Source organism: Tepidiforma sp. (genome assembly GCF_034432735.1).
Taxonomy (GTDB): Bacteria; Chloroflexota; Dehalococcoidia; order Tepidiformales; family Tepidiformaceae; genus Tepidiforma.
In genome coordinates, this window is the sequence record NZ_DAOUBJ010000126.1 from 1 (window position 1) to 42,231 (window position 42,231).

Genomic DNA, 42,231 nt, shown 5'->3' on the forward strand with positions numbered 1-42,231 from the left:
CCCGCCCCACATCTCCCACCCCCACGTCCACTGCATCCTCGACTCCAACAGCTACCCCGACCTCGACTCCGACCGCCACTCCCACACCCTCGCCCACCCCCACGCCCACCCCGACCCCCGCCCCGACACCACCGACCGAAGGCAACCCCGGCGGGTCCAATCACCCGCCCACCACCGAGGGCTGAGCCAATGGCCGCCACCGCCAACCACACCCGCTGCACCGCCTGCCGGCGCCCCCTCCCCTTCGCCGACTGGACCACCGGCAGGCCCCTCTGCCAATCCTGCTCACGCCCCCTCGGCGCCCTCGTCCGTGAGATCCAAGCCCCGCCCCGGACCCCCGCCGAAGAAGCCGCCGCCTACGAACGCATCCTCGACACCATGCCCGACGCCCTCATGGACGAACTCATCGCCGCCCTCGAAGCCGAAGCCCAAAAACTCGACCAGGCCAACCCCGTCGCCGGCGTCCTCGCCGAACTCGATATCGGCCGCACCCCCCGCGAACGCCGCTGGGCCGCCTGGGGCTTCGCCGCCGGATTCGCCCTCAACATCGCCATCGCCAAGTGGGCCCAAGTCGCCTCGGCCGCCCCCATCTCCGAATTCCTCGCGCCCATGATCGTCGGCGGCCTCGTCGCCGGCACCACCTGCGCGGCCATCGGGTGGGGCCTCGCCCGCCTCCGCTCCCCAGCCTGAACGGTTGCTCGTTGTCCCGCGCCACCCACACTGAACCCCCATGCGAATCCTCGTCACCGGCGGAGCCGGCTTCATCGGCTCCCATCTCGTCGACGCCTACATCGAAGCCGGCCACGACGTCATCGTCGTCGATAACCTCTCCACCGGCCGCCGCTCCAACGTCAACCGCGCCGCCAAGCTCTACGAAGTCGACATCCACGCCCGCGAATTCGAACGCATCGTCGCCGACTTCCGGCCCGAAATCATCAACCACCACGCCGCCCAGTCCAGCGTCAAAATCGGCCAAACCGACCCCGTCCACGACCTCGAAATCAACGGCGGTGGCACTGCCCGCATCTGCGCCCTCGCCATCCAATACGGCGCCCGCAAAATCATCTACGCCTCCTCCGGAGGCACCGTCTACGGCGAACCCGAACGCCTCCCCGTCACCGAAGACCACCCCATCGCACCACGCTCCAACTACGGCGTCTCCAAATACGTCGGCGAACTCTACGTCCAGCTCGCCGCCCGCACCGCCGGGCTCGAATACACCATCTTCCGCTACGGCAACGCCTTCGGCCCCCGCCAGGACCCCTACGGCGAAGCCGGCGTCGTCGCCATCTTCACCGCACTCATGCTCGCCGGCCAGCCCTGCACCATCGACGGCGACGGCGACCAGCGCAAAGACTACCTCTACGTCAGCGACATCGCCCGCGCCAACCTCCTCGCCCTTGGGGCCGGCCCCAGCCTCGTCGCCAACATCGGCACCGGCATCGGCACCAGCGTCAACGAAATCTTCCACACCCTCTCCCAAGCCACCGGCAACACCATCCCCCCCCGCCACGGACCGCCCCGCCCAGGAGACGTCCGCAACTTCTGGCTCGACTGCTCCCGCGCACGCGAGGTGCTCTCCTGGGAGCCCCAAGTCTCCTTCGCCGAAGGCATCCGTCGCACCGTCGATGCCTTTCGCACCGACACCTGAACCAACCTAGCGCACCACACCAGCCGCGCGGAGCCGCTCCACCTCCTCCGGCGTCAACCCAGCCTCGGCCAGCACCTCGTCCGTATGCTCACCCAACATCGGGCTCGGCCCCTGAGCAGCTAGCGGCGCCTCCGACATCTGAAAAGGCGGCCCGACCATCTTGTACGGCCCCAGAAGCGGGTGCTCCAGCTCCACCTGTAACCCGTTCGCCAGCGTCTGCGGATGGTCGAACAGCTCCTCGATGAAATAGAGCGGGCCAGCCGGCACACCATGCCGCTCCAGCACCTCAGCCCACTCCTCCGTCGTCCTCGTCCGAAACAGCGCCTCCGCCTCCCGCACCAGCTTCGGCCCCTCGACCTCCCAACCCGGCGGATTCACCTCGAAACTCCCGTCCTCCCGGAACCGCGGGTCGCGCAGACCCGTCGCCGCCAGCACCTTCAGCCGCAGCGATTGGCTCAGCGCCCCCACCGCAATGAACCCGTCCTTCGTCTGGTACACCCGATAGTAAATATTCCCCACCGCCGCCGGCCGGTACTTATTGTGCACCGCCACCTGCTCGGTGAAGCTCCTCATCTCCGCCCGGGCACGCCCTAGCTCCTCCAACATCGGCGGGATCACCTGCTCGTCGAACGCCCGAATCCACGTGAATTGGCTCGTCTGCATCGCGATCGCCGTCCCCATCAGCGTGCAATCGATCCGCTGCCCCTTGCCCGTCCGCTCCCGGTAGAACAGCGCCGCGCAAATCGCATTCGCCATCTGGATCCCCGTCGCGTAATCCGCCACCGCCGGGTAGATGTACGTCGGCACATCCCCCTGCATCTTCGCCTCGCCCGCCATCAGACCCGTCATCGCCTGCACCACCAAGTCGTACCCCCCACGGTGAGCCAAAGGCCCATACCGACCGAACGCCGTGTTCTCGCAGTAGATCAGCCGAGGATTGATCCCACTCAGCGTCCCGTAGTCGATCCGCAGCTGCTCCGCCACCCCCGGGCGGTAATTGATCACCACCACATCCGCATCCCGCACCAACCGGTGGATCACCGCCTGCGCCTCCGGACGCGTCATGTCCATCGCCACCCCGCGCTTCCCCCGGTTCAAGCTCGCGAACGTCCGCGACTCTTTCGGGACAAGCTCCACGAACACCCGCCACGGCTCCCCCTCCAGCGGCTCGAACTTCGTCACCTGGGCGCCCATGTCCGCCAGGTGCATCCCGCAGAACGGCCCCGCGATAATCTGCGAAAACTCGAGAACCTTCACGCCCGTCAGTGGCCCAGAAGTCATCCCTGTCCCTCCGGGCGCCTATTCTAACCTTCGCGTCAACGTACGCCAGCCCCCAGCCCACCGCCCACAGCTCGTCCCCACTCGGCCGCTCCCTCACCCCTGGCCGAACCTTCCGCTCCAGCCCACCCGCCGCGCCATCCCGTCGCTCCACCAGAACGTCCGCGCCATGCACCAAAGCGCCGCCTCTTCCCCTCACCCGATCCAGCGACCCACGCCCCAATCAGCGCCACATAACCATCCGCCCGCCGCTCCAGTCGCGGAGGGCGAGGAGCGCGCAGCCCCCGGCGCAGCCCCGCCGTCGCTCCCATCCATCGGTCGCCACCCCTAGTCGTGATGCGTCGGCACCACCAGCACCGCCCGCTTCGTCCCATGCACCACCCGGTCCGTCGTGCTCCCCAACGCCAATCGCTTCGCGAGGCCCTTCCCCGTCGACGTCATCACGATCAAGCTCGCGTTCTCCTGCTCCGCCGCTTCCATGATCGCGCTCGCCGCATCACCCTGCACCAGAATCGTCCGCTCACCCGGCCGCGCAGTCGTCTCCAGATACTCCTTCGCCGCCGCCTCCAGCGTCGCCGAAAGATCCGCAGGGTAATACGAAAACTCGATCCCAGCCGGCGGCGGCACGCTGTAGGCCCGCAGCAACACCACCGGCAGCCCACCCTTGTTCGCCAGCTCCCGCGCCAGCGCCAAGCCACGCTCCGCCTCCTCCGACCCATCCAACGCCACCAGCACCGGCCGCCCATCCCCCGGCGGGGTCGGCGGTTCCACCCCCGGCTCCACCAGCACCGGCACCTTCGCCCCACGAATCACCTTGTCCGCCACACTCCCCAGAATCATCGCCCGGAACCCACCGCGCCCGTGCGTCGCCACCACCACATACGAGGCCGTCTCCGCCGCCTGCAGAATCTCCTTCGCCGGCGAGCCAACCACCACGTCGCAAACCACCTCGCCGAGCCCATACTTCTGCGCCTGCGCCGTCGCATACTCACGGAACTTCTCCGCCAAACGCTGCCGCTCTTCCGCCGTTCCCTCGTGCTCCATCACATGGAGAAGCCGCACAGGGAGCCCCGTCACACCTCGCAGCCAAGCCCCATCCACGAGCGCATGCTCCGCCAGGCTCGAACCATCGAGCGGAATCAGGATCGGACCGTTCTCAGCCATCGTGTGCACCACCCTTTCGCTGGTTCCCCAAGCATGAACCATCCACGCCCACGGCGCGAGGCCCAACCGGCCCCTCCACCACCACCAACCGACCCCTTGCGAACGATTTCACGAACGATCCACCGGCCCGCCATTTCGGGCCGCCCGACCATCGCCCCCCCGCACCCCAGCCACCGACCATACCCCTGCGAAACGTCGCGAGGAGGCCACAGTCCCATGACGGATCCCACCCTGCACATCGAAGCCCTGGCACGAACCGCCGAACGGCTCGATAGGCGCCGCTTCCTGCGCAAAGCCGGTATCGTCGGCGCCACCCTCCCCGTCGCCGCCGGCGCCATCGCCAGCGCCTGCTACGAAGACCCCACCGGCCAAAAAGCCCAACCCCAAACCGGCGGCGTCGCCCCCGGCAACGTCCAGCCAGGCCCCACCCCAGCCACCGGTGGCACCAGCGCCAGCCAGGAACGTTGGCGCAAAATCGACGCCGACCACAAACAAGGCGTCGTCGACTTCCTCCGCAACCAAAAAGCACCAATCACCAAAGGCCGCGGCAACATCCCACTCGAACCCCGCATCGAAAACGGCGTCAAAGTCTGGGATATCACCGTCGACGAAATCGATTGGGAAGTCGCCCCCGGCCAAATCGAAAAAGCCCGCGGCTACAACGGCATGATCCCCGGGCCAATCCTCCGCGGCAAAGTCGGCGACCGCGTCCGCATCAACGTCAAGAACAACCTCACCGAAAGCACCGCCGTCCACTGGCACGGCATCCACGTCCCCTACACCATGGACGGCGTCCCCTTCGTCACCCAAGACCCGATCGAGCCCGGCCAAACCTTCACCTACGAATTCACCCTCAAAAACGCCGGCTCCCACATGTACCACTCCCACCACGACTCCGCCGACCAGGTCAACCGCGGCCTCCTCGGCGCCTTCATCGTCGACCCCGCCGACCCCAAAGAGTTCGTCCCCTACGACCGCGAATACATCCTCATCCTCAACGACTCCCTCCTCGGCTACACCCTCAACGGCAAAGGATTCCCCGCGACCGATGCCCTCATCGCCAAAAAAGGCGAGCGCATCCTTGTCCGCTGGATGAACGAGGGCATGATGTACCACCCCATGCACCTCCACGGCCTCGCCATGGAAGTCGTCGCCATCGACGGCTACAAACTCGCCAACCCGTGGAAGTGCGACACCATCGACGTCCCGCCCGGAAACCGCTTCGATACCATCATCGAAGCCTTCGAACCCGGCCTCTGGGCCTTCCACTGCCACGTCCTCAGCCACGCCGAAAGCGCCGCCGGATTCTTCGGCCTCGTCACCGTCCTCGTCGTCGAAGACGAAAACTTCAAAGTCGCCGACATCCTCAAAACCGTCGCCGTCCCCGTCACCGAGCCCTCCCCCGACCTGCGCGTCAGCCTCACCACCAACCGCCTGGCCATCCCCGATACCGAAAAGGGCGTCTTCACCCTCTGGTGCGAACAGAACGCCTGACCCTCCACCACATCGTCCTCCCTCGCTGCCGGAAGGGGCGCACCCGGGCGCCCCTTCCGCGCCTCTCCACGGCCACCTCCGTACAATGAACACCACACCTCACCACACGGAGACGCCGTGGCCATCGCCATCCGCCTCACCAAGGCCCACATCGACCAAATGGTCGCCCACGCCCTCGAAGAAGCCCCCATCGAAGCCTGCGGCCTCATCGCCGCCCGCAACGGCACCGTCACCGAAATCCGCCGCGCCCGGAACGCCGAACAGAGCCCCTACCGCTTCTCCATCGACCCCCTCGAAACCCGCCGCCACGAAGAAGCCATCGATGCCGCCGGCGCCCAACTCGCCGGCTTCTACCACTCCCACACCGGCTCGGCTCCCATCCCCAGCCCCACCGACATCCGCATGATGGGCCCCTTCTTCGGCCCGCCCTACGTACACTTCGTCATCGGCGTCGCCGACCGCGCCCACCCCGAAGTACGGGCCTGGTACATCGAAAACGGCCAGCCCATCGAACAGCAATACGAAATCATCCCCGGATGAGCGCCCCCCACACCCCCTGGCCCCTCGCCCGGCACTACCGCACACCCGTCACCACCATCCGCGGCCGAACCTTCGCCTGGGGCACCCGCACCTACATCATGGGCATCATCAACGTCACCCCCGACTCCTTCAGCGGCGACGGCATCGGCGAAAATCCCCAAGCCGCCGCCGCCCTCGCCACCCGCTTCCAGGCCGAAGGCGCCGACATCATCGACCTCGGCGCCGAATCCTCCCGCCCCGGCGCAGAAGAACTCCACCCCGCCGAAGAGCTCCGCCGCCTCCTCCCCTGCCTCCGCGCCGTCCGCGCCGCAACCGACCTCCCACTCTCCGTCGATACTTACCACCCCACCGTCGCCGAAGCGGCCCTCGCCAACGGCGCCGACTGCATCAACGACATCTGGGGCCTCCGGCGCGACCCCGACATGGCAGCCATCGTCGCCCGCGCCGGCGCCCACCTCGTCGCCATGCACAACCAGCGCGGTCGCCCCGTCCACGACGTCGCCACCGACATCTCTGCCGGCTTCGAAGCCACCCTCACCATCGCCGCCCAAGCCCACATCCCTCCCGAACGCATCATCCTCGACCCCGGATTCGGCTTCGGCTGGACCCCCGAACAAAACCTCGAAATCCTCCGCCGCCTTCCCGAACTCTGGAAATACCAGCTTCCCCTCCTCATCGGCACCTCCCGCAAATCCACCATCGGCTACATCCTCGACGCCCCCGTCAACGAACGCCTCGAAGGCACCGCCGCGACCGTCGCCTTCGGCATCGCCGCCGGCGCAGACATCGTCCGCGTCCACGACGTCCGCGCCATGGTCCGCGTCGCCCGCGTCACCGACGCCATCGCCCGGGCCAACTGGCGCCACCAACCCCCCCAGTGACAGCCGTCCACCTCGCCCTCGGGTCCAACCTCGGCGACCGCCAAGCCAACCTCCGCGCCGCCCTCGCCGCCCTCGAAAACGCCCACATCCACATCCTCCGCCGCTCCTCCACCTGGGAAACCCCACCCATTCCCGCCGACCAGCCCCATTACCTCAACGCCGCCATCCTCGCCGAAACCACCCTCCCCCCGCACCAACTCCTCGCCGTCCTCAAACAGATCGAACACCACCTCGGCCGCCGTCCCGGCCGCCGATGGGGCCCCCGCCCCATCGATATCGACATCCTCTTCTACGGCGACCTCCAGCTCGAAACCCCCGACCTCGTCATTCCCCACCCGCGCATCGCCGAACGCGCCTTCGTCCTCGCGCCTCTCGCCGAAGTCGCCCAGGGCCCCTTGCCCGTCCTCGGAGCGACCGCCCACCAGCTCCTCACCCGTACCGGGCTCCAAGGGGCCCGGCGCATCGGCGAACTCTGAACACCACCCCGTCCAACCCACCCGCGTCGCCCGCGCCCCCTTCACGCCGCGCGGGCGGCCCCGGGCCCATCCCCACAGGGCCGCCCGCGCAGCGGCGGCAGGAGCCACCGGACGCCGAGGCCCGCGCCGACGGCCCCGCCGCCACCCCTGGAGCGACGTTCCCTCCAAATCCAAGTACGCCGCCCCCCGAATCAGGGATTTCCGGATGCCCTCCCCGGGGCATCCCGCCCTACCGTGACCAACGGTGGAACCGCGAACTCCCTACCCGCCCACCCCCCGGACGAACGCAAGCGTCGCCCGCTTGCTTCGCCCCACCTACCTCCTTCCCGCCGCCGTCGTCCTCGGCGCGCTCCTCCTCGCGGTCGTCGTCCAGCCCGCCCCACGGCAATCCGATGCCACCGATAAGCGCAGCGTCGAATCCGTAGCAGCGCCAACCACCCCGACCTCCACCCCCGCCCCTCCCTCCCCCACCTCCACCCGCGCCGCCGCCACGCCCACCCCCGAATCCGACGTCGCCGGCGCCCGCTCCACACCGATACCCCCCACCCCAACCATCGATGCCGCACTCCTCCAACGACCTACCCAGTGCGGCACCCTCGAAGAAACCACTGCCCCACTCGCCGTCGAACAGGCCATCGGCAGCATCTCCGTCCGCGCCACCCGCGTCGCCATCTACCCCCTCGATTACCTCACCTGCATCCTCGTCGCCGCCGGCAGCAACGAATCCCTCCAGCTCGCCACCGCCCTCCGCAAACACGAAACCGCCGGCAGCACCCACGTCGTCCTCGTCGACCTCTGGGTCGCCAACGGCTCCAAACTCTTCGGCCAGCTCAACCTCCGCAACGCCACCCTCGCCGCCGCCGGCCAAACCTTCCCCATCATCGCCACCCTCGAGAGCCGCGCCGAGGTCGTCCTCGCATCCGGCCAGGGGCGCAGCCTCACCCTCGTCGCTCCCGTTCGCAACACCGTCGGCCAGTCCGTCGGACCGATCACGCTCGTCATCGACGGCCCCCTCGCAGGCGGCACACCCGTCCCCGGCAAATACCAGCTCTTCCTTCCCACCCCCTGACCCCTTCCCCACAACCCAGTTCCGTCCCATCCTTCGTCCCATGGCTACCTACGACCAAATCTCCCTCGGCGATTCCGCCTCCTTCAGCAAAACCATCTCCGAAACCGACGTCTACCTCTTCGCCGGCATCACCGGAGACCTCAACCCCGCCCACGTCGACGCCGTCGCCGCCTCCAAGGGCATGTTCCAACAGCGCATCGCCCACGGCATGCTCAGCGGCTCCTTCATCTCCACCGTCCTCGCCATGCAACTCCCCGGCCCCGGCTCCATCTACGTCAGCCAGACCCTCAACTTCCGCGCACCAGTCTTCTTCGGCGATACCCTCACCGCCCGCGTCGAAGCCATCGAAAAGCTCGAACAACGCCGCTGGATCAAATTCCGAACCACCGTCACCAATCAGCACGGAAAAGTCGTCGTCGAAGGCGAGGCAGTCGTCATCCCGCCTCAGGCCTGAGCTCGCTCTCCCACGCCCGTTCGCCCGAGCATTCATCGGCAACTGCTGCTCCCCAGCCAGCAGCCGCCCCACGCCCACGGAACCGATCCGCGAACCACCGGAGCGCAGCCCCCTCCTCCATGAACAGCGCCGCCCGCCTCCGCGCCCCGCTGTACCTCAAAATCCGCCGCACCACCGGCTCCTGCCGCGGCCCCGTCACGACCGCCAGCCGCATCGGCCCTTCCAGCCGGCTCGAAACCACCGCCGCCAGCATCAGCCACTGCCCCGGACCCCGCTCAACCCCCCGCACATCCACCAGCAGGTCCGTAATCGCACCCGCCTCGGCCAGAGCGAACCCCTGCGAAACCAGCCTGAGCGCCTCCGACGTCGTAACCCGGCCACTCACCGTAGCTCGAAGCCTGCCCTCCGGCGTCACCTGGATCGTGTACATGCGCCCAGAATGCCACAAACCAGCGCCCCCCGCGCTCGGGTCTCCCCCTAATCCCGCCCCCGCTTACGCCAACGCCCCGGCCGCCTCCAACGCAGCCACGATCCGCTCACCAGCCGCCGGCGGCGGGTCCATCTCGAACGTCATGATCGCCACCCCCTGCACCGCCGGCGAATCCACCAACCGCTTCAGCACGTCGCCAAAGAACGCCCAGGCTGCCTCCTCGTCACCCGATGCCAGCACATCCCGAAGCCGCGGCGGCAACTCCAACCCCAGCCGCGCCGCGATCCGCTCCCCCGCCTCCGCCGAAATCAGCGGCATCGCCATCGCGATCGCCGTCACCTCCGCAACCTCTCGCCGCACCCCAGCCAGCGCCACCTCCAGCGCCCCCACATCGAAGGTCGGCTGCGTCTGGACATAGCTCGCCCCCGCACGGAGCTTCGGCAAAAGATTGCGCCGCGCCGCCGCCGGGTCGCGCGCATACTGATTCAACGTTGCCCCCACGGTCGCCCCCGGCAACCCCGCACGCACCAGCGCCACCACCTCGCGCACCGTCATCGACGGCTCTCCCTCGCCCGCCGGGTGGTCCCCCGCGATGCACAGCACCTGCTCGATACCGCCCGCCCGCGCACGCTCGACCGCTCCCACCGCCTGCTCCCGAAACAGCCCCCGCGCCGCCAAATGCCACACCGGGTCCAAACCCGCCGCTCGCAGCTCTAGCGACGCATCCAAGCTCGATTGCCGGTCCGGCCGCTGAATCACATTCACCGCGTGCGCCGCATCGCCCAACAACCGCGCCCGCCGCAGCAACACCCTCGGCAGGTGCCGCTGCGGCGGCGTAATCTCGAGCGCCACCGCGAATTCCCCCGCTGCCAGCCGATCCAAGAAGCGCATATCGAGAGCGTCCGATCCCCGCGCCCCAGCGTCCAGCCCCGCCTCAGCCGTAGCTCCCGCGCGCACCCCGCAGCCGCGGATCCAAGAGGTCGCGCAGCGCATCCCCCAGCATATTGAAGCTGAACACCGCCAACGCGATGAACACCCCCGGCCAGACCAGCTGGTCCGGACGGATACTCGCGATCTGTTGCGACGACTGCAGCAGCTGCCCCCACGTCGGCTGGTCCGGGTTCACCACCCCGAAACCCAGGAAGCTCAGCGCCGCCTCCGCCAGAATGATCGTCCCGATCCCGATCGTCGCCTGCACCATCAGCGGCCCGAAAATGTTCGGGATCACGTGCCGCACCATAATCCTCGCATCCGTCGCCCCCAGCACCCGTGCCGCCTCCAGAAACTGCGCCGACCGTACCGAAATCACCGCCGAGCGAATCACCCGCGAACCCGAAAAGCCCCCCAGCAGGCCCAACAACACGATCAGCTTGCCGAAGCTCGCACCCCCGAGCATCGTCGTCGCCGCCAGCAACACCACCAGCACCGGCAACGCCATCACCGCATCCACCAGCCGCTGAACGATCGCGTCGTACCTTCCCCCGAAATAGCCCGAAGTCACCCCGATGAACAGCGCCAGCGCCGACGAAATAATCACCGCCCCGAGCCCCACGTAGAACGCGTTCCGTGCCCCGTACACGATGCGGCTAAAATTGTCCCGCCCCAGCTGGTCCGTCCCGAACGGATTCGAAAGCTTGCCCGGCACCTCGCGGTCGCCGAACGTCGCCGACTTCTCCACCACCGTCGGACAGAGCAACGTATCCCGCGGGCCAAGGCAATACTTCTGCAGCCGCACCCCGGCCCGCGTATCGGCCGGGTCGTGCGTCGCGAACGCCCCCGGCGCCAGCGCCAACACCCCCAGCACCACGATGATCACCAGCGAAACGAAGCCCAATGGCTTCGTCCGCATCAACGTCCGAAAGAACCCCGCCGTCCGCTGGAACCAGTTCGGCGCTGGCCGGCTCAGCGGTTCCGCAATCGCAACCTGGACAGCAGCATCGGCCATGCCTCACCCCCTCGCCCGCGGGTCGAGCAGCGAATACGAAATATCCACCACCAAATTGATCACCACCACCGCAATCGCGAACAGCAGCGTAATCCCCTGGACCAGCGGATAGTCACGCTCGTAAACCCCTCGGATCAGCAGCCGGCCCACCCCGTTCAACGTGAACAGCGACTCGAAAATCACCGTCCCGCCCACCAGCGTCGCCATCGTCAGGCCGATCACCGTCACCACCGGCAACAGCACATTCTTCAGCGCATGCCGCGTAATGATCACCCGCTCCCGCAGCCCCTTCGCCCACGCCGTCCGGATATAGTCCTGCCGGAGCACATCCAGCATCATCGTTCGCGCATACCGCATCACCGAAGCCGCCGTCGAAAGCGACAGAATGAAGCCGGCCAGCGCGAACTGCTGGAAATTCCTCACCGGATCCTCCCACGGCGCCGCATACTGCGTCGGCGGAATCCACTGGAACTGGATAGCCAAAAACGCCAGCACGAACGTCGCAATCACGAACCCCGGAACCGACAACCCCAGAATCGAAAATCCCCGCAGCAAGTAGTCCAGCCACGTGTCCTGGCGAATCGCCGAGATCACCCCGATCGGAATCCCAACGATCACCGCGAACACCACCGCCACCAGCGCCAGCTCCAGCGTCACCCCCACCTTCGGCAGCACCTCGTCCAGCACCGGCCGATACGTGTACAGCGACGTCCCCCAATCGCCCCGCAGCAGATTCCCCAGCCACTTCACATACTCCGTCGCGATCGGATTGTTCAGCCCCAGCTCCTCCTTCAATTGCTCCGCCGCCTCCGGCGTGTACCCCTCACCGAGCCGCGCCGCCACCGCCGCATCCGGGTCCAGGCGCAAAATCCCGAAGATCAAAAACGACACGATGAGCAGCGTCGGAATCGAAAGCAGAAGCCGACGCAGAATCAGTTGTTGCATCGCCCAACCCTCGAAACGGCCCCGGGGCAAAGAATCCCCGGGGCCGCGAATCGTATCAGAACAGCACCCCGGCTATCAGGCCTTGATCCACACATCCTCGGCGTCGTCGTACCCCGCAAGGAACGGCGTCGCCACCACATTCCGCACCTTCTTGTTGATCACCGTGAACAGCACCCGCGAGCCGATCCACACCGGTCCCGGCTTCTGCGCCAGCTTCCGCTGGATGTCGAACACGATAGCCTTTCGCTTCTCGTAGTCGAACTCCGCCGACTGCTGGTCCAGCAGCGCATCGATCTCCGGGTCCGCGAACTTCCCGTAATTCCGCGAACCCTTCGCCGGATTGCTGTGGTGGTAGATCAACAGCTGCGCGTCCGGGTACGGCCCCGAGAGGAACAGCGTCCCCGCCAGGTTGTACTCGCCCGCCACCTGCCGGCGCAGCATCGTCGCAAAATCCGTCCCCACATTGTCGATCGTCAGGCGGATGCCAACCTCCCGCAGGTTCGAAACGATCACGTCCGTCACCCGGTTCGCCTCGAACGCCGTCGCCGTCATGATCGTCTCCTCGAACCCATCCGGGAAACCCGCGGCCGCCAGCAGCGCCTTCGCCTCCTTGATCTCGTCCTCCCGCTTCCCGAAACCCGGAAGCTTCGCCAGCTCGGCATCCGGCAACACCCAGCCGGCAGCCGCCGGCGTCATCGCACCACCCGCCACCCCGCCGCCGGCATACACATTCTCGTACACCTGCTTCCGGTCCACCGCCCGCCAGAGCGCCTGCCGCACCCGCAGATCCTTGTAGCGCTCCTTCGTGTGATTGATCAGCAGGCATTCGCGCGTCGGGTTCGGCGCCCGCGTGATGTAGAAGTTCTGGTCATTCTCGAACTGCCGCGCCAAATCCGCCGGCAAACCCACCGCATCCGCCTGGTTCGCCCGAACCGCATTCACCAGCGCCTGATTGTCCGTCTGGTTCACTACCTCCGCCCCGTCCAACCAGGCCGTATTTGGCTTCCAGTACCCATCCGGCCGCTTCTTCACCGCGATCCGTTGGCCCGCTTCGAACGCCGCGATCTCGTACGGACCCGAACCGATGACATCTTCCGGCTTCGTGATCGCATCGTCGCCCCGGGCAGCGATCTCCTTCGGAATCACCAAGTCGTACTGGTCGGCCATCGCATTCAGCAGGTCCGCCTTCGGCGCATTCAGCTTGAACCGCACCGTCGTCGCATCCACCGCCTCGATCGAATCCACAACGGCATAATTCCCCGACCGCGGCGACTTCGCCCCCAGCGCCTTGATCCGCTCGAACGAAGCCTTCACGTCCTCCGCCGTCACCTGCCGTCCGTTCACCGGCGGCTTGTTCTGCCACTTCGCCTCCGGCCGCAGCTTGAAGATCAGCGTCGTCCCACCATCCGTGATCTCCGGCTGCGCCGCCGCCAGATCCGGCTCCGGCAAGAACGGCGCCACCTTCTGGAACCGCATCAAAAAGTTGCCGCACCAGTGCCAGAGGAACGAAGACTCCCACGGCGTATTCGTCCGGTGGATATCGATCACCGAGCCGATAGGCCCGCCCATCAGCCGGTACGTCCCACCAGCAACCGGCTTCTCCGCCGTATCCGGCGTCGGCGCGGCCGGCGTCAACTGCGTGCCGCCATTGCCGCCGCCAGTATCGTCGTCATCGTCGTCGCCGCAGCCAGCGATCGCCATCGACGCCACACCGAGCGTCGCCGTCGAACCAGCCGCCAGAATGCCGCGCCGCGTCATCCGCCGCCGGCGCCAATAGTTGTCCCAGTAGGAGCTCATGGGTTCCTTCCCCTCCGAAAAAATTCGGGGCCCGCGTTTCGAGACAGGGGCTCGCCTATCCTGCCGATAGACGGTGCCCCGGTCAATGGTAACGAGCCGTTCACCTGTTCCATACGCCGCCCGCTCAATTTTGGATGACGCTCTCCCCCAGCACCGCCTCCCGCGCCTCCGCCACCACATACAGCGAGCCCGTCACACACACCAGATCGTCATCGCTCGCGTGCGCCAGCGCCGTATCGAGGCCCGCCGCCACCGACTCCTCCGCCACCGCCGCCGGCCCCAGAAACCCGATCTGCTGGATCATCTCGAACGGGTCCATCGCCCGCGGATTCCGGAAACCGACACACACGATCAACTCCGCCAGCCGCGCCAACGCAAAACCCATCGCCCGCAAGTCCTTGTCCCGCGTCACCCCGATCACCAAGAAACAGCGCTTCCAGCGGAAATACTCCCGCAGTGCCTCCGCCAACGCCGCCGCGCTCTCCCCATTGTGCGCACCGTCAGCCACCAGCAACGGCCGCTGCCCCATCACCTCCAACCGCCCCGGCACCCGCACCCGCGCGATCCCCTCTGCCATCGCCCGATCCTCCAGCGCGAACCCACGCGCCCGGATCGCGTCCCCGACCGCCACCGCCGTCATCGCATTCTCCGCCAAATGCCGACCCAGCATCCGCGTGCGGAGCTCCAGTACCTCCCCGTTCGGACGCCGGACAGCCAGCCGTTGGCCCCAGAGGTGCCGCTCCACCACCTCCACCCCGTACGTCGCCCCCACATCCACCAGCGTCGCCCCGACCGCCTCGCACCGCTCACGGATCACCGCCATCACCGCCGGGTCGCGCTGCTTCGCCACCACCGCCGTCGTCCCTCGCTTGATGATGCCCGCCTTGTCACGGGCAATCTCCACCGTCGTCTTCCCGAGAATCTCCGTGTGTTCCAACGAAATCGGGGTAATCACCGCTACCTCCGTCGCCTCGAACACATTCGTCGCGTCGAACGTCCCCCCCAAACCAACCTCCACCACCTGCCACTCCACCCGCCGGACCTGAGCCCTAACCAGCCAAAAGAACAACGCCGTCAACACACCGAACGTCGAAACATCCCCGTGCACGCTCTCTCGCTCCGCCTCCACTGCCGGCAGAATCGCCGAGAGCCCAGCAGCGAACTCCTCCGGGCTCACCGCCTCCCCCCCGATGGCGATCCGCTCCGTGAACGAATGCAAATGCGGGCTCGTGTACAGCGCCGTCGCATACCCCGCCTCCCGGAGCATCCCCTCGATCAACGCCGCCGTCGTCCCCTTCCCTTTCGAACCCGTCACGTGGACCGTCGGCCTCCCCAGCTGCGGATCGTTCAGCCGCCCCAACAGCGACCGCACCGAAGCCAGGCTCATCGTCGGATTCCGCGAGGCCTGGTAACCCCGCTCCATATCGCTCAGCGAGAGCAGAAAATCGACCGCCTCCCGGTAATCCATGCTCCGATTCTAGCCGGCCCCCATCAGCCCGCACCCTCTTCGCCGAAATCGACAATGTGCCGCGTCGCCTCGAACCCCCGCATCAAGATCAGTCGCCGCGGCCGAATGCGAAACAAAATCCCCCGGTCCGTGAACACCGCCGCCATCCGGTTCTTCCCCTCCAACTCCTGCAACAGCGGCCCGTACTCCGCCGAGTCCTTCGCCACCTCCTCCGCCCGCCCCTCGATCACCACCCGATTGAACGCCGTCCAGTCCGACCGGATCACCTCCCGATTGTCCACCAGAAACGAAACCTCCGGCGTCGCCCGGATATTCCGCGTATGCTGCGGCCGCACCCCACTCCCGAACAGCACCTCCCCGTTCTCGCGCAGGTGGAACAACACGAACGTCACATACGGCGTCCCGTCCTCTGCATGCGTCGTCGCTAGCGTCCCGCCCAGCTGCGAAAGCCCCAGCGCGTACGCCTGCGACAACACCTCCTCGCGACCCAGCGTCTCCGTCACCGCGCCGCATTCTACGGCCCGCCCGCCCATGCCGCATCGCCATTGAACAGCCCCAGAGGCCGCCGTACGGTTGTCACCAGTGGATCGCTCACAACCCGGCCGCCGCCTCGTCCTCCAAACCCCCTCTCCCGACCGCCAAGGCCGTACCGGCTGCATCGCCGCCGGCGCCATCATTGGCGTCCTCGTCGGGCTCATGGTCGGCCTCTACGCCCTCCCACCCATCCTCAGATCCATCTACGGCGAAACAAAAGTCGCCGCCGGCCAAACCTTCGAAGGCGACGGACGCATCATCGCCGTCGAAGCCGTCGGCATCGCCTCCGAACCCCTCGGCCAACCATCCCCCGGCATGCAACGCCACGACGTCTCCCTCCGCCTTCGCATCACCAACAACAAAACCTGGGATGCAACCCTCGCCTCCTGGACCCTCGAAGTCGACGGCATCGAAAACTGGATCCCCGCCGCCGAAGCCACCACCAACGGCTCCCCCGGCTTCGACCCCCCATTGGGCCAGACCTCCACCGTCGAACTCCACTTCATCGTCCAGCGTCCTGCCAGCGAGACCTCCCCCCTGCGCCTCGAAGCCCTCCACCTCGCCACCCCACGCGTCCGCTTCGCCCTCGAATGAGCACCACCCCCATCCCCTGCCAGTACCCCGGCTCCCTCCCCCACCTCCTCCAACCCGGCCTCCGCCTCGTCTTCATCGGCTACAACCCGGCCATCTACTCCGCCCAGGCCGGCCACTACTACGCCCGCCCCGGAAACCGCTTCTGGGTCCACCTCTCCCAATCCGGCATCGTCGAACGTCCCGTCGGCCCCCAAGACGACCGCCTCCTCCCCGCCGAGGCCGGCATCGGCTTCACCGACCTCTGCTGCCGCCCCACCATCCGCGCCGAACACCTCACCCCCGCCGAAATCCGCGCCGGCGCACTCCGCCTCCACCGCGAACTCCTCCAATACCAGCCCCTCGTCGCCTGCTTCAGCGGCCGCGGCATCTACCAACACTACGCCCGCCATGCCCTCGGTCTCGCCCCCTCCCAACTCGCCCGGCGGCCCTACGGCGAACAACCCGAACGAATCGGCCAAACCCGGGCCTGGGTCATCCCCAGCTCCAGCGGCCTCGCCGCCAAATGGCACCCCCTCCGGCTCGAGTGGCTCCACCGCCTCCGCCACGCCCTCGAAGCCCTCCCACCCCCTTCCCCCTTGCCAGATCGCACCCCACCCTAAACCCATGCAGCTCGGCATCATCGGACTCGCCCGCTCCGGCAAAACCACCATCTTCAACGCCGTCACCCGTGGCGCTGCCCAGGTCGGCGCCTACTCCACCTCCAGCCAGCCCAACGTCGGCGTCGTCACCGTCCCCGACGAACGCGTCGATGCCCTCGCCCGCCTCTACCACCCCAAGAAAATCACCTACGCCACCATCCAATACGTCGACTTCCCCGCAGCCGGCCAATCCTTCGGAAAAGGCGAAGGCCCCGCCGGCAAATTCATCAACGACCTCGCCCGCATGGACGCCCTCATCCACGTCGTCCGCGCCTTCCGCGACGAAGCCGTCCCTCACCCCGAAACATCCGTCGATCCCGACCGCGACATCCAAACCATGGACCTCGAGCTCGCTTTCGCCGACCTCGCCATCATCGAGCGCCGCCTCCAGCGCCTCGAAACCGAAATCCGCTCCCTCAAGGCCGGCGAACGCGAACGCCCGCTCCGCCTCCAGGCCCTCCTCGAACGCCTCAAAGCCGGCCTCGAAGCCGAAACCCCCATCCGCGCCCAGCAACTCTCCGACGACGACCGCCACCTCCTCGAAGGCACCCAATTCCTCACCGCCAAACCCCTCCTCCTCCTCCTCAACATCGGCGAAGAAGACCTCCCCCGCCGCCACGAGCTCGAGGCCGAATACCGCGAAAAATATCGCGGCCCCGGCCGCGACGTCGCCGTCATGTGCGGAAAATTCGAAATGGACCTCAACGAACTCCCCGACGACGAAGCCGCCGAATTCCGGGCCGCAGCCGGCGTCACCGAAAGCGGCATGGCCAGCGCCATCCGCGCCAGCTACCACCTCCTCGGGCTCATCTCCTTCCTCACCGCCGGCCCCGACGAATGCCGCGCCTGGACCATCCCCGCCGGCGCAACCGCCCCCGAGGCCGCCGGCAAAATCCACAGCGACCTCCAACGTGGCTTCATCCGCGCCGAAGTCATCCGCTGCGAAGACCTCCTCGCCGCCGGCAGCGAAGCCGAAGCCAAAAAGCGCGGCCTCCTACGAACCGAAGGCAAACACTACGTCGTCCAAGACGGCGACGTCCTCCACATCCTCTTCAACGTCTGAACCGCGCCCGCCCCCCGGCCCCTACAGCCCCGCCGCCTTCGGCGACATCTCACGCATCGCCCGCAACACCCGCTCCCGCCGCACCGCCGCGTCCGGGTCGAACGAAATGAACTGCAAAAACGCCGTATCCACCCCCGCCTCCAGATACCGCCCCACGTGCGCGTTTCGCTCCTCCGCCGAGCCAGCCACGAACAGATCCGCCACCACCACATCCGGCACCGCCGCCAGCGCCGCCTTCCGGTCACCGCTCTCCCACGCCGACCACATCGCCGAAAGCAGCGGCTCCCGGCCCAGCCAGCGATGGAACTCCTTGTAGACCGGCACGTTCAAATACGCGTTCAAATGGCGGCGCTGCAGCTGGCCCACCTCCGGCGTCAGCGGATCGACGCACACCATCAGCCGCGCCGTGATCTCCACCGCATCCGGGTTCCGCCCCGCCGCCTTCGCCGCCTCCCGCACCACCCCAACGCTCTTCCTCACATCCTCCGCCGAAAGCCAATTGATGATCGCCCCATCGCCCACCTCCCCCGCCACCCGCAACATCCCCTCCCGCAGCGCCGCAACGTGAATCGGGATCGGCTCGCTCGGCGGCTTGCTCATCCGAAACCCGTCCACCCGGAACGTCTCACCCTCGAACACCACCCGCTCCCCCGCGAACGCCTTCCGCAGAAAAAGCACCATCTCCCGCACCCGCGTCGCAGGCTTCCGGAACTTCCCGCTGTTCCACAGCTCCACGATCGGCTGCGAACCCGACCCGATGCCCAGATTGAAACGCCCCGGCGCCACCTCCGCGACCCCAGCCGCCGTCTCCGCCAACGTCGCCGGCCCACGCGTGTAGACATTCGCGATCGCCGTCCCCAGCCGCAGATTCGTGTGCAGCCCGATCACCGCCAACGGCGTGAACGCATCGATCGCATCCACCTCGTACGACCACGCATCCGTATACCCCAACCGCTCCGCCTCCTGGCAAATCTCCGGGTGCTCCCGAAGCGTCACCCCATCCAGCGGCACCGACAGCGAAAGACGTTTCACTCCCATCTAATTCGACTCCCCCATCAGGCGATGCATCCGGTCGATGAGGACCGGCACGTACCACTCGAAATCCGCGGCCCCAGGATTCGACGCCGCACGTTCCAGATACAGCATGTAGAGACCTTCCAAAATGATCGCCATCTTGTACACCGCCAGCACCCGGTAAAAACCGAAGTGCCGCATCGAACGCCCGCTCCTCGCCTCGTAACGAGCCGCCATCTCCTCCCGCGTCGGGAAGCCCTCCAGCTCCGTCAACGTCGAGCGAACGTTCAACTGCGGCGTCCCCGGCGGGTCGCCCTGATCGCCCCACGTCGAAAGCAGCCAGCCCAGGTCCGCCAGCGGGTCCCCGATCGTCGCCATCTCCCAGTCCAGAATCGCCAACAGCCGCGGCTCATCCTTCGCAAAAATCACGTTGTCCAGCTTGTAATCGCCATGCACCACCGCCACATCCGCCGCCTTCGGCACCCGCGCCCGTAGCCAGGCCGTCGCCTCGTCCAGGCCCCGCAGAACCCGCGTGCGCGGGCGCGTCAGCTCCCACTGCTTCGCCCACCGCTCGACCTGCCGCGCCAGATACGACTCCCCCTTCCCCGTCAGACCAGCCCCTCGCCAGTCCACCGCATGCAGCTCCACCAGCGCATCCACCAGCTCCTCCGCCACCCGGCGCCGCCCCTCCGGCGTATCGTACGCCGCCGGCAACTCCGTTCGAATCACCGTCCCGTCCACCCGCTCCATCAAATAGAACGGCGCCCCGATCACACCGACATCCTCGCAAACCGCCACCGGCCGGGGAACGCGGGCCCGCCCATACAGCGCAGCGATATACCGGTACTCGCGCAGCACATCGTGCGCCGTCGGCAGCAACGGCCCGCGCGGTGGCCGGCGCATCACCCACTCGTCCGAGCCGCGCGTCACGAAGAACGTCTCGTTCGAGAACCCAGCCACATGCTTCTCTACCACGATCGGCCCCGGCTCCCCCGGCACCCGCCCGTTCACGAACCGCTCCAGCGCCGCCACATCCACCAGCGCATCTCCGGCAGCCTCGCCCATAGCTCCCCTCCTCGCTCCACCCCCCACGGCAAACGCCTGCCAACGTAGGGGGTCCCGAGAGTCTTGCCCCACTGCGCCCTCACGTCAACCAGACGGGCTCCTCGAGCGTACAATCATCCCATGGACCTCTACCGCGGCACCATCTCCAAGCGCGACCGCCGCGCCTTCCTCCCTCAGCCCATCCCCCAAGAGTCGCTGCGCCGCATCCTTCAGGCCGGCCGGATGACCCCATCCTCCAAAAACGCCGAGCCCAACCGCTTCATCGTCGTCCAAACACCTGAAGGCAAACAGGCCCTCGCCGACCTCAGCCCCATGGCCCGCTGGCTCGCCGAAGCCGCCGCCGTCATCGTCATCGTCCAGGTCAACGAACATCCCTTCGATGCCGGCCGGTGCGCCCAGAACATGATGCTCGCCGCCTGGAACGACGGCATCGGATCCTGCCCCGCCCACCTCCCCGAAGAGCCCCTCCGCCAGCTCCTCGGCATCCCCGCCGACGTCTCCATCAACCGCGTCATCGGCTTCGGCTACCTCGACCCCGAGCGGTCCGGCCCGCCGCCAGCCATCGCCCGCAAACGCAAGCCCCTCGAAGAGCTCGTCCACCACGAACGCTGGTAACCATCGGCCCAGCACCACCGCGCCCCTCCCCATCCAACGCGACCCCACCGAAAGCCAGCACCACACACGTGGCGCCCTCGGCAGGACTCGAACCCACAACCTGCTGATCCGAAGTCAGCTGCTCTATCCGATTGAGCTACGAGGGCGCGCCGCGAGACACCGTCCGCCCGGCACCCTCATCTTACCCCTTCCGCCCGCACCGTGCCGCCCCACCCCGCTATCATCACAGCATGAACCCCTCCCAATCCCCCGTCGCCACCCCCTACCAACAGATCGGCGGCTCGCCCACCGTCGCCCGCATCGTCGAAGCCTTCTACGCTCGCGTCCAGACCGACGACATCCTCCGCCCCCTCTACCCCGAAAACCTCGAACCCGGCAAACAGAAGCTCGCCTGGTTTTTCGAACAATGGCTCGGCGGCCCCACCTCCTACAGCGACCGATACGGCCATCCCCGCCTCCGCCGCCGCCACTTCCCCTTCGTCATCGACGAACGCGCCGCCGGTCGCTGGCTCCGCCTCATGCGCGAAGCCTGGCACGAAGCCGGCGTCCCCCACGAAATCCAAGCCCCCATCTTCGAACGCCTCGCCGTCCTCGCCCGACACATGATCAACGCCAACGACGACGTTCCCCGCGATCCCCTCGGCGACGCCTACCTCGACTGACCGACAGCTCCCCGCCGCGTAAAATCCGCCGCCGATGGAAGCACCAACCACCGAGCCCCTGCCCCTCGAGTCCGTCCGCGTCCTCGAAATAGGTGGCGGAATCCCCGCCGCCTACGCCACCCACTGGCTCGCCGGCTTCGGCGCCACCGTCGTTCGCGTCGAACCCGAAGTCGAACACCTCACCCCCGACGAAGCCGTCTACCTCCTCCCCGGCAAACACCGCGTCCGAGCCTCCCAGCACGAGTTGCTCGCCCTCGCTCGCGCCGCCGACATCATCGTCGAAGACGGCCCCCCCGGCGCCCTCGCCGCACGAGGCATCGATCCCGCTCACCTCCGCACCGAGAATCCCGCCCTCGTCATTGTCTCCATCACCCCCTACGGCCAGGACGGCCCCTACGCCACCTTCCCCGCCACCAACATCACCGCCTTCGCCATGGGCGGCATCATGTCCCTCACCGGCATGCACCAGCGCGAACCCCTCGTCACCGGCGGGAGCCAAGCCCTCTACCTCGGCGGCCTCGACGCCGCCGGCGCCGCCATCACCGCCTACTACGCCGCCCTCGTCCACGGCGAAGGCGACTGGATCGATATCTCGCTCCAAGAATGCATGGCCGGCATGCTCGAACTCTACGGCCCACGCGGCGCCGCCGAAGGCGAAGTCACCCTTCGCGCCGGCAACCACGTCCGCGCAATATGGGCCCTCTACCCCTGCGCCGATGGCTTCGCCGGCGTCTGCGCCCTCGAACGCCAAGTCCCAGCCCTCTTCGCCCTCCTCGACGACCCCGAGCTCGACCACCCCCGCTTCCGCGACCCCATCGAACGCGCCAACTGGGACGACGAACTCCAAGCCAAACTCTACGCCTGGTTCGCCGAGCACACCAAAGCCGAACTCCTCGAACTCGGCGCACGCCACCGCGTGCCCATCGGGGCCGTCGTCACCCCCCTCGAACTCCTCGACAACCCCACCCTCCACGAGCGCCGCTTCTTCGATACCATCCCCACCCCCACCGGCACCGCCCGCGTCCCCGGCCGCCCCTTCCTCGGCCTCCCTTGGCGCCCCGGCACCCTCGCCGAGCCCGTCCCAGCCTCCCAGATTCTACCCCTCTGGAGCGACCGCCCGTGAAGCGCCTCCCCCTCGAAGGCATCCGCATCGCCGACCTCACCATGATGTGGGCCGGCCCCTACGCCACCCGGATCCTCGCCGAAATGGGAGCCGAAGTCATCAAAATCGAATCCCCCCGCGCTTGGGACAACATCCGTACCCTCATCCCCTTCCCAGGCGTCCCCGAACCCTGGAACGCCTCCTACTACTTCAACGACTACAACCGCGACAAAAAGTCCCTCACCCTCGACCTCGCCCACCCCCTCGGCCGCTCCACCTTCCTCCAGCTCGTCCCCCACTGCGACGTCGTCATCGAAAACTACCGCGCCGACGTCCTCGACAACCTCCACCTCGGCTACGACGTCCTCCGCCAAGCCCGTCCCGACATCATCCTCGTCTCCATGGCCGGCTACGGCAAAACAGGCCCCGAACGCAACCACGTCGGCTTCGGCCCCATCATCGAACAGATGAGCGGCCTCGCCTCGCTCACCGGATACGGCGACGACGGCGTCCCCATCAAAACCGGCATCTCCTACGGCGACCCCGTCGCCGGAAAAGCCGCCGCCGCCGCCGTCGCCCTCGCTCTCATCCACCGCCAGCGCACCGGCCAAGGCACCTTCATCGACCTCGCCCAGCGCGAAGTCCTCTCCTCCCTCATCGGCGAAGCCTTCGTCGCCGCCTCACTCCGCGGCGAAACGCCCCGCCACCGCGGCAACCGCGATCCCCGCGTCTTCGCCCAGGGCGTCTACCGTTGCGCCGGCCACGAACAGTGGCTCGCCATCACCCTCCCCACCCGCGTCGAATGGGAGCGAGCCGCCGCCCTTCTCGGCATCGACCCCGCACTCCCCGGCGACACCACCGACCACGACGTCATCGACGCGCGGCTCTCCGCCGCCCTCGCCGAGCGCGACCCCCAAGAAGCCTTCGAACTCCTCGCCCGCGCCAACATCCCCGCCGGCCGCGTCCTCGATACCGTCACCATCCACCACGACCCCCACCTCGCCGCCCGGCAATACTGGGTCGAACTCCCACACCCACGCATGCGCCCCTGGAAACAGCCACGCACCGCCTGGCGCCTCCGCGAAGCCAACCCCTGGCCGCGCCGCCATGCCCCCCTCTTCGGCCAGCACAACGACGAAATCCTGCGCGGCCTCCTCGGCCTCGACGACGACCAGATCGCCCAGCTCCGCCATGCCGGCGTCATCGGCGACGCCCCGATCGACCCCCGCGTCGGCTGATTACACCTCCACCCACAGCTCCTCCAGCCCCCGAAAGCCCGGCACCCGCTTCCACTTCAACTCCTGCGGCGCCAGCCGCATCTTCGGGAACCGCGTCAACAGCACCCGCACCCCGATCTGCGCCTCCAGCCGAGCCAGCGGCGCCCCCAGACAGTACCGCCGGCCACCCCCAAAGGCCACGTGATCGATATCCTCCCTCGTCACATCGAAACGGTGCGGATCCTTGTGCAGCCGCGGGTCATAATTCGCGCCCCCCAACGCCACCGTGATCGAATCCCCCTTGTGCATCGGGCACCCCGCAATCACCCGATCGTCCGGCACGATTCGACCGCTGAACGTCACCGGCCCCTCGTAGCGCAGCATCTCCTCCACCGCATTCTCGATGAGCTCCGGCCGCTCCCTCAGCAGCTCCGCCTGATCCGGGTGCTGCAGCAAATTCTTCATCCCATTCCCCAACAGATCCGTCGTCGTCACGTTCCCCGCAGCCAGCAGCAGCCCGATCATCGAGCGGACCTCGTCATCGTCCAGAAAGTCCCCATGCTCCTCAGCCTTCAGCATCGCCGTGATCAGATCATCCCTCGGTTCCGCACGCCGCTCCGCGATCACCCGCTTCAAGTACGCCTCGAGCTCCTGCCCCGCCAGCTCCGCCCGCTTCCGAACCTCCTCGCTCGCGAACGGATCGAACGCCGCCGCAACCCCCTCGTCCGTCCACCGCTTGAAGTCCGCTTGGTCCTTCGGATCCACCCCCAGCATCTCCGCGATCACGATCGTCGGGAACGGCTGGCAGAACGCCGCCATCAGATCGAACCGTGACTCACCCGCCACCCGATCGCACAGCTCGTTCGCAATCTCCTCGATCCGCGGACGCATCCGCTCGATAGCTCGCGGCGTGAACGCCTTCGAAACCAGCCCCCGCAGCCGCGTGTGCACCGGCGGGTCCTGGAACAGCATGCTCGGCTCACGGTCCTCCCCCAGCATCCGCTGCCGAAACATCGCATTGAACGACCGATCGCTCGCCTTTCGCGGATCCACCAGCAAGTCCCGGTCGTTCAGAATCGCATGCACATCCTCGAACCCCGCCACCAACCAGCGCCCGAACTGCTCGTCCCATACCACCCGGCCCGCCTCTCGCACCTGGTCCAGCAGGCTGTACGGGTCCTCCTGGTACGCCGGATTCAGCGGCGTCAGCGCAACGCCCAGCGGAACCTCATTCTTCGTCGTCTCGGTCACGGTGCTGTCCCTCCGCAAACTGCTGCGCCGCATCCTAACAAAACCGAACGACATTCGAAAGCACATACCCTCGAACCACTGCATCGCCACGCCCACCGTCAGCCACCCACCCCACTTGCTAGACTCCCCCCATGCCCCCGCTCCTCCTCTTCGATATCGACCTCACCCTCATCGCCACCAGCGGAGCCGGGCGCACCGCCCTCGATCGCGCCTTCGAACAGGTCATCGCCATCCCCGACGCCACCAGCGGCGTCAGCTTCGACGGAAGGACGGACCGCGCCATCATCCTCGAGGTCCTCGCCCGACACGCCAAATCGACCGACCACTTCGACCACGTTCGCAGCGCCTTCCTCCAAGCCCTCCCCCATGCCCTCGCCGAAAAAGGCGGCGAAATCCTCCCTGGGGTCGAGCCCCTCCTCGACGCCCTCGCCGCCGAGCTCCCAGCCATCGGCCTCGCCACCGGCAACTTCCGCGAAGGCGCACGCCACAAACTCACCCACTTCGGCCTCTGGGAACGGTTCGCCGCCGGCGGCTTCGGCGACCACCACACCGAGCGTGTCGACGTCATCCGCACCGGCATCCAAGCCCTCGCCAACGCCATCGGCGTCGACCCGAACCCCGCCGATGCCGTCGTCATCGGCGATACCCCGCTCGACGTCGCAGCTGCCCTCGCCGCCGGCGCCCGCCCAATCGGCGTCGCCACCGGGCGCTTCACCCAAGCCCAACTCGCCGCCGCCGGCGCCGTCGCCGTACTCCCCAGCCTCCACCCCCTCGACCGAGCCTTCGCCGTCCTCCTCGACCACACACCCTAGGTCGACACCACCGAGCCACCCCCACCACAATCACCCCGTGACCCTCCGCATCGGCCTCATCGGAGCCGGATTCATCGCCAGCGTCTACGCCCACGCCGCTCGCCAAGTCCCCGACCTCCAAATCACCGCCGTCGCCTCGCCCCACAACGCGCACACCTTCGCCGAGCGCTGGCACATCCCCGCCCCCTACCACGACTGGCGCCAACTCATCGCCAGCGCACCCATCGACGCCGTCGCCATCGCCACCCCCAACCACCTCCATCAGCCCATCACCCTGGCCGCCGCCGCCGCCGGCAAACACATCCTCTGCGAAAAGCCCCTCGCCCCTGGCGTCCCCGCCGCCCGCGCCATGGTCGAAGCCTGCGACCGTGCCCGCGTCCACCTCGTCTGCGCCGAAAACCTCCTCTTCGCGCCCATGTACCAACGCCTCGCCGCCCTCGTCCAGCAAGACACCGTCGGCCAGGCCTACCTCGTCCGCCACGTCCAAGCCCACGGCGGCCCCTACGCCGATTGGTTCTGGGATATCGACCGCACCGGCGGCGGCGCCCTCATCGACATGGGTTGCCACGGCATCGCCGCAGTCTGCACCCTCCTCGCAGCTTGGCCTGTCGCCGTCACCGCCACCCTCGGCCGCTTCCTCCACGCCGACCGCACCCCCGCCGACGACCACGCCATCGTCCACCTCCGCTTCCCCGGAGGCGCGCTCGCCACCATCGAAGCCTCCTGGGCCACCCCCGGTGGCGCCGACCAACTCGAAGTCACCGGGCCGCGCGGCCGACTCCTCGCCAACCTCGATCGCGGCCCCATCATCGAACACTACCGCGAGCCCTCCCCCGGCGAACCCAAAAGCCCCGGATGGCAGCACATCATGTACGAAGAAGCCTGGCAGTTCGGCTTCCCCCAAGAGCTCCAACACTTCGTCGACGTCGTCGCCGGCCGGGCCGAACCCCGCTTCCCCGGCACCGCAGCCCTCCGCGTCCTCGAAATCATCTGCGCCGCCTACGAATCCGCCCGCCGCGGCGCGGCCGAAGTGCCCCTTCCCTTCACCAGCCAACTTCCCCGCGCCATCGACCACTGGCGAGCCACCACCTGACGGCAACCCGACACCTCCCGTACCCTACCCCCGACATGAACTGGCTCGCCGCCCTCTTCGCAACCCCCGCTCGCCAGGCCCTCGGCTGGACCGCCCTCGGCATCCTCGGCGTCATCTTCGCCGCGCTCGGGACATGGCTCCTCATCCGCGGCGGCCAGGCTTCCCCGCCCGCAGCTCCCGCGGCGACCGCGACACCAGCCGCGGCAGCCACACCCTCGCCAACCCCCACGCCCCGGCCGTCGCCCACCGCCACCGCCACCGCCACCGCGGCCACACCCGCGCCCACCGCCACCCCAACACCCCGGCCCCAGCCCACCACCAGCGGCACCGGCGGCTCCGGCGCCACCGCCCCGCCCACCCCCACCCCCACCCCACCTCCTACCGCCGCCCGACCCTACTGCCCACCCGCCTCGGTCGGCCCCGGCACCCTCCCAACCGCACGCATCGCCGGCGCCATCACCCGCGGGGGCCAGCCCGTCCCCGCCGGCACCGTCGACGTCATTGCCACCTTCGACGGCGTCCCCGGGCCAGCCCGCCGCAACACCGTCGATGGCGGCTACGCCATCGACTTCTACTCCGCCGGAGAAGACTGCGCCAACCGCGTCGGAGCCACCATCGGCGTCCTCGTCGAAGGCCGCAGCTTCCCGTCGCCCTACACCATCGGCAGCCAGCCACCCCTCATCGTCATCGACGTCGAACTCCCCTGACCATCCCCGCCCCGCCTACCTGCTATACTCCGCCAACGGTTCGCGGCGCGCGAAGCATCGCCCGCCCGCAAGCCCCACCCCCGAGGAGGCCCCTCCCGTGAAATTCCACTGGTTCCATCTCATGCCCTGGCCCGACCTCCCCGACGACTTCCAGCAAAAGCACCGCTCCGTCTGGGTCGACGTCGATTACCGCCTCTTCGACGAAGAAAAAGCCAACAAGGTCTACCACGAATACCTCGACGAACTCGAATTCGCCGAAAAAGTCGGCTTCGATGGCATCTGCGTCAACGAGCACCATTCCAACGCCTACGGCCTCATGCCCAGCCCCAACATCATGGCGGCCACCCTCACCCGAAGAACCAACCGCGCCGCCATCGTCGTCATGGGCAACTCCATCGCCCTCTACAACCCCCCGCTCCGCGTCGCCGAAGAATTCGCCATGCTCGATATCCTCTCCGGCGGCCGCCTCGTCGCCGGCTTCCCCGTCGGCACCAGCATGGATACCAACTTCGCCTACGGCGTCCCCGGAGCCCAGCTCCGCGAACGCTACTACGAAGCCCACGACCTCATCATGCAGGCCTGGCACAACGAGGGCGTCAGCCACTTCAACGGCAAATACACCCAAATCCGCTACATGAACCCGTGGCCTCGCCCACTCCAAAAGCCCAACCCGCCCATCTGGATCCCCGGCGGCGGCTCCATCGAAACCTGGGAATGGTGCGCCGATATGGGCTACCTCTACTCCTACCTCTCCTACTCAGGCTACAAGCGCGCCCAAGCCATCATGGATGGATTCTGGGCCCGCATGCGCGACAAAGGCATCGAACCCAACCCCTACCACGCCGGATTCGCCCAGGTCGTCTGCGTCGCCGACAACGCCGCCGAAGCCAAAGAACTCTACTGGCCCCACATCGACTACTTCTACAACCGCTGCCTCCACGTCTACCCAGGCTTCGCCGACGCCCCAGGCTACCGCACCCTCCGCACCGTCAAAGCCGGCATCCGCTCCCAATTCGAACAGGCCCAGCAAAACGCCAAAGCCCGCCTCAGCTGGGAAGGCCTCGTCGAACAGGGCTACGTCATCGCCGGCGGCCCCGACTACGTCACCGAAAAACTCGACGAGCTCGCCGAAAACCTCCGCGTCGGCCACCTCATGCTCCTCCTCCAAATGGGCTCCATGCCCCGCAACGTCGCCATCTACAACACCCAAATGTTCGCCGAAAAGGTCATGCCCAACCTCCGCCACAAATTCAACGACTACGAAGACCGCTGGTACCCCCGGCCCTTGCCCCCCGAGCGCCGGGCCACCCCCATCGACGAACCACTTCGTCCCCTCCGCTCGCCCCTTGCCGCCGGCGTCGGCGGCTCCTGACCGACCCCCACCCCCTCCCCTCCGACGCCCCCGCAGCTCACCTGGCTCGGGGGCTATTTCCCGCTATTGATACATCATCTCAAAAGTGATACCGTAAGCGCGCCGAACCCCTCGGCATGGCGACGCCCCGGCCGGTGTTCCTCCTTCCGCCGGCCGGGGCCGTTCCATCACCCCCACATCACCCCTGCCGCAACTCCGGATACAGCTCGCTCGAAGCCTTCATGAACCGAAGCAGCATCCGCATCTCCGCCACCCGCCGCCCCCCCGAATCGTCCAGCCCCGTCTCCAACCAGAAATACTCCGTCTTCGGGCTTTGCCCCACCGCGATTACCTCGCCCGAGCAGGTGTACTCCTCACCCACCAGCGCCGGCCCATCGATATTCCGCAGCTCGATCGCCCCGAACAGCCCAACCGCCCCGATCCCGCCCCGCAGCTGCGCCACGCTCCGCGCATAGAGCATCTGCACGAGCGGCGCGATCAGCACCGGCGCCTTCCCCCAGGGCGAGCCCTCCCCCCGGTACCAGTCCATCGGCTCCGTCGTCACCGCCAGTCGCCGCTCCTGCTCCTCCGGCGGACAAACTACCCGCACCGGGTCGAACCGATGCCCCTTCCGCACGCTCGCCAGGATCCGCAACTCCCCTGGTTCGAACCGCTCCAGCGGCCGCGCCGCCAGCGCCGTCGGAACGCCCGGGTCCCCTACCGATGCCGTCCCCTGCGCCACCTGCATCCCGTCGTCGCGCGCCACCCAGGCTTCCACCTGCGCATCGGCCGCCCCGGCCGGCGGCTGCCGCAGAAACGCCCGCACCGGCTCCCGATCGGTCGTCGCGTTCACGAAATAGAGCGAAAGCGTGCCCCGCTCGAACCACCGCCGCCCCCACGCCTCCCGCAGCAGTGGCGGAAAGAGCTCCATATGAATCGACCCTGCCACCGTCCCGCCCCGAAAGCCCAGCCTTGTCGCCGTCGCATCGTCGTGGATCGACCCGCTCGCCGCCTTCGAATTGTTCACCGACTGCCGCAGCGGACCCACCAACACCCCGTCCTCCACCCTCACCGTGAACGCCTCGCGCGCTGCCATTGCGCACCTCCCGAACAAGAGCGATGCGCCGCATCCTACCCCCGGCCACCTGCCTTGGAAAGCGGGCCCTCAGCCCCCGATATGCGACATCTCCACCTTCGGCAGCCCCGCCGTCTCGGCCGTCCGCAGCTCCGAATACCGGTCCTCGCGCCCACGCCACAGCCCCGCCACGAACGCCTCGATCTCCCCATCGCTCGCCCCCGAACGCAACAGGCCCCGCAGATCGTGTCCCCGCGTCCCGAACAGACAGGTAAAAAGCTCCCCCTCTGGCGAAAGACGGAGCCGCGTACAGTCGCCACAGAACGGCTGCGAGATCGAGGTGATCACGCCGATCTCCCCCGCCCCGTCCACATACCGCCACCGCTTCGCCACCTCGCCCCGATAGTTCGCCTCCGCCGGTTCCAGCGGAAACTCCCGGCTAATCGCCTCCACAATCTCCCGCCCCGTCACCACGTGCTCCAGCCGCCACCCGTTCGTCGCGCCCACATCCATGAACTCGATGAACCGCACGATGATCCCCGTCCCGCGGAAGTACCGAGCCAAGTCCACCACCGTGTGGTCGTTCATCCCCCGCTTCACCACCGCGTTCACCTTGATCGGCCACAACCCCGCCTCTCGCGCCGCCGCAATCCCGTCCAACACCGTCGCCACACCCACCCCAGCATCGTTCATCGCCCGGAAAACCGCATCGTCCAGCGAATCCAGCGAAACCGTCACCCGTTTCAGCCCCGCAGCAGCGAGCCTTCGCGCCTGCGCTCGCAGCAAACTCCCGTTCGTCGTCAGCGTCAGGTCCTTCAGCCCCTCGATTCCACGCAACGCCCCCACCAGCTTATCCAGGTCGCGCCGCACCAGCGGCTCCCCACCCGTAATCCGAACCTTCTCCACCCCGAGCCCAACCAGAATGCGCACAACCCGCGCAATCTCCTCGTACGTCAACAGCTCGTCCCGCCCCAGAAACGCATAATCCGGGCCGAACACCTCGCGCGGCATACAGTACACACAACGAAAATTGCAGCGATCCGTCACCGAAACGCGAAGATCCCGCAGCGGACGTTGGAGCCGGTCGAGAACCATCGCCCCCAAGCTTACCGCAACGCCAGCCGACCTGCTCGAACGAGCATAACGTTCACGACCCCGGCGTCGCCCGTTCCTCGTTGCTCGCCGCCTCCGAATACCGCAAAAGCCACTCGTCGTACTTCTTGATGCGCGCCGCCAGCTCATCCCGCATCGCCGTCATCTTCGCCATCTTCTGATCGAGCAGCTGGATCTGGTGGAGCGTAACCTCCCGCGCACGCCGGATCTTCTCCGCCTTCTCCCCCGCGTCGGCGTCGGCCCGCCAGCCCGCACGAATCTGCAGCCGCACATCCTCCGCCTCCAGCATCTCCTTGATCTCCGCCAGCGAAAAGCCCAGCAACTCCTTCAACTGCCGGATCCGCTCGATCCGCTCCATGTCCTCCGGCGAATACAACCGGAAGCCGCCTTCCATCCGCGTCGGCGGCGCCAGCAGCCCCTTCTCCTCGTAATAGCGCAGCGTCCGCTGCGTCAGATTCGCCCGCTCCGCGGCTTCCCCAATCTGGAGGAACCGTTCCTGGCCAGTTGTCCCTTCCATCGTCAGCCCCAGTGTACCACATTGACGCGAACGTCAAGGTTCGAGTACCGCATCACACCATCGCCCGGATACGGTCCGTCTGCCGGCTCGCACCCCGCAACATCCACTCCCCGACCGCCGCCCACCCCGGTCCCGCATGCGCACCATACCAATCCCTCAGCGCCCGGAGATGTACCTCCGCCATCCCCAGATGGGTCAGCGCCTCCTCCCGCCGCCCCTCCAGGGCCGCTCGCCAGCCCATCACCCGCTCCGCCAGGTGCATCCCCGCCGCCACCGTCGGTGCCAGCTCGTCCACCGCCTCCCGCGCCGAACCCTCGAGCGCGATCGGGAGCGCCCGAACGGCCGCCGCGAACTCCCCCAGCGCGCGGCCCGCGCGCTCCGCGAGCTCCCCCAGCGCCGACGCCGGCGTATCCCCATAGTCCAACACATCGCCGTCGGCCAACGGCTCCAGGTCGCCCCGGTCCAGCAGCAGCCGGCACGCCGCGTCCAGCCGCTGGTACACCTCCACGAAAGCCTCCCCGAACCGCCCGAACGTCGCCTCGCAGAACGTCGCCAGCCCATCCGTCGCGTCCCCGCCCCCCTCCCGCGCGCACCGCCCGAACCACCACACGTGCCACGTCGGCCCGACCCACGGACGCGGAGAAACCGCCAGGTCGTACACCCCCGCGACCCCTGCCGCCACGTACGCCGCCACGTCCCTCGGCAGAATGCCGAGATGCGGCGGCGTCATCCACTTGAATAAAATACCGTCGCTGTAATACTCGAACACCCGCACCCGCTCCGCCCCCCCGAACCAGCTCGCCAGCCGCTCCAGACTGGCCAAGTGCTCCACATTGCGCCGACAACCGCCATCGTCCAGCGCATGCGCATAACAGCGGTTCCGCGGCGCCCAAAGCGCCACCACGTTTCCCGCGGGCTCCACCCTCGTCGGCGCCTCCAGCGTGTCGTGGTAGGCCAGATACGTCACCTTCGCACCCGGTGCCACCTCACGCAGCACCTCCGCCACCACGTTCGTCGCCGTCAAGGCCTGGTCCGAAGCCGAAAGCCCCGCGCAACCCTCGCACGCGCACCAGCCGCCCCCGCGCAGATCGTCCGGCCACAGATGGTACACATCGAAGCCCGGAAACCGCTCGAAGAAGCGCCGCGCGCCCTCCCGCAGCTGCGCCCGCGCCCCCGCACTCGAAACACAAAGATTGAACACCCTCGTCCGCGCCCTCCCATCGAATCGAAACCACTCCGGGTGTTCCGCGAAGGCCTCGCGCGGCACCAGCGCGGAAAGATGGTGGCCCCCGAACTCCAGCCGCAACCCGAAGCGCGCGGCCAACACCCGCACCTCCTCGCCCTCACGGTCCCAAAACTCGAACATCCGCCCGCCGCGTCCGCGATCGTCATCGCTCGGGTTCAGCCGGCTCGGCGGCGTATCGTGGAAAAACACCGTCGAAAGCCCGTTCCCGCTGGCAAAGCGCAGCCAGTCGCGCCACCCCTCGTGCAGCCCGTCGCACCCCAGCACCAGCCCGCGCTCCCCGAACGCCGCCCGATGCACCACCCTTCCCCGTCCCAGCACCCCCGTGCTCGTCCCTGCCGCCGCCATCCCGGGACCAGGAACGATCGCCCCGAACCGCTCGCAAAGCCACGCCACTCCATCCAGCAAATCCCGAGGCCCAGCCGCAAGGACGCGCACCGAGCCATCGTCCACCACCGAAAGAAACCCCGGCGTCGGAGCCCCGCCATCGAGCTCCAGGCGAATGACCCCTCCCTCCCCACTTGCCGGCCCGGCGTCCCCGGAGCGCCGCCCCACGATCTGCGCAGCCCGCAGCTCCACCGCCGCCGACTCCGCCGGCTGGCCGCCACGGACCTCCACATCCCACCAGCGCAGTGATGCCGCCTCCACGCTCACGCCGGCATTGTCACAGGCTCGGGCCCTTGCCGCCATCGGCCGAGCATCAAGAAGCCGCGGCTGCCTCTGGCCCGGCCAGCTCCTCGATCACCTGCCGCACGAACGCCCGTTGCGCCGGGAGCAGCTCCACGTACTGCAGCCGCAACAGCACCCCAGCCTCCTCCTCCTCCGACCCCACCACCATACACAACAGCTCGCTGCTGAACGCCCCAGCCCACACCCGCACCTGCACCTGCCTCCCACCGGGGCGACTCCCCACCCGGACCGCCATACCCCCCATCGAAATATCCACCATCCGTCCGTCCTGGCGCGAATTCCCCAGCACCGACCGAACCTCCACCCGGTAGTCGGCCCGGTAGCGCGGGTACTTCCGCCGATACACCGGCTCCCACGGCCCCAGCGAGCGGAACGCCACCGCTCGCTGCGAATGCCCGATATAAGCCGCCAACTGAGTCATCCGAACATTCCCGTGCAGCGCCACCAGTGCGTACGTCGCCGCCGGATCCCACTCCGGCATCTCGCCCGCCAGCCGCACCGCAATGCCACCTTCCCGCACCGCTGCCACCTCCCCCGGCCACTGCACAGCCTCCGGCGAGCGGAGAATCACCGTCACTGGCGTCCCAGGTGAAGGAAACGCATCCATCGCATACCGGTTATCGGCAATCCTTCAGCCCCTCCACATCATCCCATTGCCCAGCACCGGAGTAGGATCGAGACCATGACCGTCCCCCGCCTCGAACCGATGGCCCCCGACGATATCCCCGCCGTCATCGCCATCGAACAGGCCGCCTATACCACCGGCTGGCCCACCACCGCCTTCGAACGCGAACTCACCGTCAACGCGCTCGCCCGCTACCTCGTCGTCCGCCCCGCCACCCCCGTCGAGGCCGGTGGTCATCCCCTCGTCGCCTTCGGCGGCCTCTGGCTCATGGTCGACCAGGCCCACATCGTCACCATCGCCGTCCACCCCGACCACCAACGACGCGGCTACGGCCGCCTCGTCCTCCACGGCCTCGTCGAACTCGCCGCCGCCTCCGCCATGCAATCCGTCACCCTCGAAGTACGCGTCTCCAACCACGCCGCCCGCGCCCTCTACCGCACCTACGGCTTCTACGAAGTCGGCCTTCGCAAGCGCTACTACGCCGATAACCACGAAGACGCCATCATCATGACCACCGAACCCCTCGATTCACCCGCCTACCGCCAACGCCTCGCACGGCTCCGAGCCGAACTCGACGCCCGCTTCCCCGCAGGCTACATCGCCCGCCACCTCGAAGCCGCCCGCCCCGCCTGACCGTCCCCGACACTCCACCCCCGAGGAAGCCAATGAAAACCGTCTACCTCACCGCCTCCAGCCTCGATGGCTTCATCGCCGACGCCCGAAACTCCCTCGAATGGCTCTTCCAGTTCCAAGCCGACCCTCCCGGCTGGGAAGAATTCGAAGCTCGCATCGGCGCTATCGCCATGGGCGCCACCACCTACCAATGGCTCCTCGAACACGAGCTCATGCCGCCCGGCGCCGACCCCAAACCCTGGCCACACCGCCAGCCAACCTGGATCTTCACCCACCGAACCTGGCCAACCCCGCCCGGCGCCGACATCCACTTCGTCCAGGGCGACGTGCGCCCCGTCCACGCGGAAATGGCCGCCGCAGCCAACGGCCGCGACATCTGGCTCGTCGGCGGCGGCGAACTCGTCGGCCAGTTTTGGGACCACCGCCTGCTCGACGAACTCATCGTCACCCTCGCCCCCGTCACCCTCGGAGCCGGCGCGCCACTCTTGCCCCGCCCAATCACCGACCCGCCCCTCCAGCTCCGCTCGGTTCGCCAACAGACCAGCGCCTTCGTCGAACTCCAGTACGACGTCGTCTACGCCTGAGCGTTCCCCTGCGCGGCCAATTCCAACTCGCGGACCAACTCCCGCAGCACCCTCTCCGCCCGCTCCAGCCGCGCCAAAATCCCCCAAGGCCCGTGGATATTCAGCGTCATATTCTCCGCCTGCCCACGAACACCCGGCAGCCGCCCACGCTTCTCCACAGCCTCGTAATAGCGCTCCAGCTCCGGCGAACCCTCGCCGTAAATGGCCACCAGAACCTCCACCGTCCGGTCGTCCCACAGGTCGTAATCGAACGGATTCGGACCGCTCCCCCGGAGCCTTCCGATCCGCTCGATCTGCCGCTCGATGCGCTCTTTCGCCCGTAAAGGATTCGCCACACTCGTCATCACCGCGAGTGTACCCCCTCCCGCGCCACCGGCAACCCGCCTACGCCGCCTGCATCCCCCCCTGCAACTCGAACGCCAGGTCTCCCAGCCTCAGCAGCGCTACCTGCACTTCCAGCCCGCCCGAGGGCGCCATCCCCAGCGCCGCCTCCAACGCCCCCGCCAGCCGCGCCTCCGCCGACCCATCGTAGAACGCACCCGGCCGCACCACACCCAAACTCGCACTGCAACACACCCGACCAGCCGCGTCGCGGAAAGCCAGCGCGAGCGCCACATGATCCACCCCGAACGGCCGCCGCATCCCCGCCATCTCCGCCCGCGCCCAGGCACCGATCTCCTCCGCCAACCGGGGCCCCTCCCCCGCACCGTCCACCTGCCACGCCCGCTCCGAGACGCCCACACCGCCCCGGATGAGCGCCTCCACCCGGCGCCGCGTACCCCATCGTCGCCATCGAGCCAGCATCACCGTGATCGTCGGCCGCTCCCACTACCCCCACCCCGCCCCAGCGCCGCCTGTCACACGACCGTCACTCGCCCGCCCCCCGAAGCTCCCCCTACAATCACGACCAATGGATAACCACCCCGACATCCCAAAATCCTTCAGCCTCTCCCGAACAACCCCCACCCCATCCCCACGGTGAGTCGCATCGACCGCAAAACCTTCCGCAAACTCGTCCGCGAAGCCGTCGCCTCCCTCCCACCCGAGCTTCTCGCCCGCGTCCACAACGTCGACATCGTCATCGAATCCCGCCCCACCGCGCGCGACCGCAAGCTCGCAGGCATCGGCCCCAACGACCTCCTCCTCGGGCTCTACCACGGCATCCCCCTCACCCACCGGGGCGAAAACTACAACCTCGTCGTCCCCGACAAAATCTCCATCTACCAAGAGCACATCGAGGCCATCTGCCAAACCGAAGACGAAATCCGCGAACAGATCCGACGGACCGTCCTCCACGAACTCGGCCACTACTTCGGCATCGACGACGACCGCCTCCAAGAGCTCGGCATGGGTTGAGCCCCACCACCCCCCACACCCCCGTGAATACCCCGTAAAAGCCCACGTTTGACCCTCCCGCAAGCCTCCGCGTAGCTTGAACAGCGTGACAGGCCGCGTCGAGCGCTCCCCCTATCCCCATGCGCGCGGCGCAACCCGGCCCGCCGGCGCCGCGCGCCCACTCCTCACCCCCTCCCAGCGCTTCCTCTTCGTCCTCGCCCTCCTCACCTTCGCCCTCGCCAGCGCCTACGCCAGCATCGCCCTCCTCGCACGCGTCACCCCCGCCCTCTTCCCCGGCCGCTCCCTCACCGACCTCGGACTCATCCGCCCCCTCGCCAGCCTCAACACCCCCCTCGTCGGCATCACCAGCCCCGGCCAGGAAAGCGTCCTCCGCAAACGCATCAACCTCCTCGTCCTCGGCGTCGACAAGCGCCCCGGCTACCAATTCGAAGACAACGCCAACAGCGGCTACCTCACCGACACCATCATGGTCGCCACCATCGACCCCGTCGCCAAAACCGCCGCCGTCCTCAGCTTCCCCCGCGACCTCTGGATCGACGTCGCCAACCCCAAACCAGGCCACGACAGCCAACGCCGCATCAACCAGTCCTTCGGCGATGGCGTCCGCGCCACCGGCTCCATCCGCGGCGGCATCGAAGAACTCAAGGCCGACCTCCAGCTCAACTTCGGCATCCCCATCGACCACTATGTCATCCTCGACTTCGAAGGCGTCGAACTCCTCGTCGATGCCCTCGGCGGCGTCGACGTCGACATCCCCCCCGACCTTGCCGTCCCCCCCTGGTACTACTCCGACGACGACATCCACGCCGTCTGGGTCGAATTCCCGCCCGGCCCCAACCACCTCGACGGCTACCACGCCGTCGCCTTCGGCCGCCACCGCGAATACGACTCCGACCTCAAGCGCGTCAAGCGCCAGCAGCTCGTCCTTCAGGCCGCCCTCGCCAAAGCATTCCAGCTCGATATCCTTCGCGACCCCGCCGGCCTCTGGAACGCGTACGCCTCCACCGTCAAAACCGACATCCCCTACGCCAAATTCCCCGGCTACCTCGACCTCCTCCGCTCCACCAACGGCCGCCTCAAAACCTACTCCCTCGGCGACCCCGTCAACGACATCCCCACCGTCACCGGCTTCACCACCGCCGGCGGCGCCGCCGTCCTCGCCTGGAACCCCGAAAACGTCCAATACTGGCTCGCCCAGGTCTTCACCAAAGCCGCCTACAGCGAAAGCAACGTCGAAATCCAAAACGGCTTCGGCCCCGAAGGAGCCACCCGCGCTGCCGCCCTCGGCCGCTACCTCGCCTACGTCAAAGGCCTCCCCACCGTCTACTACGGTCCCGATGCCCCCGTCCAACCACGGACCACCATCACCCTCTACCACCTCGACCGCCGTGTTCTCGCCGAAGACATCGCCAAGTGGCTCGGCATTCCCGAATCCGCCATCATCGTCGTCCCATCCACCGATACCGCACTCCCCGATGTCGTCATCACCATCGGGCGCGATTTCAAAGTCCCAGGCACCTGAACCCCGCCGAAAACCTACTCCGCCCCCTTCGGCTCCTCGAACTCCCCATCCAGCGCCCGACGCGCCAACTGCTCCAACGCACGGTCCTCCAGCGGCGGATTGTGCAGCGGCGCTCGCACATCCCGGAAATACCGCTCCAACGGCCGCGAACGCTGCAAACTCACCCCGCCCACAATCCGCATCGCAAGCTCCACCGCCTCGATACACGCATTCAGCGTCTCCACCTTCGCCACCGCTACCCGGTCGATCGCCGGCATCCCCACACTCGGCCGCTCCACCCACGCCCGCGCCGCATCGCCCATCAGCGCCCGGCTCCGCTGCAGCAGCACCTCCATGCGCGCCACCTTCGCCCGCACTCCAGGAAACTCGCGAATCGGCCGCTGATCGTTCGGCGTCCGCTCGCGCGCGAACCCCACCGCATAATCCCGCGCAGCGGTCGCCACCCCGATCGTCACCGCACACAGCCCCAGAGCGAACCAGGCCATCCCCGCCCCAGCCCGCGGATCCGGCGACCCCGCCTCCCGCACGTTCAGCAACCGATCACCAGGAAGCCACACATCCTCCAACACCACATCGTGGCTTCCCGTCGCCCGCATCCCCAGCGCATCCCACGTCTCCACCACCCGCAAGCCACACTCCCCCCGGACGACCAAAAAATTCCCGACCAGCGGACGCTCCCGCACCACCCCATCCTCCACCCGCGCCAGCACGATGAAATGGTGCAAAACAGGCGCCAGCGTCGTGAACGACTTCCGCCCCCGCAGCACCCAGCCATCCCCCTCGCGCCGCGCCACCGTGTCCGGAACCCCGCCCCCCGAAGGACTCCCCAGCCCCTCCTCCGTCGCAACCGTATTCACCAGCTCACCCCGCTCCACCGCCCCGCGGCAGAGCCGCTCGAACCAAACCTCCGGATAGCTCGGCGCCTCACGCTCCTGGCCGAACGTCTTCAAGTGCATCATGAACGCCAGCGCCGTCGAACCATCCGCCTTGGCCAGCGCCTCCAGCACCCCGAGATAGGTCCCCAGCGAAGCCTCCTCACCACCGAACCTCCGCGGCACCGTCAGCCCGAAAAACCCCGCCGCGCGCAGCTCCTCGAAATTCTCGAACGGGAACGTCCCCTCCCGATCGTGCAGAGGAGCCCTCGCCGCGAACCGCGTCGCGAGCTCCTGCGCCCGTTCCACCCAAACGTCCGCCATGCCCCCAGTCTACCCCTCCACCCGCCCCACCGCCGTCAGCGCCCCCCAGCCACCGACCCTGAAAGCTCCCCACCTCCCGCAGGCGGCCCCTCCACCTGCAGATCCGGCAGCAGCCGGTCGAGCCAGCCAGGAATCCACCAGTTCCACTTCCCCAAGAGCTCCATCGTCGCCGGTACCAAGAAGATCCGCACCAGCGTCGCGTCCACGAAGATCGCCGTCGCCAACCCCACACCGAACTCCTTGATCACCCGCTCCGGGCCCAGAACGAACGCCAAGAACACCGTCACCATGATCGCCGCCGCCGCCGTGATCACCCGCGCCGTCGCCGTCAAACCGTTCGCCACCGCCTCCGCCGTGTCCCCCGACCGGAGATACTCCTCCCGAATTCGACTGATCAAGAACACCTCGTAATCCATCGAGAGACCGAACAGAATCGCGAACATCATCATCGGCAAGAACACCTCGATCGGCCCCTTACCGACACCGATCGCTTCGCCGAACCAACCCCACTGGAAAATCGCCACCACCACCCCATAGGCAGCGCCGATCGAAAGCAGATTCATCACCGCCGCCTTCGCCGCCACCACCACCGAACGGAACATCGCCGTCAGGAGCACGAAGCTCAGCCCAATCACCCCAACGAACAAGTACGGCATCCGCGCAGAAATCCGATCGCTCGCATCGATCTGGCCCGCCGTCACCCCCGTCACGTAATACCGATCACCATTCGTCCCCGCCCGCTGCAACACATCCTCGCGCAGCCGATGCACGAGCTCCGTCGTCGCGTGGTCCTGCGGCTTCGTCGTCGGAATCACCGTGATCACCGCCGTGTCCCCCGCCGGGTTCGACAACGGCTCCGTCACCGCCGCCACCCCCGGCGTCTCGCGCAGCAGCTCCACCGCCCGCGTCAGACCGCCGTTCCCATTCCGCACATCCGCCACCACCAGCAACGGCCCATTCGTCCCCGGTCCGAAACCCTTCGCGATCAAGTCGTACGCCTTGCGCGAATGCGAACTCGGCGCCCGGTTCCCCGCGTCCGTGAACCCAAGCTCCATCGACAGAATCGGCAGCGAAGCCACCACCAACACCCCACCAGCCACCAGCGCGAACGGCCACGGATGCCGCTGAATCACCCGGCTCAGCCGAAACCACGGACTCCGCCGATCCACCCCCTCCGACTGGTGCAGCAGCGGCACCCGCAGCGCATCCACCCGCTTCCCGATCACCGAAAGCAGCGCCGGCGTCAACGAAGCCGCAATCGCCACCGCCACCAGCACCACCACCGCACCCGCCGTCGCCAGCGTCGCCACGAACGGCAACCCCATCACGAACAACCCCAAAAACGCAATCGCCACCACCACCCCCGCGAAAATCACCGACCGCCCCGAAGTCGTCACCGCCTCCACGATCCCCTCCTCCACCGACTTCCCCGCGTGGATCGCCTCCCGGAAGCGCGTCACCACCAACAAACTGTAATCGATACCAACACCGATGCCGATCATCGCCGCGAACTGCGACGAAAAGCTCGGAAAGCCCACCCACCGTGCCGCCACCGTGATCACCGCAAGCCCCGTACCCAACCCGAAAAGCGCCGCCCCGATCGGTACCCCCATCGCCGCCACCGAACCGAACGCGATCAGCAAAATGAACACCGCCGCAATCAGGCCATACACCTCGGAGCCGAACTCCGCCTGCTCGTTGAACTGCACCACCCGCCCACCCGGCTCCACCGTGAAGCCCGGCCGCGAAGCCCCCTCCGCCACCGCGATCAACCGCATCGCCGCCTCGTGCGGAACCTTGTCCGCATCGAACGTGAACCGCACCACCGCACGCGCGATCGTCCCGTCCGGCGAAACATACCCAGGCCGCTCGAACGGCGACTCGACCGCCGCCACATCCGGCACCTCCCGCACGATTTCCGCCAGCACCCCCTCGATCTCCCCTCGCGCGCCCGCCACACCCGAAGGCACCTCGAACACAATGTCCGCCTCGCCGCCCGCCTGCGCCGGGAACCGCTCCCGCAGCAAATCGTTCGCCCGCTGCGACTCCGAACCCGGCAGCCGAAACTCCGTCTGGAACTCACCACCGAACCGCGCCGCTAGCCCGCCTATCCCCACCAGCACCACCACCCACACCGCCAGCACCAGCCAGCGCCGCCGGTAGACCCACCTCGCCCAGCGCTCCAACCCTCCGACCTTCCCATTCCCACGATCAGCCATCGTCGATCACCCTGAACGATATTCACCCGCCCTGCACCCACCCCCTACAGTGTGAAACGGAACTCCGGTTCCAATCAAGACGCGAATCGTGTATCCTTCCCATCGACAATGAGCGCACCTTCCCGCCGCACCGAACGCGCCGATGCCC

Annotated in this window: 44 protein-coding genes and 1 tRNA gene; 23 read left to right on the top strand and 22 right to left on the bottom strand. The window is 67.7% G+C overall.

Features of this window, described 5'->3' with window-relative positions; all coding sequences use genetic code 11:
* Positions 1 to 189 precede the first annotated feature (189 nt).
* The gene (locus tag VAE53_RS11295; RefSeq protein WP_322819467.1) at positions 190 to 690 is read left to right on the top strand and encodes a hypothetical protein; all 501 of its coding nucleotides are present in this window, start codon (positions 190 to 192) and stop codon (positions 688 to 690) included.
* 40 nt (positions 691 to 730) lie between these two features.
* The gene (locus tag VAE53_RS11300) at positions 731 to 1,651 is read left to right on the top strand and encodes an NAD-dependent epimerase/dehydratase family protein (protein ID WP_322819468.1); all 921 of its coding nucleotides are present in this window, start codon (positions 731 to 733) and stop codon (positions 1,649 to 1,651) included.
* A gap of 6 nt (positions 1,652 to 1,657) precedes the next feature.
* Here the strand turns inward: VAE53_RS11300 and VAE53_RS11305 are convergent, their stop codons facing one another.
* Both VAE53_RS11305 and VAE53_RS11310 read right to left on the bottom strand, forming a co-directional pair.
* Complete coding sequence (locus VAE53_RS11305; protein WP_322819469.1) at positions 1,658 to 2,932, bottom strand: CoA transferase; 1,275 nt, start codon at positions 2,930 to 2,932, stop codon at positions 1,658 to 1,660.
* 324 nt (positions 2,933 to 3,256) lie between these two features.
* Positions 3,257 to 4,093, bottom strand: coding sequence for a universal stress protein (locus VAE53_RS11310; protein WP_322819470.1), 837 nt, complete (start codon positions 4,091 to 4,093; stop codon positions 3,257 to 3,259).
* A 216-nt stretch (positions 4,094 to 4,309) separates the two neighbouring features.
* Here VAE53_RS11310 and VAE53_RS11315 point away from each other — a divergent pair, with 216 nt between their 5' ends.
* The 6 genes from VAE53_RS11315 (at position 4,310) to VAE53_RS11340 (ending at position 9,007) form a co-directional block, all read left to right on the top strand.
* On the top strand, positions 4,310 to 5,587 hold the full coding sequence (locus VAE53_RS11315; RefSeq protein WP_322819471.1) for a multicopper oxidase domain-containing protein: 1,278 nt from the start codon (positions 4,310 to 4,312) through the stop codon (positions 5,585 to 5,587).
* Positions 5,588 to 5,704: 117 nt separating this feature from the next.
* Positions 5,705 to 6,127 carry a M67 family metallopeptidase gene (locus tag VAE53_RS11320; protein WP_322819472.1) on the top strand — a complete coding sequence of 141 codons (423 nt, stop codon included), beginning with the start codon at positions 5,705 to 5,707 and terminating at the stop codon, positions 6,125 to 6,127.
* Positions 6,124 to 7,008, top strand: coding sequence for a dihydropteroate synthase (gene folP, locus VAE53_RS11325; RefSeq protein WP_322819473.1), 885 nt, complete (start codon positions 6,124 to 6,126; stop codon positions 7,006 to 7,008). Before VAE53_RS11320 ends, folP begins: the two co-directional genes overlap by 4 nt.
* Entirely contained in the window at positions 7,005 to 7,484 is a 480-nt protein-coding gene (folK, locus tag VAE53_RS11330; protein WP_322819474.1) for a 2-amino-4-hydroxy-6-hydroxymethyldihydropteridine diphosphokinase, read from the top strand. Before folP ends, folK begins: the two co-directional genes overlap by 4 nt.
* 244 nt (positions 7,485 to 7,728) lie before the next feature.
* Positions 7,729 to 8,553 (top strand): hypothetical protein, encoded by an 825-nt coding sequence (locus VAE53_RS11335; protein ID WP_322819475.1) that lies wholly within the window; start codon positions 7,729 to 7,731, stop codon positions 8,551 to 8,553.
* Between the two features lie 40 nt (positions 8,554 to 8,593).
* On the top strand, positions 8,594 to 9,007 hold the full coding sequence (locus VAE53_RS11340; protein WP_322819476.1) for a MaoC family dehydratase: 414 nt from the start codon (positions 8,594 to 8,596) through the stop codon (positions 9,005 to 9,007).
* On the opposite strand, the gene VAE53_RS11345 is transcribed toward VAE53_RS11340, so the two are convergent.
* The 7 genes from VAE53_RS11345 to VAE53_RS11375 all read right to left on the bottom strand — a co-directional run bounded on the left by VAE53_RS11345 (position 8,988) and on the right by VAE53_RS11375 (position 16,095).
* Complete coding sequence (locus tag VAE53_RS11345; protein WP_322819477.1) at positions 8,988 to 9,437, bottom strand: hypothetical protein; 450 nt, start codon at positions 9,435 to 9,437, stop codon at positions 8,988 to 8,990. The genes VAE53_RS11340 and VAE53_RS11345 overlap by 20 nt on opposite strands.
* 63 nt (positions 9,438 to 9,500) lie before the next feature.
* Positions 9,501 to 10,328 (bottom strand): methylenetetrahydrofolate reductase, encoded by an 828-nt coding sequence (locus tag VAE53_RS11350; protein ID WP_322819478.1) that lies wholly within the window; start codon positions 10,326 to 10,328, stop codon positions 9,501 to 9,503.
* A 43-nt stretch (positions 10,329 to 10,371) separates the two neighbouring features.
* Positions 10,372 to 11,382 carry an ABC transporter permease gene (locus VAE53_RS11355; protein WP_322819479.1) on the bottom strand — a complete coding sequence of 337 codons (1,011 nt, stop codon included), beginning with the start codon at positions 11,380 to 11,382 and terminating at the stop codon, positions 10,372 to 10,374.
* A 3-nt stretch (positions 11,383 to 11,385) separates the two neighbouring features.
* Complete coding sequence (locus tag VAE53_RS11360) at positions 11,386 to 12,327, bottom strand: ABC transporter permease (protein ID WP_322819480.1); 942 nt, start codon at positions 12,325 to 12,327, stop codon at positions 11,386 to 11,388.
* Positions 12,328 to 12,402: 75 nt separating this feature from the next.
* Positions 12,403 to 14,124, bottom strand: a complete 1,722-nt coding sequence (locus VAE53_RS11365; protein ID WP_322819481.1) for an ABC transporter substrate-binding protein — start codon at positions 14,122 to 14,124, stop codon at positions 12,403 to 12,405.
* A 124-nt stretch (positions 14,125 to 14,248) separates the two neighbouring features.
* Positions 14,249 to 15,592 (bottom strand): Mur ligase family protein, encoded by a 1,344-nt coding sequence (locus VAE53_RS11370; RefSeq protein WP_322819482.1) that lies wholly within the window; start codon positions 15,590 to 15,592, stop codon positions 14,249 to 14,251.
* Between the two features lie 23 nt (positions 15,593 to 15,615).
* The gene (locus VAE53_RS11375; RefSeq protein WP_322819483.1) at positions 15,616 to 16,095 is read right to left on the bottom strand and encodes a pyridoxamine 5'-phosphate oxidase family protein; all 480 of its coding nucleotides are present in this window, start codon (positions 16,093 to 16,095) and stop codon (positions 15,616 to 15,618) included.
* A gap of 79 nt (positions 16,096 to 16,174) precedes the next feature.
* Between VAE53_RS11375 and VAE53_RS11380 the strand changes: the two genes are divergently transcribed.
* The 3 genes from VAE53_RS11380 to ychF are packed head-to-tail and all read left to right on the top strand — an operon-like array spanning position 16,175 to position 18,421.
* Complete coding sequence (locus VAE53_RS11380) at positions 16,175 to 16,720, top strand: hypothetical protein (RefSeq protein ID WP_322819484.1); 546 nt, start codon at positions 16,175 to 16,177, stop codon at positions 16,718 to 16,720.
* On the top strand, positions 16,717 to 17,319 hold the full coding sequence (locus VAE53_RS11385) for a mismatch-specific DNA-glycosylase (RefSeq protein ID WP_322819485.1): 603 nt from the start codon (positions 16,717 to 16,719) through the stop codon (positions 17,317 to 17,319). The genes VAE53_RS11380 and VAE53_RS11385 overlap by 4 nt, the downstream gene beginning before the upstream one ends.
* 4 nt (positions 17,320 to 17,323) lie before the next feature.
* Positions 17,324 to 18,421 (top strand): redox-regulated ATPase YchF, encoded by a 1,098-nt coding sequence (gene ychF / locus VAE53_RS11390; RefSeq protein ID WP_322819486.1) that lies wholly within the window; start codon positions 17,324 to 17,326, stop codon positions 18,419 to 18,421.
* A 21-nt stretch (positions 18,422 to 18,442) separates the two neighbouring features.
* On the opposite strand, the gene VAE53_RS11395 is transcribed toward ychF, so the two are convergent.
* Positions 18,443 to 19,459 carry an LLM class F420-dependent oxidoreductase gene (locus VAE53_RS11395; RefSeq protein ID WP_322819487.1) on the bottom strand — a complete coding sequence of 339 codons (1,017 nt, stop codon included), beginning with the start codon at positions 19,457 to 19,459 and terminating at the stop codon, positions 18,443 to 18,445.
* A complete protein-coding gene (locus VAE53_RS11400) occupies positions 19,460 to 20,500 on the bottom strand; it encodes a phosphotransferase family protein (protein ID WP_322819488.1) in 1,041 nt (346 codons plus the stop codon). It abuts the gene before it with no gap.
* Between the two features lie 120 nt (positions 20,501 to 20,620).
* Here VAE53_RS11400 and VAE53_RS11405 point away from each other — a divergent pair, with 120 nt between their 5' ends.
* Complete coding sequence (locus VAE53_RS11405; RefSeq protein WP_322819489.1) at positions 20,621 to 21,115, top strand: nitroreductase family protein; 495 nt, start codon at positions 20,621 to 20,623, stop codon at positions 21,113 to 21,115.
* Positions 21,116 to 21,184: 69 nt separating this feature from the next.
* Here the strand turns inward: VAE53_RS11405 and VAE53_RS11410 are convergent.
* Positions 21,185 to 21,261, bottom strand: a tRNA-Arg gene (locus VAE53_RS11410).
* Positions 21,262 to 21,345: 84 nt separating this feature from the next.
* Here VAE53_RS11410 and VAE53_RS11415 point away from each other — a divergent pair.
* From VAE53_RS11415 to VAE53_RS11425, 3 genes are read left to right on the top strand one after another with little or no spacing between them, the layout of a single operon-like run.
* Complete coding sequence (locus VAE53_RS11415; protein WP_322819490.1) at positions 21,346 to 21,777, top strand: hypothetical protein; 432 nt, start codon at positions 21,346 to 21,348, stop codon at positions 21,775 to 21,777.
* Between the two features lie 34 nt (positions 21,778 to 21,811).
* Entirely contained in the window at positions 21,812 to 22,900 is a 1,089-nt protein-coding gene (locus VAE53_RS11420) for a CoA transferase (protein WP_322819491.1), read from the top strand.
* On the top strand, positions 22,897 to 24,117 hold the full coding sequence (locus VAE53_RS11425; protein WP_322819492.1) for a CoA transferase: 1,221 nt from the start codon (positions 22,897 to 22,899) through the stop codon (positions 24,115 to 24,117). The genes VAE53_RS11420 and VAE53_RS11425 overlap by 4 nt, the downstream gene beginning before the upstream one ends.
* On the opposite strand, the gene VAE53_RS11430 is transcribed toward VAE53_RS11425, so the two are convergent.
* On the bottom strand, positions 24,118 to 25,347 hold the full coding sequence (locus tag VAE53_RS11430; protein ID WP_322819493.1) for a cytochrome P450: 1,230 nt from the start codon (positions 25,345 to 25,347) through the stop codon (positions 24,118 to 24,120).
* A 131-nt stretch (positions 25,348 to 25,478) separates the two neighbouring features.
* Here VAE53_RS11430 and VAE53_RS11435 point away from each other — a divergent pair, with 131 nt between their 5' ends.
* The 4 genes from VAE53_RS11435 (at position 25,479) to VAE53_RS11450 (ending at position 29,331) form a co-directional block, all read left to right on the top strand.
* The gene (locus tag VAE53_RS11435; protein ID WP_322819494.1) at positions 25,479 to 26,159 is read left to right on the top strand and encodes an HAD hydrolase-like protein; all 681 of its coding nucleotides are present in this window, start codon (positions 25,479 to 25,481) and stop codon (positions 26,157 to 26,159) included.
* Between the two features lie 37 nt (positions 26,160 to 26,196).
* Entirely contained in the window at positions 26,197 to 27,252 is a 1,056-nt protein-coding gene (locus VAE53_RS11440; RefSeq protein WP_322819495.1) for a Gfo/Idh/MocA family oxidoreductase, read from the top strand.
* A 35-nt stretch (positions 27,253 to 27,287) separates the two neighbouring features.
* Positions 27,288 to 27,959: a hypothetical protein gene (locus tag VAE53_RS11445; protein ID WP_322819496.1), complete on the top strand. Its 672-nt coding sequence runs from the start codon at positions 27,288 to 27,290 to the stop codon at positions 27,957 to 27,959.
* A gap of 97 nt (positions 27,960 to 28,056) precedes the next feature.
* Positions 28,057 to 29,331 (top strand): LLM class flavin-dependent oxidoreductase, encoded by a 1,275-nt coding sequence (locus VAE53_RS11450; RefSeq protein ID WP_322819497.1) that lies wholly within the window; start codon positions 28,057 to 28,059, stop codon positions 29,329 to 29,331.
* A 178-nt stretch (positions 29,332 to 29,509) separates the two neighbouring features.
* Here the strand turns inward: VAE53_RS11450 and VAE53_RS11455 are convergent, their stop codons facing one another.
* The 5 genes from VAE53_RS11455 to VAE53_RS11475 all read right to left on the bottom strand — a co-directional run bounded on the left by VAE53_RS11455 (position 29,510) and on the right by VAE53_RS11475 (position 34,555).
* Positions 29,510 to 30,406, bottom strand: coding sequence for a hypothetical protein (locus VAE53_RS11455; protein WP_322819498.1), 897 nt, complete (start codon positions 30,404 to 30,406; stop codon positions 29,510 to 29,512).
* A 69-nt stretch (positions 30,407 to 30,475) separates the two neighbouring features.
* Positions 30,476 to 31,480: a GTP 3',8-cyclase MoaA gene (gene moaA / locus VAE53_RS11460; RefSeq protein WP_322819499.1), complete on the bottom strand. Its 1,005-nt coding sequence runs from the start codon at positions 31,478 to 31,480 to the stop codon at positions 30,476 to 30,478.
* 52 nt (positions 31,481 to 31,532) lie between these two features.
* Complete coding sequence (locus VAE53_RS11465) at positions 31,533 to 32,015, bottom strand: MerR family transcriptional regulator (protein WP_322819500.1); 483 nt, start codon at positions 32,013 to 32,015, stop codon at positions 31,533 to 31,535.
* A gap of 52 nt (positions 32,016 to 32,067) precedes the next feature.
* The gene (locus VAE53_RS11470; RefSeq protein WP_322819501.1) at positions 32,068 to 33,912 is read right to left on the bottom strand and encodes a DUF4838 domain-containing protein; all 1,845 of its coding nucleotides are present in this window, start codon (positions 33,910 to 33,912) and stop codon (positions 32,068 to 32,070) included.
* 46 nt (positions 33,913 to 33,958) lie between these two features.
* Complete coding sequence (locus VAE53_RS11475; RefSeq protein WP_322819502.1) at positions 33,959 to 34,555, bottom strand: PilZ domain-containing protein; 597 nt, start codon at positions 34,553 to 34,555, stop codon at positions 33,959 to 33,961.
* A gap of 75 nt (positions 34,556 to 34,630) precedes the next feature.
* On the opposite strand from VAE53_RS11475, the gene rimI reads away from it, so the two are divergent.
* Together rimI and VAE53_RS11485 are read left to right on the top strand one after the other, a co-directional pair.
* Positions 34,631 to 35,206 carry a ribosomal protein S18-alanine N-acetyltransferase gene (rimI, locus tag VAE53_RS11480; RefSeq protein WP_322819503.1) on the top strand — a complete coding sequence of 192 codons (576 nt, stop codon included), beginning with the start codon at positions 34,631 to 34,633 and terminating at the stop codon, positions 35,204 to 35,206.
* 32 nt (positions 35,207 to 35,238) lie between these two features.
* Positions 35,239 to 35,790: a dihydrofolate reductase family protein gene (locus VAE53_RS11485; protein WP_322819504.1), complete on the top strand. Its 552-nt coding sequence runs from the start codon at positions 35,239 to 35,241 to the stop codon at positions 35,788 to 35,790.
* Here the strand turns inward: VAE53_RS11485 and VAE53_RS11490 are convergent.
* Both VAE53_RS11490 and VAE53_RS11495 read right to left on the bottom strand, forming a co-directional pair.
* Complete coding sequence (locus VAE53_RS11490) at positions 35,781 to 36,134, bottom strand: hypothetical protein (RefSeq protein ID WP_322819505.1); 354 nt, start codon at positions 36,132 to 36,134, stop codon at positions 35,781 to 35,783. The genes VAE53_RS11485 and VAE53_RS11490 overlap by 10 nt on opposite strands.
* Before the next feature lie 40 nt (positions 36,135 to 36,174).
* On the bottom strand, positions 36,175 to 36,594 hold the full coding sequence (locus VAE53_RS11495) for a hypothetical protein (RefSeq protein WP_322819506.1): 420 nt from the start codon (positions 36,592 to 36,594) through the stop codon (positions 36,175 to 36,177).
* Positions 36,595 to 36,768: 174 nt separating this feature from the next.
* Between VAE53_RS11495 and VAE53_RS11500 the strand changes: the two genes are divergently transcribed.
* A complete protein-coding gene (locus tag VAE53_RS11500; protein WP_322819507.1) occupies positions 36,769 to 37,146 on the top strand; it encodes a metallopeptidase family protein in 378 nt (125 codons plus the stop codon).
* An 85-nt stretch (positions 37,147 to 37,231) separates the two neighbouring features.
* Positions 37,232 to 38,668 (top strand): LCP family protein, encoded by a 1,437-nt coding sequence (locus VAE53_RS11505; protein ID WP_322819508.1) that lies wholly within the window; start codon positions 37,232 to 37,234, stop codon positions 38,666 to 38,668.
* A gap of 14 nt (positions 38,669 to 38,682) precedes the next feature.
* Here VAE53_RS11505 and VAE53_RS11510 read toward each other — a convergent pair whose 3' ends face one another.
* Both VAE53_RS11510 and VAE53_RS11515 read right to left on the bottom strand, forming a co-directional pair.
* Positions 38,683 to 39,864 (bottom strand): acyl-CoA dehydrogenase family protein, encoded by a 1,182-nt coding sequence (locus tag VAE53_RS11510; RefSeq protein ID WP_322819509.1) that lies wholly within the window; start codon positions 39,862 to 39,864, stop codon positions 38,683 to 38,685.
* A 35-nt stretch (positions 39,865 to 39,899) separates the two neighbouring features.
* Entirely contained in the window at positions 39,900 to 42,083 is a 2,184-nt protein-coding gene (locus VAE53_RS11515) for an MMPL family transporter (RefSeq protein ID WP_322819510.1), read from the bottom strand.
* Positions 42,084 to 42,231 lie beyond the last annotated feature (148 nt).

Bases quoted from the DNA above. Each gene is read 5' to 3' on its own strand.
- VAE53_RS11400 (WP_322819488.1), bottom strand. From the start codon at position 20,500: ATGGGCGAGGCTGCCGGAGATGCGCTGGTGGATGTGGCGGCGCTGGAG.
- VAE53_RS11490 (WP_322819505.1), bottom strand. From the start codon at position 36,134: ATGACGAGTGTGGCGAATCCTTTACGGGCGAAAGAGCGCATCGAGCGG.
- VAE53_RS11370 (WP_322819482.1), bottom strand. From the start codon at position 15,592: ATGGATTACCGGGAGGCGGTCGATTTTCTGCTCTCGCTGAGCGATATG.
- VAE53_RS11340 (WP_322819476.1), top strand. From the start codon at position 8,594: ATGGCTACCTACGACCAAATCTCCCTCGGCGATTCCGCCTCCTTCAGC.
- VAE53_RS11420 (WP_322819491.1), top strand. From the start codon at position 21,812: ATGGAAGCACCAACCACCGAGCCCCTGCCCCTCGAGTCCGTCCGCGTC.
- VAE53_RS11515 (WP_322819510.1), bottom strand. From the start codon at position 42,083: ATGGCTGATCGTGGGAATGGGAAGGTCGGAGGGTTGGAGCGCTGGGCG.
- VAE53_RS11465 (WP_322819500.1), bottom strand. From the start codon at position 32,015: ATGGAAGGGACAACTGGCCAGGAACGGTTCCTCCAGATTGGGGAAGCC.
- VAE53_RS11445 (WP_322819496.1), top strand. From the start codon at position 27,288: ATGAACTGGCTCGCCGCCCTCTTCGCAACCCCCGCTCGCCAGGCCCTC.
- VAE53_RS11355 (WP_322819479.1), bottom strand. From the start codon at position 11,382: ATGGCCGATGCTGCTGTCCAGGTTGCGATTGCGGAACCGCTGAGCCGG.
- VAE53_RS11300 (WP_322819468.1), top strand. From the start codon at position 731: ATGCGAATCCTCGTCACCGGCGGAGCCGGCTTCATCGGCTCCCATCTC.
- VAE53_RS11495 (WP_322819506.1), bottom strand. From the start codon at position 36,594: ATGCTGGCTCGATGGCGACGATGGGGTACGCGGCGCCGGGTGGAGGCG.
- VAE53_RS11455 (WP_322819498.1), bottom strand. From the start codon at position 30,406: ATGGCAGCGCGCGAGGCGTTCACGGTGAGGGTGGAGGACGGGGTGTTG.
- VAE53_RS11510 (WP_322819509.1), bottom strand. From the start codon at position 39,864: ATGGCGGACGTTTGGGTGGAACGGGCGCAGGAGCTCGCGACGCGGTTC.
- VAE53_RS11305 (WP_322819469.1), bottom strand. From the start codon at position 2,932: ATGACTTCTGGGCCACTGACGGGCGTGAAGGTTCTCGAGTTTTCGCAG.
- VAE53_RS11395 (WP_322819487.1), bottom strand. From the start codon at position 19,459: ATGGGAGTGAAACGTCTTTCGCTGTCGGTGCCGCTGGATGGGGTGACG.
- VAE53_RS11365 (WP_322819481.1), bottom strand. From the start codon at position 14,124: ATGAGCTCCTACTGGGACAACTATTGGCGCCGGCGGCGGATGACGCGG.
- VAE53_RS11295 (WP_322819467.1), top strand. From the start codon at position 190: ATGGCCGCCACCGCCAACCACACCCGCTGCACCGCCTGCCGGCGCCCC.
- VAE53_RS11345 (WP_322819477.1), bottom strand. From the start codon at position 9,437: ATGTACACGATCCAGGTGACGCCGGAGGGCAGGCTTCGAGCTACGGTG.
- VAE53_RS11350 (WP_322819478.1), bottom strand. From the start codon at position 10,328: ATGCGCTTCTTGGATCGGCTGGCAGCGGGGGAATTCGCGGTGGCGCTC.
- VAE53_RS11485 (WP_322819504.1), top strand. From the start codon at position 35,239: ATGAAAACCGTCTACCTCACCGCCTCCAGCCTCGATGGCTTCATCGCC.
- moaA (WP_322819499.1), bottom strand. From the start codon at position 31,480: ATGGTTCTCGACCGGCTCCAACGTCCGCTGCGGGATCTTCGCGTTTCG.
- VAE53_RS11435 (WP_322819494.1), top strand. From the start codon at position 25,479: ATGCCCCCGCTCCTCCTCTTCGATATCGACCTCACCCTCATCGCCACC.
- rimI (WP_322819503.1), top strand. From the start codon at position 34,631: ATGACCGTCCCCCGCCTCGAACCGATGGCCCCCGACGATATCCCCGCC.
- VAE53_RS11415 (WP_322819490.1), top strand. From the start codon at position 21,346: ATGAACCCCTCCCAATCCCCCGTCGCCACCCCCTACCAACAGATCGGC.
- VAE53_RS11475 (WP_322819502.1), bottom strand. From the start codon at position 34,555: ATGGATGCGTTTCCTTCACCTGGGACGCCAGTGACGGTGATTCTCCGC.
- VAE53_RS11315 (WP_322819471.1), top strand. From the start codon at position 4,310: ATGACGGATCCCACCCTGCACATCGAAGCCCTGGCACGAACCGCCGAA.
- VAE53_RS11405 (WP_322819489.1), top strand. From the start codon at position 20,621: ATGGACCTCTACCGCGGCACCATCTCCAAGCGCGACCGCCGCGCCTTC.
- ychF (WP_322819486.1), top strand. From the start codon at position 17,324: ATGCAGCTCGGCATCATCGGACTCGCCCGCTCCGGCAAAACCACCATC.
- VAE53_RS11310 (WP_322819470.1), bottom strand. From the start codon at position 4,093: ATGGCTGAGAACGGTCCGATCCTGATTCCGCTCGATGGTTCGAGCCTG.
- VAE53_RS11385 (WP_322819485.1), top strand. From the start codon at position 16,717: ATGAGCACCACCCCCATCCCCTGCCAGTACCCCGGCTCCCTCCCCCAC.
- VAE53_RS11360 (WP_322819480.1), bottom strand. From the start codon at position 12,327: ATGCAACAACTGATTCTGCGTCGGCTTCTGCTTTCGATTCCGACGCTG.
- folP (WP_322819473.1), top strand. From the start codon at position 6,124: ATGAGCGCCCCCCACACCCCCTGGCCCCTCGCCCGGCACTACCGCACA.